Source organism: Pseudomonas sp. CF161 (assembly GCF_000416215.1).
In the GTDB taxonomy this organism is placed as follows: Bacteria; Pseudomonadota; Gammaproteobacteria; order Pseudomonadales; family Pseudomonadaceae; genus Aquipseudomonas.
In genome coordinates, this window is the sequence record NZ_ATLP01000057.1 from 55,712 (window position 1) to 113,382 (window position 57,671).

Sequence of the window (57,671 nt, forward strand, 5' to 3'; positions counted from 1 at the left end):
CTTGTCGCCGGATTTCCAATCGCCCATGTCGACTTCCTTGAGCAGCCCGCGCAGGGTCACGATCACCGGGGTGACCTTGCCCTTGAGGCCCTTGAAGGCACCGCGGAACACCCCGTTGAAACCGGTGCCGTCGGCCAGGCCGAACATCTTCAGCGACTCACGGCGCACGCCGGTAGTGGTGAAGCCGGCTTCCTGTTTTTCCATGCCCATGTCCAGTTCCACCGGCACGTCCATGCCGCCGACACGATGCTCCTCGGTCTTGAGGGTCAACTTGGGCAGGGTCAGGCTCGGCACGTCGCCTTGAAAGCTGATGCCATCGACGAACAGGTTCATGTTCGCCAGGGTTTCGGGAATCATTGCCATTGCTGCTGCTCCTTAAGCGGCTTGGTCGAGGACTTCGGTCAACCACTGGTTGGTGACCTCGACTCGGAAGTTCGGGTTTTCGGCGGGCGGTACGTCGGTGAAACGGATGTTCCAGTACACCTTGCCCTGCTCCAGCTGGCTGGCCGTGTTGAGCTCGGTGTCGGCGTAAACCTCGAAATTGATGATCGCGCCCTGGTTTTTCAGATCACGCATGAACGCCTGCAGGCCCTCGGTGACGTCCTTGACGTAGGTCGCGGTGATCGAGCGGTCGACCGCCCATTTGTGGCCGAAGAGGATGGCGTCCATGACGATGTCCATGGTCCGCACCCGGGTGACAAACGCCCACTTCGGATCGCTCGACAGCGTGCGGTTACCCCACAGACGGAAGCCGTCGTCGCGGATGACCGTGGTGATGTTGGCGTTGTTCAGCAGGTTGGCGCGGCAGGTTTCATCGCCGTCCAGGAACTCGATGGAGCGTGAGGTGCCGGTGATGCCGACAAACTCCTTGTTCGATGGCGAAGCCCAGAAGCCGTATTCGTTGTCGGTCCAGGCAAACAGGCCGGCGACCCAGGCCGAGGCCGGCGCGTCGACTGTGGCGCTGGCGCCGTTGTCCCAGTGCTGAACACCCGGATCGACCAGGTAGGCGCGCTTGGCGCCAAAATTCTTGGCGTACTCCATGGCCGCTTCGTCGGTGCTGTTCGGGCCGTCAATGATCGCCAGGCCACGCAGCTTGTCGGCCAGGGCGACCAGGGCGGTGCCGACCGCCAGGGTCGAACTGTGTTTGGGGGTGACCAGCAAACGCGGCTGGGCATTGAAACGGCTCTTGCCGTCCAGCAGCGCCTGCAAACCGGTGCGCTTACCGTTGGCCAGCACCCCGCCGATGATTGCCGAGGTCTGCTCTGCCGCATCCGCCACCTTGGCCACGCCGCAGGCCACGATCACCGCCTTGGCTCGCTGATAGATGGCCTGGCAGGCCTTGGTGATCGCCGCATCCGGGCCCCAGGCCGCGATGGCCTCGCGCTCGTTGGTGATCAGCAGCAGGTCGTTGGCCTTGGCCGTGAAGGCCGGGGCCTCGGTGAAGGTGTCCACCAGGCCGATGATCGAGGACGTCGGCAGCGAAATAGTGCGCGCGCCGGTGTCGACGTTAGTAACGGTAACGCCGTGGAAAAAACCACTCATGGATAAACTCCAGACATGAAAAAGCCCCGGGTAAAGGGGGCTGTAAGGGATGTTGGGTTAAGGGGAAGCGGGAAAGAAAACGCCCCCGGTGATGCGGGGCGTTTATTGGGTTTTTTCGGCGATCCAGGATGGGGCCACTGGGCGGTGTTCGGCCTGTGGAAAGTCCGGGGATTGCGGCCAGTCGCGCAGGGCTTGCATGTACAGCAGCAGCTCTTTGAACTGTTCCGCCGTAAGCGTGGTTTCCACCTCGATCTCCAGTTGGTCGCGGTGACGCTCGCGCAGCCAGACAGCTGATGCAAGCTCACCGTCGCGCCAGGCTCGTTCCGCTTCTATCAATTGTTCATGAGAAGGCGGGCCAGGATCGACAGCAATCGGAAATCCTCGCTCGTCCGGCACGATAACTTTCAACTCACGTTGAGCGGCAAGAAGCGACACCAGAGCCTCACGCGTAATCTCAACCACGTCCGACGGCATGCTCTTGCCGTTTACAGCAGACGTGTAAAAGCTGTGCGCTGTTGCAGAGTAGAAATGTGCCATCAGTACCCCCATGCCCACCAGAAATCGGTTTCTGTAATTGTTCCGCCTGAATGCCGGAAAGTGGCGCTCGAATTGGTATGCGGAATGTTTTGACTGAGCGTCAACGCATACGCCCCCGTGCCGTCCGTGACACGTTGCGCAGAAATAAAAACAGCGCGAGATGGGAATGCAGTCGGGAAAAGCACGGTGGCGGAGTTGCCGTTGATCGAGAATCGACCCCACTGCAAGATAAATCCGCCTAGCCAAGTCGGGAGCGCAACATAGCCGTCAGTACCGAACATGCATGAAAAACCAAGGCGCTGTTTTTTTGGAGTGACGATTGTCGCGTCATTCGTGCCAGCGTTGATCTGCACGTCAGTTGCGATTTTCGCCGTACCTTGATTTGCCTCTGTCGCCTGAGCAGCCAGCGGGGCCAGCGCCGCAACGTCGATGTTTCCCTGATTGACGGGTGTGTTCCAAGCCTTGATGCACCACATGACCGCCAAGTTGCGCGGGCGGGTTTCCGATCCAACACGAGGCACGCCGTTCACGCCGTCACTGACGAAAGCGCCCGTTAAGTTACGTGGTCTTGTGCCCGGAGCGACTGAGCCCAACGGCGGGCCGTACGCTGGATCACCAGCGCCGCCATCATCGTTACCCCAGGATGTGCCAGCCTTAGTTCGCAGCGTCTCCAGGCGGAAGCCTTGCAGACTATCGAGCTGCATAGAGCCAATTGCGCGCCCGGCATCCACCCCACGCCCATGGTCCCAGCCCCGAAAGAACTCACCCCGAGAGTCTGGCAGTCGGAAGCTTCCCGCGCCTTCATCGCCCTTGTTGAAGGTGGTCCCGAGGTACGCCGCCAGGTCAGGGAAGGCAGCAACGCTCTTCACGCTGCCATCAACTTCAAGGAAGCCCGGCGGAACCGCACCCTTGGGAAACGCCACCATCGAGCCCACCGGCAACGACGACGCCTGCGCCACAATCGACTCGATCTCAGCCTTGGTATAGGTGTCGGTGATGCCATGGCCGGCCAGGGTGTTCGGGTTGGTCCCTGCGATCACCCGGCCGTACTTGTCGACAGTGACGTTGGCATATGAACCCGCGCTGATGCCGGTCCGGCCAACCGCCATTTCAAATTCCAGCGCCGTGGTGCCCAGAATGATCGGCCCATCAGTGACCAACTGCCAGACACTGTCACCATTGACCGTGCCCTTCTCGATGCTGACAAACAGGCCCGGGGTGACTTCCGGACTGCTGTCGGCATCCTGCGCACGCTTCCAGACGCCGGTCGCCGACACCACGTACAGGCCGTTGTCCTTGGCCTGGATCTGGTTCTTCACCAGCACCCGGGCATCGGCCGGCAGCAGCACGTCGTCGATGGTCAGGATCCCGCTCAGCGCGATGTTGGCCGTGGTGGCCACCAGCGCCGAGTGTTTGAAGTCCATCTTGGCCAGGGCTTCGATCACCGCGTTATCGACGTACTCACGGGTCGCCAGGACCACCGCAGGGTCGATCTTGAGCACGACCTGCGCGGTGTTGGCCACGATGAAGTTCATGCGGATGACCTGGGTCTTGCCAGTGCCCTGGGCCAGCAAGGGCTTGAAGCTTGGGGCGCAGTTGGCCACCGCCACCAGGTCGCCTTCGGCGTCGAACAGGCCGATTTCACGGATCCAGCGTCCACCGACATCGGGCGGGATGACCTGCTCGGTGATAATGACGTTGGGATTCGCCGGATCAGTACGTACCTGATTCACCGGCGCACGGCGCCATTCGTTGATCAGCTTGGTCTGGGTCCTACTGGGGATGGGGTCGGTGCCGTTGGCATCCCCTACCGCCATCTCCTTGAAGGTCCAGGGCGTGCCCAGGGCGGTGGCGTTGGCCTGTTTCGCCTCGCCCACTGCAGTGAGAATGGCGAAGAACTGACTGTTGGAATCGATCATGAGTACACATCCAGGGTGTCTGTTTCATCAATGCACATGACCTGGCCGTATCGACCGGTCACTTCAATATCACGGGGCGCCGGGGGGTAAACGTCGAGCACTTCGCCCTGATCCACATAGGCGCCGTAGCCGATCACCCCGGAGGTTTCCAGGCTGATGGCCAGCCCGGTCATGTGCCGGCTCACGGGCCTGGCGTCGTCGATCAGCCGGGTCAGCTCCTGGTACATCTCCTCGGTGATACCGGTATCCAGTACGCCGACTTTCAGGGCAAAGGTGGCGGGCTCACCCCGGGGGACCGTCTGCCACCATTCGACCACTTCGATCAGGTAGCCCAGGGGCTCCACGACCCGGCGCAGCGCGCCGATGGTGCCCTTGCGGGCATGGATGAAAAGCGAGGCGCGAATGGCGTTGCGCTTGACCGCTTCGCTCCAGCGCGGGTCCCAGCGGTCCACCGACCAGGCCCAGGCCAGCTGGGGCAGCAAGTGCACCGGACAGGTCGACGGGTTGTACAGGGTGCGCAACATGGTGGCGGTGTCGCCGGTGTTGGTCGCCTCGAGGGCGCGTTCCAACAAGGTGCTATTGCTTGGCAGCAGGCTGCTCATATCAGCTCCCCAAGGTGACGCTGTAGCCAGTGCAGTACGCGGCCTGGGCCTTGCTCGGAGCGATGTCCTGCCAACCGTGCAGGTCGACCCGGGCCACGCCGGCCACATGCAACTGGGCATCGATGGCAGAACGCGCCACCTCGATGCCCAGGCGCCGACGTGGGTTGACCCAGGCGGCCAGCCTGCGCTCGGCCTCGGCCAGGGCCGCATCACTTTCCGGCCCGGGGCCTTTCATGTGCAGCACCGCGTCGATGCGGTACGGCAGGACCTGGGCACTGTTCACCGTGACCCGATCCCCCAGGGGGCGTACGTCCTCATCGTTGAGCGCTGCGGCAACCGTCGCCAACAGCTCAGGCGCAGCAGCGCCGTCGCCCTCAAGGCCCAGCACCGTGACCGTGACACAGGCCGGTGACGGGCTTTCGGCCTCGGCATCGGCTACCAGGGCCGAGGCATTGCGGGCATGCAGGATGTAGCTGTTACGCGGCCCGGCGGTGGTCAGCCCTTCGTAGGCCAACTGGGCACGTTCGCGCAGTGCGTCATCGGCTTCCTTGATCTCCTCCAGCGGCGGCACCGCTTGCGGGTCGCCGGCCTGGATCACCAGGCGTTGCAGATTGACGTTGGCTGCCAGTTGATCCAGATCCGTGCCCTTGGCATGGGCCAGCAGCAGCGCCTTGGCCGCATCGTTGACCCGGGCTCGCAACAGCATGTCGCCGTAGGCCGAGAGCTCCAGGTGTTTGGTGACGGGATCGCTTTCCAGGTTGGCCGTCCAGTTGTCGCCCATGTAGCGGCGAAAGGTCGCCAGCTTGTCCTGATACAGCGCTTCAAAATCCAGGGCTTCCAGCACCTGGGGCGCCGGCAGCGCCGACAAATCCAGCATGCTCATGCCGTCACCTCCAAAACCGCGTTGTTGCCCAGGTACTGGCCCGTCAGTTGGAAACTGACCTGACCCTCCACCACCGCTACCACTCGCACCCGCTCCAGCTTCAGCCGTGGCTCCCAACGCAACAGCGCTCGTGCCACCTCGGCCTGCACCGCGCTTTTCCAGCCACCGGTTACCGGCAGGTCGACGTAACGGCGCAGGTTGCTGCCGTATTCAGGTCGCATCCGCCGGCTGCCCAAAGGGGTGGTCAGGATGTCCTCGATGGACTGCCGCAAATGCTCGATGCCGGACAGCGGCTGGCCAGTACGGCGATCCATTCCGATCATCGTGTTACTCCTGCGGCTGAAAGTCCGGATGCTGCTCCAGATAGTCCCGGGCAAGGCTGTCGCCAGCCGGCGCCGATACCGTTCCCTGAGCCACCGCCAGCTCGCGGCCATCCGCCAGGATCAGGATGCGGGAGGTGTAGAGGGTGTCGCGAAAAACCGCAGCACCAGTACCGGCCGAGCGGTCGAGCTTTTTTTTCGGAATTGCCATGCTTTTCTCCGGGTACAAAAAATCCGCATTCGGCGGATTGATCAGGTTTATCTAGGCCAAGGGTGGCCGACGTTGATCGCCAAAGCGTCACTGAGGCGTTGCGGTTGAGCCAGGACCGGGCATCACGCCCAGGTGGACATGGGTCGAACCGATGTTCACGCCGTTGTGCGTCAGGCCGGCGCCGTTGATCTGCACATCGCCATTGAGGGTGATTGCCCCGGTCAACGTGATGCTGTCAGCCGTGCCCGTAATGGCGTTGTCCGTGACCAACGCCGCACTGGCGCCGACCTGGATTGCCACCGTGCCGCTGGGCAGGCTGATGCTGTAGCGCTTGGCCTGCCAGTCGTAGACCAGCGAGCCGCCATCATCGAAACGCCAGACTTCGACATGATCACGGTTGTCTGGTTGAGCGCCGGCATCACCGTACAGGCCCGGTACAAAAGTGCCCTGCGCCGGCTCGCCACTGGGGCTGATCAGGACGCCCTGCTCGCCCAGACTCGGCGCCCGCCAGTGACGGGCCTTGCCGGCGGCCTGGCTGTGCCAGCGCACCCAGGCACTGGTCCAGCCGGCACCATCGCAAACCCGCACCAGGCCGGCAGCCAGGTCCACACCGACCACGCTGCACGGGAGGATCAAACCGGCAATCATGCGGTCGTGGGTTGCAGATACGTAACTCACGCCATGTGCTCCGGCGACTGGTAGTCACCCTCGTGACCTGGGCCGGTATCGGGACTGAAGCCCAGTACCAGCGTGCCTGATGGTTGATTCGGCCATGGCCATTGCTCCTGGCCAAGGTAGATAAGCTGCTGCCAGCGCACGATCCACTCGGCTCTGTAAGCCGGCTCCGAGACCGTATCCGCAGGTTTTGCCGAGACCGCCGTTGCGCCTTCGACAAAATCCAGGTCCCACTGCTGGCAACGCAGAAGCTCGATCAACTGAGCCGCCAGAATGGCCGCCTGCAAAGGTGCCTGCACAAGCTTGGCATCCACTCGCACCCGCGCCTCAAGAGTGGCCTGCAGACAACTGCGGCCGTCGCCCGGGTCGGCGCCCTGGTCCAGGCCTGTAATTGCAAAGTAGAGCGCCGGCTCAGTGGCGTCCTCAAGCACCTTGGGCAAGGCCTCGACCGTGTGCAGATGCGGCATCGCCAACTTGATCGTGGCCATGATGGCGTCTTGTAGCTGAGTCAGTTCATTCATTGTCGTGTTCCAGAAGAAGGTCGACGCTGCCACACCTGTGGGTCCATGTCGGCAGACCTGGTTGAGGGCCGATGTCGATCAGGGAATCAAGGCTGATCAGAGTGAGAGTCCCGCGGTGGCACCTCGCACACCCCAATGCGCTTGGCCGCCCAACGCTCATAAAGGCCGATGGCCACATCGGCGCCGGCCATGGCGGTCAGGCAGCCGAGTGCACAGGCGGTCCAGATCGACACACCAACGCCGTACAGCAGCATGATCGCCGAGACGCCGCAGACCACGCAGGCGCCGGAGCGCAGGGCCAGTCGTCGCACCAGCAGCCAGCCGCGGGCGCCCTCCTTGTCGGCGCGCCACATCTCGCCGGAAACGCCACCCACCAGAGCGAGGACGATGACCAGCCAGATCGGCATGTCCAGCAACGCTTGTTGCTCGTTTGTCATGTCTTGCCTCCAGTGCGGGAAAAGCCAATTGATTGGCCGGAAAAATAATGCGGGTGCTGCTGTGAGCCTGTATCGCCAAGGGGCATACAGTTAGGCAGGCATTCCAAAAAGCCCGGTTGCCCAGGCTTTTCAGTAATGCGGTCCTTCTGATCTTTCGGCGCTACTGGCGCGGTACGGATCCATTTAAATTGTTCCTCCGACCGCGACCCTGTCCGCCGGATAACTGCTTCTGGTGCTTTACGCTGCACACCCGGGTCAGTTGCCAACCCTCTGAACCGTTGAGGCCGGTTCATCGCTGCCTTTGCTTTGCCACTAAAGAGCGGTGTTGCTCGCCGTTGTTGAGCGGCTTGAGACAAAGAATATGCATGTATGCATATACAGTCAATGCATAAATGCATTTATTTATGCGCATGAAATGCACGCGTGCATGAACTCCTTGCCGCACAAGGCTCCGGGCGTTTCTGCAGACGAAAAAAAACCCGCTCGGTGGCGGGTTTTATCTGATGGCGGTTCGGTTAGCGGGCGTACATGCCCCACCAGAAGACGTGACCGAGGATGGTGATCTGCTCTTCCTGGATGTCCTGGAAGCTGTAGTCCTCATCCGGATGCTCGTCGCGATTGAAGCTGCGCAGGCGAATGCCGGTAGGCAAGCGATACAGCTGCTTCACCCGCAACTGGCCATTATGGTTAATGGCGTAAAGGTCGCCATCGATGATGTCGCCAATACCGCATTTGCCGGCATTGACGCCCACGGTGGCGCCATCGCGCAGCACCGGCAGCATGCTGTTGCCGCGCACCGTGACGCACTTGGCCTGGTCAAACTGCACACCGTTATGGCGCAGGCTGCGCTTGCCGAAACGCAGGCTGGAGCGCTCGCTTTCCTCGATGACGAATCTTCCTGATCCTGCAGCCAATTCAACCTCTCGAAGAAAGGGGACCGAGACCTCGTCGTCATCGACAGGCGTGTCGTCGTCCCACAGACTTATGTCCTTGAGTTCGGAATGTATCTCGTCGCCAATCGCCGCGCGGCCTGGGGCAATCTCAGCGCGCCCGCGCAGTTGATCGGTACTGACCTGGAAGTACTCGGCGATGCGCGAGATGTGCTTGTCCGACGGATCAACGATCTTGCCGCTGAGGATCCGCGAGAGTGTGGATTGAGGCACGCCGGTTCGACGGTGAAGCTCCGTGGGGGAGATTCCGTTGCGATCGAGCAGCTCTCTTAAGACGGTAGAAACATTGCGTTTTTGCATAACGCGCATATTGCTCGTTCTTTTCGCGGATGACAAATGCTGATTTGCATATTTTATGCATTCATTTCAGAAACAACCTACGGCCTCACGCCTGCGAAGGGCCGACCGCTCATGGTAACCTTGCGCCCATCGCGGAAACGCCGGGCCGATGCCCCGCCCTTGCCCCACCACTTTCAACGAATTTGCCTACCTACCTGATGAATAAAGCACTCTCAGACTTGTCCTCCCACACGCCAATGATGCAGCAGTACTGGCGCCTCAAGAACCAGCACCCTGATCAGTTGATGTTCTATCGCATGGGCGACTTCTACGAAATCTTCTACGAAGACGCCAAGAAGGCCGCCAAGCTGCTCGACATCACCCTGACAGCACGCGGGCAGTCGGCGGGCCAGGCGATTCCGATGTGCGGCATTCCTTACCATGCGGCGGAAGGTTACCTGGCGAAGCTGGTCAAGCTCGGCGAGTCGGTGGTGATCTGCGAACAAGTGGGCGACCCGGCCACCAGCAAAGGTCCGGTGGACCGCCAAGTGGTGCGCATCATCACCCCGGGCACGGTCAGTGACGAGGCGTTGCTCGACGAACGTCGCGACAACCTGATCGCCGCGGTGCTGGGTGACGAGCGTTTGTTTGGCCTGGCAGTGCTGGACATTACCAGCGGCAACTTCACCGTGCTGGAGATCAAAGGCTGGGAAAACCTGCTGGCGGAGCTGGAACGGGTCAACCCGGTCGAGCTGATGATCCCGGATGACTGGCCACAGGGTTTGCCGGCAGAGAAGCGTCGTGGTGTGCGGCGTCGCGCGCCCTGGGACTTCGAGCGTGACTCGGCGCACAAGAGCCTGTGCCAGCAGTTTTCGACCCAGGACCTCAAGGGCTTTGGCTGCGAGAACCTGACCCTGGCCATCGGCGCCGCCGGCTGCCTGCTCAGTTACGCCAAGGAAACCCAGCGCACCGCCCTGCCCCATTTGCGCAGCCTGCGGCACGAGCGCCTGGACGATACCGTGGTGCTGGACGGCGCGAGCCGGCGCAACCTGGAGCTGGACACCAACCTGGCCGGCGGCCGCGACAACACCCTGCAATCGGTGGTCGACCGCTGCCAGACTGCCATGGGCAGCCGCCTGCTGACTCGCTGGTTGAACCGTCCGCTGCGTGACCTCAAGGTCCTGCAGGCGCGGCAGACTTCGATTACGTGCCTGCTCGATGGCTATCGCTTCGAGAAGCTGCAACCGCAGTTGAAGGAAATCGGCGATATCGAGCGGATCCTCGCCCGGATCGGCCTGCGCAATGCCCGACCACGCGACCTGGCGCGCCTGCGTGACGCGTTGGCGGCGCTACCCGAATTGCAAGTGGCAATGGCCGAACTGGAAGGCCCGCACCTCACTCAACTGGCACAGACCACCAGCACCTACCCGGAGCTCGCGGCGCTGCTGGAAAAAGCCATCATCGACAATCCGCCGGCGGTCATCCGCGACGGCGGCGTGCTGAAGACCGGCTACGACGTCGAGCTCGATGAGCTGCAATCCTTGAGCGAGAACGCCGGGCAGTTTCTGATCGACCTCGAGGCCCGGGAAAAAGCCCGCACCGGCCTGGCCAACCTGAAGGTCGGCTACAACCGCATTCACGGCTACTTTATCGAGCTGCCAAGCAAGCAGGCCGAACAGGCTCCGGCGGACTACATCCGGCGCCAGACCCTCAAGGGCGCTGAGCGCTTTATCACCCCGGAGCTCAAGGAGTTCGAAGACAAGGCCTTGTCCGCCAAGAGCCGGGCCCTGGCCCGCGAGAAAATGCTCTACGAGGCCCTGCTGGAGACCATGATCAGCCACCTGCCGCCCTTGCAGGACACCGCCGCGGCCCTGGCCGAGCTGGACGTGCTGAGCAACCTGGCAGAGCGTGCGCTGAACCTTGATCTGAATTGCCCGCGTTTTGTCAGCGAGCCCTGCATGCGCATCAGCCAGGGACGCCACCCGGTGGTCGAGCAGGTGCTGAGCACGCCGTTCGTGGCCAATGACCTGAGCCTGGACGACAACACCCGCATGCTGGTGATCACCGGTCCGAACATGGGCGGTAAATCCACCTACATGCGTCAGACCGCATTGATTGTGCTGCTGGCCCATATCGGCAGCTTCGTACCCGCCGCCAGTTGCGAGCTGTCACTGGTGGACCGGATCTTCACCCGGATCGGTTCCAGCGACGATCTGGCGGGCGGCCGCTCGACCTTCATGGTGGAAATGAGCGAAACCGCGAACATCCTGCACAACGCCACCGAACGCAGCCTGGTGCTGATGGACGAAGTGGGCCGCGGCACCAGTACCTTTGACGGTCTTTCCCTGGCCTGGGCTGCGGCAGAACGTCTCGCCCACCTGCGCGCCTACACGCTGTTCGCCACCCACTACTTCGAACTGACGGTGCTGCCGGAAAACGAGCCGCTGGTGGCCAACGTGCACCTCAATGCCACCGAGCACAACGAACGTATCGTCTTCCTGCACCACGTGCTGCCAGGGCCGGCCAGCCAGAGCTACGGCCTGGCCGTGGCCCAGCTGGCCGGGGTGCCGAGCGAGGTTATCCTGCGTGCCCGCGAGCACCTGAGCCGTCTGGAAACCACCAGCCTGCCCCATGAAGTTGCACGCCCGGCTTCGGAAAAAACGTCGGTTCCACAGCAAAGCGACATGTTCGCCAGCTTGCCTCATCCGGTGCTTGAAGACCTGGCCAAGCTCGATCTGGACGACATGACGCCACGTAGAGCATTGGAAATGCTCTATACATTGAAGACACGCATCTAACGCAGACGCCTTCAAGCTGTTAGAATCTCGCGCGGTTTGGGATGCTGCGGACTTTTAAGCCTGGTCCGCAGACTATCGCTCCCAAACCTGGCGACCCCGTCATGAAGGGGCTCCGCTGCCGCCGCCTGAGGAGAGAATTAGAAATGACCTTCGTCGTCACCGACAACTGCATCAAGTGCAAGTACACCGACTGCGTAGAAGTCTGTCCGGTGGACTGCTTTTACGAAGGCCCGAACTTCCTGGTGATTCACCCGGATGAGTGCATTGATTGCGCGCTGTGCGAGCCTGAATGCCCAGCTGTAGCCATTTTCTCCGAAGACGAAGTCCCGGACGAGATGCAGGAATTCATTCAGCTGAACGTTGAGCTGGCCGAGATCTGGCCCAACATCACTGAGAAGAAAGAGTCGTTGCCGGATGCCGAAGAGTGGGATGGCGTCAAAGGCAAGATCAAAGACCTCGAACGCTGATTACCGCCGCGTTCCCGAAAAGGCCCCTTGCGGGCCTTTTTGCTTTTCAGGGAAAGGGCTTTTCTCCTGTCACTTTTTTACAGGCGAAAAAAAGGGGCGGTATGACCCGCCCACATTTTTCCCTATTCCCTGTAGTCCTTTTCATCGTCCTGATGAATCGCTTCCTGCGATGTCCCTGACCATCTTCCTTGATGGCAGTGTCTATCCGTCGACACAGGGCTGATATTAAAGACTTTCAGCCGGGTAGCAACTGCTGCCGATCCCGTAAGAAGTGTCTCTACCTAACTGCCGCTTTAAAATAAACATATATAAATCAATTAGTTAGAAAAACACCCACCTATAAAAGGGCAACTTCCAAGCCGTAAGAGCCCAAACACTTACGAAAGAGTAGGCTTTGGCTTACACGCACTTTCTAACTACTCCCATTTGGCACTGCATCTCTTTTACTAAAAACATTCCATAGCCCATAAAAAAGCCCCGACCAGGTCGGGGCTTTTTATCAACTGCGGCGGGCGAGCGCTGTTATTGGAACAATGACTCGCTGGAAAGGCCGTTCTTCTCAAGGATTTCGCGCAGGCGTTTCAGACCTTCTACCTGAATCTGTCTCACTCGTTCGCGGGTAAGACCAATTTCTAGCCCTACATCTTCAAGGGTGCTGCTTTCATGACCGCGCAAGCCGAAGCGCCTGATGACGACTTCACGCTGCTTGTCGGTCAACTCGGACAGCCATTGATCGATGCTCTGAGACAGGTCGTCATCCTGCAGCAGCTCGCAAGGATCAGTTGGACGGTCATCGGTGAGGGTGTCCAGCAAGGTTTTATCCGAATCCGGACCCAGCGAGACATCAACCGAAGAAACCCGCTCGTTCAAGCCCAGCATGCGCTTGACCTCTCCCACTGGTTTTTCAAGCAGGTTGGCGATTTCTTCAGGGGAAGGTTCATGGTCGAGCTTTTGCGTCAGCTCACGTGCGGCCCGCAGGTAGACGTTGAGCTCCTTGACCACATGAATCGGCAACCGGATGGTGCGGGTCTGATTCATGATCGCGCGTTCGATGGTCTGCCGAATCCACCAGGTCGCGTAGGTCGAGAAGCGAAAGCCACGTTCCGGATCGAATTTTTCCACCGCTCGGATCAGCCCGAGGTTGCCCTCTTCGATCAGGTCCAGCAGGGAGAGGCCGCGATTGACATAGCGTCGGGCGATTTTCACCACGAGTCGCAAGTTGCTTTCGATCATGCGCTTGCGCCCGGCGGGGTCACCGCTCTGCGACAGTCGCGCAAAGTGGACTTCTTCTTCCGGGGAGAGCAACGGGGAAAAGCCGATTTCATTGAGGTACAGCTGCGTCGCGTCGAGCGCTCGCGTGTAATCAATGTACTTGTGTTGCTTAAGCGTTGCGGAGTGTTTGGATTTGGCGCGAACGGAAGGCGGTGCAGCCCCTTCATTATTCGACATCGAATCCATAGCGATGCCGGTCTCCATAAGGAGCACCTCATCGTCGATGTCAAACTCCGGCACTTCTTTACTGAGAGCCATTGTTATAGTCCTTTGGTGAGTTCGACCTCAAGCTCAAGCGGCGCCTTTATCCTTGGCAACGCTGGAGCCTGTTCCCTCTACGTGACGGAACAGGCTGGTAACCGATCAACGACGTGGCAAGAATTGCAGCGGATCTACAGGTTTCCCTTGTCGGCGAATCTCAAAGTGCAGTTTCACCCGGTCTGTACCAGTTGACCCCATTTCGGCAATTGTCTGTCCGACTTTGACCTGCTGCCCCTCCCGAACCAACAACCTGCGGTTATGACCGTAGGCACTGACGTAGGTATCGCTGTGTTTGATGATGACTAATTCGCCGTAGCCCCTTAAGCCACTCCCGGCGTAAACCACCGTCCCATCAGACGCAGCTAAAACAGGCTGTCCCAAATCTCCGGCGATATCAATGCCTTTATTCAAACTACCGTTTGAAGAGAATTTACCAATCAAAATACCGTTCGAAGGCCAGCCCCAGCCAGTCGGGGCGGGGCCTGCAGGCGGTAATGGCGCCGGCGCCGGTTTGCTCGCAATCGTTGGCGAGGCGCCGACAGGGCGCCGCGTGACCGTAGTTTTACTCGAAGAAGAGGCGGTTGATTGTGAACTAGTGACAACTGTCGTTGGCGCCGAGCCTGTACGGCCGTCAAAACGGATCGTCTGCCCGGGGTGAATGGTGTAGGGCTCGGGAATGTTGTTGCGCGCCGCCAGTGCCTTGTAGTCCCAGCCGTAACGAAAGGCGATCGAGAACAGGGTATCGCCACGCCTCACGGCATATTGCCCAGTGGTCACGGTCGGGCGCTGTGGGGCCGCATTGTTGCGATCAACCACGCCGACGCTGCTGGATTTGGTACTGGAACAGCCGACCAACAAGGAACTCAAGACAAAGCCGATCATCAGTCGCTGAAAGCTTGTGGTACCCATACGCTGCGCAATGACCGTGAGACTCACCCGCCGCTCCCTTTGTGGTGGTGGAATATGAAAGCTGCCCGATTCGGGCATCAAGTGTCGCCAGTATAACTGGCCGCTCGCGCTTTACCGTGGGCTTGACCAAATCATTGGACGCATCACCAGGCTTGCGGGGGCACATGGCGGGTTTCTTGATTCGTCCGGCTGTAAGACACAGCCGATCAAACAGAATTCACCCCGCGTAAACAAATGCTCAGGCCAGCGGGCCATTGAGCAGCGGCACAAACCGCACGGCACCCAGCACATGCCGTGAAAAGCCCTGCTCTTCACGGACAATCAGCATCAGTTGCTGGACTTCGCCGGCGCCGACCGGGATCACCAGACGACCGCCAGGAGCCAGTTGATCCAGTAACGCCTGGGGCACGTCGGTGGCGACAGCGGTCACGATGATGCCGTTATAGGGCGCCAGCGCCGGCCAGCCTTCCCAACCATCGCCCCAACGGAATACCACGTTGCGCAGGTTCAACTCGACCAGACGCTCCTTGGCCCGATCCTGCAGCACCTTGATGCGCTCGACGGAAAACACGCGCTCGACCAATTGCGACAGTACTGCCGTCTGATACCCGGACCCCGTGCCAATCTCCATTACCTTGTCCAGGGGCCCGGCAGCCAGCAGCAGCTCGCTCATGCGCGCCACCATGTAGGGCTGGGAAATGGTCTGGTTGTGGCCGATCGGCAGTGCGGTGTCTTCGTAGGCGCGGTGCGCCAATGCTTCATCGACGAACAGATGGCGTGGCGTACGCCGGATGACTTCCAGCACCTGGGCGTTGGACAGGCCTTCGTCGTACAGGCGCTGAATCAGCCGCTCGCGGGTGCGCTGGGAAGTCATGCCGATACCGCGACGCAGCAAATCGTCTTGCTCACGAGCCATCAGCGCAGCCCCTCCAGCCAGCCATCGAGGCTGTTAAATGCATCGCTGAAGGTGCGATCGAGCTGCAACGGGGTGATGGACACATAACCCTGCATGACGGCATGGAAGTCCGTGCCCGGGCCGCCGTCTTCGGCGTCGCCCGCGGCGGCAATCCAGTAGCCGGCCTTGCCGCGCGGATCAACCACCTTCATCGGCGCCGCCGCACGTGCACGATGGCCCAGGCGAGTCAGCTGGATGCCGCGAATATGATCGAGTGGCAAGTTGGGAATGTTCACGTTCAGCACCGTACGCGGCGGCAGATCCAGCGAGCCATGGGCCTCCACCAGCTTGCGCGCGAAATAGGCGGCAGTGGGCAGGTTTTCGACCTGGCGCGATGCCAGCGAAAAAGCAAAGGCCGGAAGCGCAAGGAAACGCCCCTCGAGTGCTGCCGCGACAGTGCCGGAATACAGCACGTCATCCCCCAGGTTCGCCCCCAGGTTGATCCCGGAAACCACCATCTCCGGCTCGTGCTCAAGCAGGCCATTGAGGCCAAGGTGCACGCAATCGGTCGGCGTACCGTTGATACCGATAAAGCCGTTGCTCAGGGTATGCGGGTGCAGCGGACGGTCGAGCGTCAGCGAGCTGCTGGCGCCGCTTTTGTCTTGGTCCGGGGCGATAACCACGCATTCGGCATAATCCGCCAGCGCAGCATGAAGCGCGGCGAGACCGGGTGCTGTTACCCCATCGTCGTTAGAAATCAGAATACGCATGGGCTGTCCGTCTGCCCTACCGGCACCAGATCGACCAGTTCGCGCACCAATACGGTGGCGAAGCATCCAGCCGGCAGGACGAATTCCAATTGCAGAATGTCAGGCTCGGGATAATGCCACGTCAACCCGCCAATGGGCAGCCGCAGGATGCGACGTTCGTGGCTCATTCCGGCTTTTATCAACCAATCGCACAGGTCAGCCTCGCGGGTAGCGACGTGCTGCTCCAGGGCATGGGTCAGACCGGCGGCGGGCGATTCGCCCTCCCCCCACTGCGGCCCGGTCGGGTGCAGGTCGAGGATCGCCAGGCGCGGGTCATTGCATTCAGCCTCACCGGCCGGGAAAAAACTGCGGCTGTCGGTGAACGCCAGCAAATCGCCGACCTGGGCACGTTGCCAACTGCCATCGGCCACTCGCGCCGCCAGCACCTGGTTGAACACGTAGCTGCGGGCCGTCGAAAGCAGGCGCGAACGCACATTACGTTGCTCCGGCAAGGCCTTGCGTGCCGCCCAGCCGCGGGCGTCCACCAGGTTGCCGCCGTCATGGCCAAAGCGCTGGGCACCGAAGTAGTTGGGAATGCCCTGTTGCGCGATCAGCTTCAGGCGCTCGTCGATAGCGGCCTGGTCGGCCTTGAGCTGGGTCAGGCGCAGGGTAAAGCCATTGGCGGCATGAGCACCGCGTTGCAGCTTGCGTTTGTGGCGTGCGGTCTTGAGGATCTTCAGGGTGTCGTTTTCCGCCGCGGCAAGATCGGGGTCGGCCTTGCCGGGCAACTGCACGCTGAACCACTGCCGGGTCAGCGCCTGGCGATCCTTGAGGCCGGCATAGCTGACGGTGCGCAAAGGCACACCCGCCGCCTTGGCGATCCGCCGGGCCGCCTCTTCGGTGTTCAAGCCGCGCTTTTCCACCCACAACCAAAGATGCTCGCCTTCACCCGTCAGCGGAATATCCAGCACTTCGTCGACCTGGAAATCCTCGGCGCTGGCTTTCAGCACCGCGCTGCCCAAAGCCTGGCCATAGGCCCGCGGGCCCAGCAATTCCTGTTCCGTCATGCGCGCAGCAACAAGGCGACGCTGTGCACGGCGATGCCTTCTTCGCGACCGACAAAGCCGAGTTTTTCGGTGGTAGTAGCTTTCACGTTCACTTGATCCAGTTCAACTTGCAGATCCGCGGCAATCAGCGCGCGCATTGCTTCGATATGGGGTGCCATCTTCGGCGCCTGGGCCACGATGGTGTTGTCGACATTGCCGACTTTCCAGCCTTTGCCGTGGATCAGTGCGACCACGTGACGCAGCAGCACACGGCTGTCGGCGCCCTTGAATTGCGGATCGGTGTCCGGAAAATGCTTGCCGATATCGCCCAGCGCCGCAGCACCGAGCAAGGCATCGCTCAAGGCGTGGAGTACGACGTCACCGTCGGAATGGGCGAGCAGCCCGAAGCTGTGTGCAATTCGCACGCCGCCCAGAGTAATGAAGTCGCCTTCAGCAAAACGGTGCACATCATAGCCGTGGCCAATACGCATAAAAAAACGCCCCGATTTAGTCAGGGCGTGATTCTACCTGCTTTGTCGGACATTAGGCGCTAAGAGCACGCGCGTGATGCTGCAGGTGGTCGTCGATGAAACTGGCGATGAAGAAATAGCTGTGGTCGTAGCCCGGCTGCACACGCAGGGTCAGCGGATGACCCGCGGCCTTTGCCGCCTGCTGCAAGGCTTCCGGCTTGAGCTGGGTCGCCAGGAAATCATCGCGATCGCCCTGATCCACCAGCAGCGGCAGCTTCTCGCTGGCTTCGGCGATCAGCACGCTGGCATCCCACTCGCGCCAGCGCGAACGCTCTTCGCCCAGGTAACGGGAGAAGGCCTTCTGGCCCCATGGGCAATCCATCGGGTTACTGATCGGCGCAAGGGCCGACACCGACTGGTAGCGCCCGGGATTGCGCAGGGCGCAGACCAAGGCCCCGTGCCCGCCCATGGAGTGCCCGCTGATACCGCGCTTGTCCGAGGCCGGGAAATGCGCCTCGACCAACGCCGGCAGCTCCTGCACCACGTAGTCGTGCATGCGGTAGTGCTGGGCCCAAGGCTCCTGGGTCGCATTGAGGTAGAAGCCGGCGCCCAGGCCGAAATCCCAGGCACCGTCGGGATCCGCCGGCACGCCGGGGCCACGGGGGCTGGTGTCCGGGGCGACGATGATCAGCCCGAGTTCTGCGGCCATGCGCATCGCGCCGGCCTTGTGCATAAAGTTTTCATCCGTGCAGGTCAGCCCGGACAACCAGTACAGCACCGGCAGCTTGCTTCCCGCCTCTGCCTGCGGCGGCAGGTACACGGCGAACACCATGTCGCAGCCCAAGACCTGGGAGTGGTGTTTGTAGCGCTTATGCCAGCCGCCAAAGCTCTTTTGACACGAAATATTTTCCAAACTCATAGGGCCTCCAGAGGCAATTGCAGGCCATCAGCGTCAAGCGGCAAGACCGCTGAACCACTTGCCGCTGATAGCTTGCAGCTCCCCGCTGCTCCTCAGAAATGAATGACGGTACGAATGCTTTTACCTTCATGCATCAGGTCGAAAGCCTTGTTGATGTCTTCAAGGCCCATGGTGTGGGTGATAAAGGTGTCCAACGGGATCTCGCCGCTCTGGGCCATTTCCACGTAGCTTGGCAGCTCGGAACGACCGCGCACGCCACCAAAGGCCGAACCGCGCCAGACGCGCCCGGTGACCAGTTGGAACGGACGGGTGGAAATTTCCTGGCCGGCACCGGCAACGCCGATGATCACCGACTCGCCCCACCCCTTGTGGCAGCATTCCAGCGCCGCACGCATCAACTGCACGTTGCCGATGCATTCGAAGGAGAAGTCCACACCGCCATCGGTCATGTCGACGATGACTTCCTGGATCGGACGATCGAAGTCTTTCGGGTTGACGCAATCGGTAGCGCCCAGTTGCTTGGCGATTTCAAACTTGGCCGGGTTGATGTCAATGGCAATGATCCGCGCGGCCTTGGCCTTGACCGCACCGATCACGGCCGAGAGGCCGATACCGCCCAGGCCGAAGATGGCCACGGTATCGCCGGGCTTGACCTTGGCGGTGTTGATCACCGCGCCGATGCCGGTGGTGACACCGCAGCCCAGCAGGCAGACTTTTTCCAGTGGCGCTTCTTTCGGGATCTTGGCCACGGAGATTTCCGGCAACACGGTGTATTCGGAGAAGGTCGAGGTGCCCATGTAATGGAAAATCGGCTGCCCCTTGTAGGAAAAGCGCGTGGTGCCGTCCGGCATCAGGCCTTTGCCCTGGGTGGCGCGAATCGCCTGACAGAGGTTGGTCTTGCCCGACAGGCAGAATTTGCACTTGCCGCATTCCGGGGTGTACAGCGGGATGACGTGGTCGCCGACGGCAACCGAGGTCACGCCTTCACCGATGGCTTCAACCACGGCCCCACCTTCGTGCCCCAGGATCGACGGGAAGATACCTTCCGGATCAGCGCCGGACAGGGTGTAGGCATCGGTATGGCACACACCGGAAGCAACCACCCGCAGCAGGACTTCACCGGCCTTGGGCATGGCCACATCGACTTCGACGATTTCGAGAGGCTTCTTGGCCTCGAAGGCAACGGCAGCGCGCGACTTGATCATCCTGGGGGTCTCCAATGAATAAAAACGAGACACGCAGTGTAAAACACCGCAGGACGATTAATAATCCGAGCAAAAGCAAAACATTATTGCTGTACAGGGATAATCGACATGAGTGAAAACCGCTGGGAGGGCATCGACGAGTTTGTCGCAGTGGCCGAATACAGCCAGTTCACTGCAGCAGCCGAGCGTCTGGGGGTGTCCTCCTCCCATATCAGCCGGCAAATTGCCCGCCTCGAGGAGCGCCTGCAAACTCGCCTGCTCTATCGCAGTACCCGCCGCGTCACTTTGACCGAGGCGGGTCAGACGTTTCTTCAGCATTGCCAACGCCTGCAGGACGGCCGCGAGGAGGCGTTGCGCGCGGTGGGTGATTTGACCAGCGAGCCCAAAGGCATGCTGCGCATGACCTGCGCCGTGGCTTATGGCGAGCGCTTTATCGTGCCGCTGGTGACCCGCTTTATGGGCCTCTATCCGCAACTGCGGGTGGACATCGAGCTCAGCAACCGCCCACTGGACCTGGTGCATGAGGGGCTGGACCTGGCGATTCGCCTGGGGCGGCTCCAGGATTCACGCCTTGTGGCCACGCGCCTGGCGCCGCGGCGCATGTACCTGTGCGCCTCGCCGTCGTATCTGGAGCGCTACGGGCGCCCCCATAGCCTGTCGGAGTTGAGCCGACACAATTGCCTGATTGGCAGCTCGGATATCTGGCAACTGGAACAGAACGGGCGGGAGTTTTCCCAGCGGGTGCAGGGCAATTGGCGCTGCAACAGTGGCCAGGCAGTACTGGACGCGGCGCTGCAAGGGGTTGGGTTGTGTCAGTTGCCGGACTACTACGTGCTCGAACACCTGCGCAGCGGCACCTTGATCTCCCTGCTGGAGGCCCACCAACCGCCCAATACCGCGGTCTGGGCGCTGTATCCGCAACAGCGGCATTTGTCGCCCAAGGTGCGCAAGCTGGTGGATTACCTCAAGCAAGGCCTGGTCCAGCGCCCGGAGTACCAAGATTTGTAGCCGCTGGCGCGGAAGCCTCTTGGGCGTTGGGCTGAATCTGGAGGATCGGCGGTGTTGATCAGGGCCAGCGCAGCCTCGCGGGTTCGACAGCGGCACGGGGCGACGTGTAGCCGCTGCCGCAGGCTGCGCTGGCCCTAACGAGCACCCAGGTGGTCCGCCGCTACGCCATCAGCGGCGGTTGGCCCAGCGCTGGCGCAGCCATTCGAGGTCTTCGGGGCGGGTGACTTTGATGTTGTCCGAACGGCCTTCGATCAGGCGTGGCGCCTGGCCTGACCATTCCATCGCCGAGGCTTCGTCGGTGATCAGCACATCGGCCACCAGGCTGTCAGCCAATGCCCGATGCAAGGCGCCCAGGCGAAACATCTGCGGCGTGTAGGCCTGCCAGATCAAGCTGCGGTCGACGGTTTCCAGCACACGGCCGTGCTTGTCGACGCGCTTCAAGGTGTCCCGAGCCGGCACGGCGAGCAAACCGCCCACCGGGTCGTCCGCCAATTCGCCAAGCAGCTTGTCCAGGTCATCGCGGGTCAGGTTGGGCCGAGCCGCGTCGTGCACCAGCACCCAGTCCTCATCGGCCGCGCCCTGGGCATGCAGGTGCAACAAGGCATTGAGGACCGAACCGGAGCGCTCCTGCCCACCGTCCACGCGCTGAATGCGCGAGTCACGGGCACAGGCCAGGGTCGGCCAGAAGGGATCGTCGGCAGCCAGACTGACCACCAGCCCCTTGAGGCAAGGATGGTCGAGGAAACAGCCGAGGCTGTGTTCAAGAATAGTGCGCCCGCCCAGCTGCAAATACTGCTTGGGACGGTCCGCGGCCATACGGGCACCAACGCCCGCGGCAGGAATCACGGCCCAGAAGGCCGGCAAACGCTCGATCATTGGGCCAACTGGTAGAGGGTCTCGCCCTCCTTGACCATGCCCAACTCATGGCGGGCCCGTTCTTCAACGGTCTCCATGCCCTTTTTCAACTCCATGACTTCCGCATCGAGTACGCGATTACGCTCCAGCAAACGCTCGTTTTCGGCGTGCTGATCGGCAATCTGCTGAGTCAGGTCGGCTACCTGCGCCAAACTGCCATTCCCCACCCACAGGCGGTACTGCAGGCCAGCCAGCAGCAAGAGCAAGACGAGGAACAACCAATTGGGACTGCGCATCGAATATCGGGTATCCAGTGAAAAAAGACAGCCATGCCTACAACTTCGAACCTACTGATAGCACGAAGCCTGGAAGAACCAGGCTTGTGCTCATAAGGCATCAGATTAGAGGCAAAAAAGCCGCTATAGCGATTTTTCCGACACAATCCGGTGTCTTTTTACCATCTACCGCTTAGCCGCGAAACTCGCTGCGGCCGTTGTACTTGGCTTTGCCATTCAATTGCTCTTCGATGCGCAGCAATTGGTTGTACTTGGAAACGCGATCGGAACGGCACAGCGAACCGGTCTTGATCTGGCCAGCCGCAGTGCCCACGGCCAGGTCGGCAATGGTCGAATCTTCGGTTTCGCCGGAGCGGTGCGAGATGACGGCGGTGTAACCGGCAGCCTTGGCCATCTGGATGGCTTCCAGGGTTTCGGTCAGGGTGCCGATCTGGTTGAACTTGATCAGGATCGAGTTGGCAATCTTCTTGTCGATGCCTTCTTTCAGGATCTTGGTGTTGGTCACGAACAGGTCGTCACCTACCAACTGGGTCTTCTCGCCGATCTTGTCGGTCAGGATTTTCCAGCCAGCCCAGTCAGACTCGTCCAAGCCATCTTCGATCGAGATGATCGGGTAGCGCTCGGTCAGGCCTTTCAGGTAGTCAGCGAAACCTTCAGCGGTGAATACCTGGCCTTCGCCGGACAGGTTGTACTTGCCGTCTTCGTAGAATTCGCTGGCCGCGCAGTCCAGAGCCAGGGTCACGTCAGTGCCCAGGGTGTAACCGGCGTTGGCCACGGCTTCGGAGATCACTTTCAAAGCGTCTTCGTTGGATGCCAGGTTCGGTGCGAAACCACCTTCGTCACCCACCGCAGTGCTCAGGCCACGGGCCTTCAGCACAGCCTTGAGGTGATGGAAAATCTCGGTACCCATGCGCAGGCCTTCCGAGAAAGACTTGGCGCCCACCGGCTGCACCATGAATTCCTGGATATCGACGTTGTTATCGGCATGCTCGCCGCCGTTGATGATGTTCATCATCGGAACCGGCATCGAGTACACGCCCGGGGTGCCGTTGAGGTTGGCGATGTGGGCGTACAGCGGCAGGTCCTGGTCCTGGGCAGCAGCCTTGGCCGCAGCCAGGGATACGGCGAGGATTGCGTTGGCGCCCAGGGTGGCTTTGTTTTCAGTGCCGTCGAGCTTGATCATCGCGTGATCCAGCGCTTTCTGGTCGCTTGGGTCTTTACCCAGCAGCAGGTCGCGGATCGGACCGTTGATGTTGGCTACAGCCTTGAGCACGCCTTTGCCCAGGTAACGGCTCTTGTCGCCATCACGCAGCTCGAGCGCTTCACGCGAGCCGGTGGAAGCACCGGACGGCGCGCAGGCGCTACCGATGATGCCGTTATCGAGAAGCACGTCCGCTTCGACGGTGGGATTGCCACGGGAGTCGAGAACTTCACGACCTTTGATGTCGACGATTTTTGCCATTGTTGTAAACACTCCAAAGTTGACGAAAACGACGCAGCTGTAGGAAATCTCTTTACCGTCGGCAAGTGATGGGCAGCGGGCAGGCTTGCAGACGATAAGGCTCAGGCCCGAGGGCCTGAGAAATAATCGTGCGGTACTTTACCGGAGAAATCGGTTTTAGGCGGTTTCTACCGTCGGAAAACTCTTCACCAGTTCGTCCAGCGCCTTGAGCTGAGCCAGGAACGGCTCGAGCTTGTCCAGGCGCAGGGCGCAAGGACCGTCGCACTTGGCGTTGTCCGGATCCGGGTGGGCTTCCAGGAACAGGCCAGCCAGGGACTGGCTGATGCCGGCCTTGGCCAGGTCGGTGACCTGGGCCCGACGACCACCCGCCGAATCGGCACGGCCGCCCGGCATCTGCAGGGCATGGGTCACGTCGAAGAACACCGGGTATTCGAACTGCTTCATGATGCCGAAGCCGAGCATGTCGACGACCAGGTTGTTGTAGCCGAAGCTGGAACCGCGCTCGCAGAGGATCAACTGATCGTTACCCGCTTCTTCGCACTTGCTCAGGATGTGTTTCATTTCCTGAGGCGCAAGGAACTGGGCTTTCTTGATGTTGATCACCGCACCGGTCTTGGCCATCGCGACCACCAGGTCGGTCTGGCGCGAGAGGAAGGCCGGCAACTGGATGATGTCGCAGACTTCAGCGACGATCGCCGCCTGGTCAGGCTCGTGCACGTCAGTGATGATCGGCACGCCGAAGGCCTGCTTGATGTCCTGGAAGATCCGCATGCCCTCTTCCAGGCCGGGGCCACGGTAAGAGGTCACTGAGGAACGGTTGGCCTTGTCGAAGCTGGCCTTGAACACGTAAGGGATCCCAAGCTTCTGGGTCACCTTGACGTACTCTTCACAGACCTGCATCGCCATGTCGCGGCTTTCCAGCACGTTCATGCCACCGAAAAGCACCATGGGCTTGTCGTTGGCAATCTCGATATCGCCTACACGGATGATCTTCTGGGCCATCAGGGTTTATGCCTTCTTCTGGTGTTGAGCCAAGGCCGCCTTGACGAAACCGCTGAACAACGGGTGACCGTCGCGCGGTGTCGAGGTGAACTCAGGGTGGAATTGGCAAGCGACGAACCATGGATGATCCGGTGCTTCAACCACTTCAACCAGCGCGCCATCACCGGAACGACCGGAGATTTTCAGGCCGGCTTCCATGATTTGCGGCAGCAGGTTGTTGTTCACTTCGTAGCGATGACGGTGACGCTCGACGATCACATCCTTGGCGTAGCAATCGTGAACCAGGGAACCCGGCTCCAGCAGGCAATCCTGGGCACCCAAGCGCATGGTGCCGCCCAGATCGGAAGCCTCGGTGCGGGTTTCGACAGCACCGGTGGCATCTTCCCACTCGGTGATCAGGCCCACGACCGGGTGACCGCTGGCGCGATCGAACTCGGTGGAGTTGGCGTCTTTCCAGCCCAGCACGTTACGTGCGAACTCGATAACGGCCACTTGCATGCCCAGGCAGATACCGAGGTACGGCACCTTGTTTTCACGAGCGTATTGCACGGCGGTGATCTTGCCTTCCACGCCACGCAGACCGAAGCCGCCCGGTACGAGGATGGCATCGACACCTTCGAGCAGCGCGGTGCCCTGGTTTTCGATGTCTTCGGAATCGATGTAGCGCAGGTTGACCTTGGTCCGGTTGCTGATGCCGGCGTGACTCATGGCTTCGATCAGCGACTTGTAGGCGTCCAGCAGCTCCATGTACTTGCCGACCATGGCGATGGTGACTTCGTGCTCCGGGTTCAGCTTGGCGTCAACCACGGCTTCCCACTCGGACAGGTCAGCGCTGCCGCATTGCAGGCCGAAACGCTCGACGACAAAATCATCCAGGCCCTGGGAGTGCAGGATGCCCGGGATCTTGTAGATGGTGTCCGCATCTTCCAGCGCAATCACCGCACGTTCTTCAACGTTGGTGAACTGGGCGATCTTGCGCCGCGACGAGATGTCGATTGGGTGATCGGAGCGGCATACCAGCACGTCCGGCTGCAGGCCAATGGAACGCAGTTCCTTGACCGAATGCTGGGTCGGTTTGGTTTTGGTTTCGCCGGCGGTGGCGATGTACGGCACCAGGGTCAGGTGCATCAGCATCGCGCGCTTGGCGCCGACTTCGAAACGCAACTGGCGGATGGCCTCGAGAAACGGTTGGGACTCGATGTCACCCACGGTGCCACCGATTTCAACCATGGCCACGTCGGCATCGCCGGCGCCCTTGATGATGCGACGCTTGATCTCGTCGGTGATGTGCGGAATCACCTGGATGGTTGCACCCAGGTAGTCACCACGGCGCTCTTTGCGCAGCACGTGCTCGTAGACACGGCCGGTGGTGAAGTTGTTGTTCTGGGTCATGGTCGTGCGGATGAACCGCTCGTAGTGGCCCAAGTCCAGGTCAGTCTCGGCGCCGTCGTGGGTGACGAACACTTCACCGTGCTGGAACGGGCTCATGGTGCCCGGGTCGACGTTGATGTACGGGTCCAGCTTCAGCATGGTGACCTTAAGTCCCCGCGCCTCCAGGATGGCCGCCAATGAAGCCGAGGCAATGCCTTTCCCCAATGAAGAAACAACACCGCCCGTGACGAATATGTAGCGCGTCATGAAAAACCCTAGAAGTCTGCGTTAAAGCGGTCCGAGCCGCCGGGGAAAGCGAAGGAAGGCCGAAGCCCCCGATCACCTGCATTAATCACAGTGCATCTTTCGAAAAAACCGCCGCGTTGTGACAGACCGGATGCAAAAACACCGGTACGTTGCTCGCTACACATTTTTTGGAATCGCCCAGCAAAGACTGCTTGGTAATCGGCAACTTCTGCAATTCAGGCGAATCCACAGAAGTTGTATCAAGAAGGGAGCGTAGTCTACCGGAAAGGGCCTTTCAGCTCAAACCTTGATCGCTCGTCGGCGGCTGCCAATGCAATTGCCAGCAACCATGGGCGTTTGCGACAAGACCTGGCAGGTTCGCCACCGCCAACAACTGCTCGCCCTGATACAGCAGCGGCAATCTGCCACGGGCAAAGGCCGGCAAGCCACTTTCATTGAGCAACCGCTTCAGGTCGCGATGGCCTCGCCCCGGCAAATGCATGACTTCGCCACCTTGACGATAAGCCACCTGCAACGGCCCCCCGGGGCCCTGACCGGTGATATGCAGCTGCCCATTATCCGGCAGCACCAGCGGTCGGGAAATGTCCGTCCAGGAAGACGCATCAGGCACCGGGCGCAACCAGGCGCCCGCCAACCACCACAATCGCCCACAGGCTCGATGCAGTTCGCCATCCGCCAGGCGCCAGATCGGACGCCCATCTGGCGCCGCATCGCGTAGCGTCTCCCAGCCCACCCAGTGCTCGCTATCCGGCAAACGACCGCGAAGGCTCAGCCAGTGGCTCAAGGCGTTGCGCTGGCGAGCGGGAGAAAGCGCTTGCAGCGGGGCCAACTCCAGTGACGGCAGGCGCAACCAACCAAAGTCGCTGGCAGTGTCGGCCGCCGCAAGATCCATCTGCGCCAGCTCATCGAGCAGCCCTTGGGCCTCACTCAAATGCGCCGCACTGCGCGCCATGCTGGCCAGCGCCCGAGGCCAGCGAGCAGTGAGCTGGGGAAGCACCGCGTGGCGCAGGTAATTGCGTGAAAACTGCTGATCGAGATTGGAGGGATCCTCGATCCAGCTCAATCCACGCTCATCGGCGTAACGCAGCAGTTCAGCCCGCGATACATCCAGCAACGGCCGCAGCAAATGCCCGCAACCCAAAGGGCGGGACTGAGGCATCGCTGCCAACCCTCTGGCCCCCGCGCCGCGCAACAGCCGAAACAACAGGGTTTCCGCCTGATCGTCACGATGCTGCCCGGTCAGCAGCAACTCGTTGCCGGCTGTTGCGCGCTCAAAGGCGCCGTAACGCGCATCACGGGCCGCACGCTCGAGGCTGGCGCCCTCTTGCACCTGCACGCGCACGACCTGCAAGGGCACCCCCAGCACGTCGCACACGGACTGACAATGGGCCGGCCAGGCATCCGCCGCCGCCTGTAGGCCGTGGTGAACATGCAGGGCAGTCAAAGGTGGAAGTGGATATTGTTGCGCCAGATCGGCAAGCAGGTGCAGGAGGACGGTGGAGTCCAGACCGCCGGAATAGGCAATACGCCAGGCGCAGGCGTCACGCCAAGGAGCCAGCCGGTGCAGCAATTGGGCGGATAGGTGATTCATCAACGGACAGGACCTGTGGGAGCCGGGCTTGCCTGCTGCAGACGCTGGAGCGGTGAAGGGATCACCACCGCGTCCGGCCCGCAGGCAAGCTCGCTCCTACAAGAAGGAGCGACGGCGTATCAGAGACCGTAGCTCATCAGGCGGTCATAACGACGCTTGAGCAGGGTTTCGGTGTCCATGCCCTTGAGCATCGCCAACTGCGAAGTCAGCTCGGCACGGATCGAGGCAGCAGCGCCCGCCGGGTCACGGTGTGCGCCACCCAGAGGCTCGCCGATCACCTTGTCCACAATGCCCAGGCCTTTGAGACGCTCGGCAGTGATGCCCATGGCTTCCGCGGCATCCGGGGCTTTCTCGGCGGTTTTCCAGAGGATGGACGCGCAACCTTCTGGGGAAATAACCGCATAAGTCGAGTACTGCAGCATGTTCAGCTGGTCGCAAACGCCGATCGCCAATGCACCGCCAGAACCACCTTCGCCGATGACCGTGGCGATGATCGGGGTCTTCAGGCGGGCCATGACACGCAGGTTCCAGGCAATGGCTTCGCTCTGGTTGCGCTCTTCGGCGTCGATGCCCGGGTACGCGCCCGGCGTATCGATAAAGGTCAGGATCGGCATCTTGAAGCGTTCGGCCATTTCCATCAGGCGGCAGGCCTTGCGGTAGCCTTCCGGACGCGGCATGCCGAAGTTGCGACGAACTTTTTCGCGGACTTCACGGCCTTTCTGGTGACCAATGATCATCACCGGCTGGTCGTCCAGACGGGCAACCCCGCCGACAATGGCAGCATCGTCCGAGAAGTGACGGTCGCCATGCAGCTCGTCGAACTCGGTGAAGATGTGGTCGATGTAGTCCAGGGTGTACGGACGACGCGGGTGCCGCGCCAGACGAGCGATCTGCCAGCTGGTCAGCTTGCCGAAGATGTCCTCGGTGAGCGTGCTGCTTTTATCCTGCAGGCGGGAGATCTCATCGCCGATATTCAGCGAATTGTCATTACCGACCAAGCGCAACTCTTCGATCTTGGCTTGCAGGTCGGCGATCGGCTGTTCGAAATCTAGAAAATTCGGGTTCATAGGCGTCCGTCTTGGGTCGACATCCAAGAGAGCTTGGGTCGGCCGGTTGTCTATTCGCGCATTACCTTAAGGGACAGGCGCGTTCAGGTCGAGATTAAAATCCGGGTCGAGGTCAGGGCAAACCCGATAACGCAAGGAATGCCCGCTGACCGTCAACGGTATTGGAGGAAGACGTTGTCTCGCCCGAACTGGTCACGCAGGGCTTGAATCAATGCATCCGCCGGGTCGATTCGCCAGCCTTCGCCGAACTGCAGCAAGGCCTTGGAATCATCCCGGGCATATTCCATGGTCACCGGGCAGGCACCGCGATACCGCTTGAGCAGTTCGCCCAACCAGCGTAGCTGATCACCCTTGAGGGCCTCGGTATGAACCTTGAGCCGTAGGCTTTCCGCCAGGTTGGTCCGCGCATCCTCCATGCTCATCACGCGCTTGACCCGCAGGCGCAGGCCGCCGGAGAAGTCATCGTTGCTGACCTCGCCCTCGACCACCACCATCGCGTCGGTCTGCAGCAGGGACTGCGCCGAATGGAAGGCCTCGGCAAACAGTGAAGCCTCGATCCGCCCCGAACGGTCGTCCAGGGTAATGAAGCCCATCTTGTCGCCTTTTTTGTTCTTCATGACCCGCAGGGCAATGATCATCCCCGCCACGGTCTGGGTATCCCGCGCCGGCTTCAGGTCGATGATGCGCTGGCGGGCGAAACGGCGGATTTCACCTTCATACTCGTCAATCGGGTGACCGGTCAGGTACAGCCCCAGGGTGTCTTTCTCACCTTTGAGGCGCTCCTTGAGGGTCAGCTCCTTGGCCTTGCGGTGATTGGCGTAGACATCGGCGTCTTCTTCCACGAACAGGCCGCCAAACAGGTCGGCGTGGCCACTGTCGTGGGTCCGGGCCGTCTGTTCGGCCGCCTTGATCGCTTCTTCCATGGCGGCCAGCAACACCGCCCGGTTCTGGTCGATGTTGGCCTGATAGGCCTTGGGCTCATCGTGGAAATACGGGCCCAGGCGGTCCAGGGCGCCACTGCGGATCAAGCCGTCAAGGGTGCGCTTGTTGATGCGCTTGAGGTCCACCCGGGCGCAGAAATCAAACAGGTCCTTGAACGGCCCGGCCTGGCGCGCCTCGGTAATGGCCTCAACCGGCCCTTCGCCAACCCCCTTGATCGCCCCCAGGCCATAAATGATCCGGCCTTCGTCGTTCACCGTGAACTTGAATTCCGAGGTGTTCACGTCTGGCGCGTCGAGGCGCAGCTTCATGGTCCGCACTTCCTCGATCAAGGTCACGACCTTGTCGGTGTTGTGCATATCCGCCGAGAGCACCGCAGCCATGAACGGCGCCGGGTAGTGAGCCTTGAGCCAGGCCGTCTGGTACGACACTAGGCCGTAGGCCGCGGAGTGGGATTTGTTGAAGCCGTAACCGGCGAATTTCTCCACCAGGTCGAAAATGTTACCCGCCAGGTCCGGGTCGATATTATTGGTGGCGCACCCCTCAATGAAACCGCCGCGTTGCTTGGCCATTTCCTCGGGTTTTTTCTTACCCATCGCCCGGCGCAGCATGTCCGCACCACCGAGGGTGTAACCGGCCATGACCTGGGCGATCTGCATCACCTGTTCCTGATACAGGATGATGCCGTAAGTCGGTGCCAGTACCGGCTTGAGGCCTTCGTACTGGTAATCGGAGTGCGGGTAGGCCAGTTCGGCGCGACCGTGCTTACGGTTGATGAAGTCATCCACCATGCCCGATTGCAAAGGGCCCGGACGGAACAGGGCCACCAGTGCGATCAAGTCTTCCAGGCAGTCGGGCTTGAGCTTTTTGATCAGCTCTTTCATGCCTCGCGACTCAAGCTGGAACACCGCCGTGGTTTCAGCCTTTTGCAGCAGGCTGTAGGTCGGCTTGTCGTCGAGCGGGATGAAGGCGATATCCAGTGGCTCTTCGTCGACCTTGGCCCGCTCGCGGTTGATGGTCTTGAGGGCCCAATCGATGATGGTCAGGGTCCGCAGGCCGAGGAAGTCGAACTTCACCAGGCCCGCGGCCTCGACGTCATCCTTGTCGAACTGGGTAACCAGGCCATCGCCTTCTTCATCGCAATAGATCGGCGAAAAGTCGGTCAGTTTGGTGGGCGCGATCACCACACCACCGGCGTGCTTGCCGACGTTACGCACCACGCCTTCAAGCTTGCGCGCCATCTCCCAGATTTCCGCCGCTTCTTCATCGACCTTGATGAAGTCGCGCAGGATCTCTTCCTGTTCGTAGGCTTTTTCCAGGGTCATGCCGACTTCGAACGGGATCATCTTCGACAGGCGATCCGCCAGGCCGTAGGACTTGCCCTGGACCCGCGCCACGTCCCGCACCACAGCCTTGGCGGCCATGGAACCGAAGGTGATGATCTGGCTTACCGCGTTGCGGCCGTACTTCTCGGCCACGTAGTCGATCACCCGGTCACGACCGTCCATGCAGAAGTCGACGTCGAAGTCGGGCATGGAGACCCGTTCCGGGTTGAGGAAACGTTCGAACAGCAGGTCATATTCCAGCGGGTCGAGGTCGGTGATCTTCTGCACGTAGGCCACCAGGGACCCGGCACCCGATCCACGGCCCGGACCTACCGGGACGCCGTTGCTCTTGGCCCACTGGATAAAGTCCATAACGATCAGGAAGTAACCGGGGAAGCCCATCTGGATGATGATATCCAGCTCGAAATTCAAGCGATCGACGTACACCTGGCGCCGGGCTTCGTAATCTTCGGTCGTGTCTTTGGGCAGCAGCACCGACAGCCGCTCTTCCAGGCCGTCGAACGAGACCTTGCGGAAATACTCGTCGATGGTCATGCCATCGGGAATCGGGAAGTTGGGCAGGAAGTGAGTGCCCAGCTTGACCTCGATATTGCAGCGCTTGGCAATTTCGACCGAGTTCTCCAGCGCCTCGGGCAAGTCACTGAACAGCTCGGCCATCTCATCGGCGCTTTTCAGGTACTGCTGGTCGCTGTAGTTTTTCGAGCGCCGTGGATCGTCTAGGGCGCGGCCCTCACCGATGCAAACGCGGGTTTCGTGAGCTTCGAAGTCTTCCTGCTTGATGAAACGCACATCGTTGGTCGCCACCAGCGGTGCACCGATCTTGTCGGCCAGGGCCACGGCTGCGTGCAACTGCTCTTCGTCATTCGGACGATTGGTGCGCTGAACTTCCAGATAGAAGCGATCCGGGAACACCGCCATCCAATCGCGAGCCAGGGTCTCGGCTTCCGCCAGGTCACCGCTAATCAAGGCGATGCCGATCTCACCTTCCTTGGCGGCCGACAGCATGATCAAGCCGTCCGCGGCCTCGGCCACCCATTCCCGCTCGATAATCACCTGGCCATTACGCTGGCCATCGATAAAACCACGGGAGATCAACTCAGTCAGGTTGCGATAGCCGACGGCGTTCATCGCCAGCAGGCTGATCCGGCTCAGTGGGTTGTCCGGATCCTTGTTCGACAGCCACAAGTCGGCGCCGCAGATCGGCTTGATACCCGCGCCCATGGAGGCTTTATAGAATTTGACCAGGGAACACATGTTGTTTTGGTCGGTGACCGCCACGGCGGGCATGCCCATGCCGGCCAGCGTCTTGACCAGCGGCTTGATCCGCACCAGACCGTCGACCAGTGAGTATTCAGTGTGCAGGCGCAGGTGAACGAATGAAGCCGGCATAGTGATCCTGTAAGTAAGCACAAAAACAACAAGGCCCGGATTGTACCGGGCCTCGGCTAAAACATCAGCCTCAGGACTGTGTCTCGCTCAAGCGCTCGCGTGCTTCATAGGCTTGGCGGACCGGCGCGAACGAACGCCGGTGAATCGGCGTCGGCCCCAGGCGGGCCAGCGCTTCAAGGTGCACAGGCGTCGGATAACCCTTGTGGCCACCGATGCCGTAACCCGGATAGATCAGCTCGAACGCCGCCATTTCACGGTCGCGACTGACCTTGGCCAGAATCGACGCGGCGGCAATTGCCGGCACCTTGCTATCACCCTTGACCACCGCCTCCGCGGGCATCGCCAGCCTCGGGCAACGATTACCGTCGATCATCGCCAGCTTCGGGGTAATGCTCAGCCCTTCCACCGCGCGCTGCATGGCGAGCATGGTCGCGTGAAGAATATTCAGTTCGTCGATTTCCTCGACTTCAGCGCGGGCAATGCACCAGCTCAGGGCTTTCTCGCAGATCTCGTCGTAGAGTTTTTCGCGCCGGGCTTCGGTGAGTTTCTTCGAATCGTTGAGGCCAAGGATCGGCCGGTTCGGATCCAGAATGACCGCCGCCGTGACCACCGCACCGCACAACGGACCGCGTCCGACTTCATCGACGCCGCACACCAGCTCTTCAGTGGCGGCCACCAGGGTAAAGTCCAGGCCCATCTGCATCTTCAGGTTACTCATTGCGCTTTGCCGATCAGGTTCAGGACTGCATCAGCCGCCTGGTTCGAGGCGTCCCGACGCAAGGTTCGATGGATTTCGTCGAAGCCGCGAGTCTGCTCCTCGCCCCCCTCGATGAGTGGCGACAACGTCCGCGCCAGGGCGTCGGGCGTCGCCTCATCCTGCAGCAACTCGGGCACCAGCAAACGCTGGGCCAGCAAGTTGGGCAAGGAGATGTAGGGGCTTTTAACCATGCGCTTGAGAATCCAGAACGTCAGCGGCGCCAGACGATAGGCGACCACCATCGGCCGCTTGTACAGCAGCGCTTCCAGGGTCGCGGTGCCAGAGGCAATCAGTACCGCATCGCAAGCCGCCAAGGCCCGGTGGGACTGGCCGTCAAGCAAGGTCAACGGCAAGTCGCGACCGGCCAGTAATTGCTCCAACTGGATACGGCGCTCGGGGCTGGCACAGGGCATGACAAAACGCACGCCAGGGCGCATGGCCCGCAGACGTTGCGCGGTATCAAGGAACAGCGCCCCCAGGCGCCCGACTTCACCGCCACGACTGCCTGGCATCAATGCCACCAGCGGGCCATCGGGCAAACCCAGCTCAGCGCGAGCCGCAGCACGATCAGCTTCCAGTGGAATCGCATCGGCCAGGGAGTGACCGACAAACCGCACCGGAACACCCTTCTCTTCGTAGAATTTTGCCTCGAACGGGAACAGCGTCAGCATCAGATCGCAACCTTCGCGGATCTTCAGCACACGCTTCTGCCGCCAAGCCCAGACGGACGGGCTGACATAGTGCACCGTCTTGATCCCGGCCTGTCGCAGCTTGAGCTCGATATTCAGGGTGAAATCAGGTGCGTCGATGCCGATAAACACGTCAGGCTTTTCGGCGATCAGGGTCTGGATCAGCTTCTTGCGCCGTGCCAGCAGCTCACGCAGCCGCCCCAGCACTTCCACCAGCCCCATGACCGCCAGGCGCTCCATGGGGAAGTACGAAACCAGGCCCTCGGCCTGCATCAGCGGGCCGCCGACGCCGATAAATTCAACCGCAGGATGCCGGGCCTTGAGCGCGCGCATCAAACCGGCGCCGAGAATATCGCCGGAGGCCTCGCCAGCCACCAGCGCAATACGCAGATTGCTCATGATTAACGAGTGATGCCACGGGTCGAAGACTGGATCGAGTCACGGAAGATCGCGACTTCGGGGAATTGCACAGAAGGCTCGGCCAACTCGGCCAGGGCCTGGTCAACGGTCAGCCCCTGGCGGTACACCACTTTATAGGCTCGGCGCAGGGCGTGGATCGCGTCTTCGCTGAAACCACGGCGGCGCATGCCTTCAAAGTTCATGCTGCGGGCTTCGGCGGGGTTGCCGAATACCGTGACGAACGCAGGTACGTCCTTGCCGATGGCCGTGCCCATGCCGGAAAAGCTATGGGCGCCAATATGGCAATACTGGTGAACCAGGGTGAAACCGGAGAGGATCGCCCAGTCATCCACGTGCACATGCCCAGCCAACGCAGTGTTGTTGACCAGAATGCAGTGGTTGCCGATCACGCTGTCATGTCCGATGTGGGCATAGGCCATGACCAGGTTGTGATCGCCCAAGGTGGTTTCGGAGCGATCCTGGACCGTACCGCGGTGAATGGTCACACCTTCACGGATGACGTTGTGGTCTCCGATCACCAGCCGTGTTTCCTCACCCTTGTACTTGAGATCGGGCGTGTCCTCGCCTACCGAGGAAAACTGGTAGATGCGGTTATGTTTGCCGATCCGGGTTGGCCCCTTGAGAATCACATGGGGGCCAATCACTGTACCCTCGCCGATTTCCACACCAGCGCCGACGATCGACCAGGGGCCGACCTCGACGTCGTCGGCCAGAACGGCCGTCGGATCGATGATTGCGCGAGGGTCAATCAAACTCATAGCTTGCGTTCCGCACAGATGATTTCAGCGGAGCAGACTGGCTTGCCATCGACCGAAGCCTGGCACTCGAACTTCCAGATCTGACGCTTGCAACTGAGGAACTTGGCTTCAAGGATCAGTTGATCACCCGGCAGCACCGGCTGGCGGAAGCGCAGCTTGTCGGAACCAACGAAGTAGTAAAGGGTGCCATCGGCCGGCTTCACGTCCAGCATCTTGAAACCAAGGATGCCGGCAGCTTGAGCCATCGCCTCGATGATCAGCACGCCCGGCATGATTGGATGCGCAGGGAAGTGACCATTGAAGAAAGGCTCGTTGATGCTGACATTCTTGTAGGCACGAATGCGCTTGCCCTCAACATCCAAGTCCACCACCCGGTCCACCAGCAGGAACGGATAACGGTGGGGCAGGTATTCGCGAATTTCGTTGATGTCCATCATTTCGTGGGGAAGCCTGTAGTAAAGATTGGGAGCGCGCGACTAACGCGTGCTCCTCTAGCAAATCAAGGAGGCAGTCTAGCGGCTGTGCACACTTGATATGGAAATGGTTTCAGCCATCTGATGAAGCATTACCGTCAGGGGTCACGTCCCCAACGCGCTTTTCCAGATGCCGCAGGCGTCGCGCGATGTCATCGAGCTGACGGATACGGGCCGCACTTTTGCGCCACTCGGCAGCAGGTTGCATGGCAGTACCGGAGGAGTAGGAGCCAGCCTCGGTAATCGAGTGGGTCACCATGGTCATCCCGGTCAGGAAAACGTTGTCACAAATTTCGATATGGCCAACCAACCCGACGCCACCTGCAAGCATGCAGTGCTTGCCAATCTTGGTGCTGCCGGAAATCCCCACACAAGCGGCCATGGCGGTGTGATCACCGACTTGCACGTTGTGGGCGATCTGAATCTGGTTGTCCAGCTTCACACCATTGCCAATCACGGTATCGGCCAGGGCGCCGCGGTCGATGGCGGTATTGACGCCAATCTCCACATCGTCGCCAATGGTGACCCCGCCGATCTGGGCAATCTTCTGCCAGACGCCCTTCTCATTGGCAAATCCAAACCCTTCGCCACCCAGTACCGCACCGGACTGAATGACCACTCGCTTGCCGACCCGCACGTCGTGATAAAGCGTGACCCGTGGCGCAAGCCAGCCGCCTTCGCCAATAACGCTGCGCGCCCCGACAAAGCAATGCGCGCCAACCGTCACCCCGGCGCCAATCGACGCGCCGCTTTCGACCACCGCAAACGGCCCGATACTGGCCGACGGATCGACCACGGCGTCATCGGCAATCACCGCTGAGGGATGAACGCCAGCCACGGCCTTGGGCTTGGGGTCGAACAGATGGGAAATTCGCGCATAGGCCAGATAAGGATCAGGCACCACCAACGCATCACCGGCATAACTCTCGGCATCAGCCGCTTTAAGCAGCACAGCACCGGCCTGGCTATCAGCCAGGTACTTGCGGTACTGCGGATTTGCCAAAAAGCTCAACTGAGCTGGGCCAGCCTCCTGCAAGGTGGCTAGCCCAGTGATTTCTTTCTCCTGGTCGCCACGCAAGGTGGCGCCGAGGAACTCGGCCAATCGGCCGAGCTTAATAGTCGCGGTCATGGGTTACTTCAGCTGATTCATGCGCTCGATAACCTGGCGAGTGATGTCGTACTGAGGTTTGACATCAATGACTGCGCCACGCTCGAAGACCAGGTCGAAACCGCCCTTCTTGATCACTTCTTCCACTGCGCTGTCGAGCTTCGGCTTGAGTTGCTTGAGCATCTCGCGGTCGGCAACAGCCTTGGCTTCGTTCAGCTCCTTGGACTGGAACTGGAAGTCACGGGCCTTTTGCTTGAATTCAAGCTCCAGGCGCTCACGCTCGCCCTGCTGCATCTTGTCGCCACCGGCAACCAGGCGATCCTGAATGCCCTTGGCGCTGCTTTCCAGAGTCTTGAGCTTGGTCAACTGAGGACCGAACTTCTTCTCGGCATCCACTGCGTATTTCTTCGCAGCGTCCGACTCCAGCAGAGCCATCTGATAGTTCAGTACCGCGATCTTCATGTCTGCAAAGACCGGGGTCGCGACCAGAACGGTGGCCAGGAGAACCAATTGAGTCAACTTACGCACGATGCACTCCTACAAAATCCATTGTCATTATCTTGGATCAGACCCTTAGAAAGTCTGACCGAGGGAGAATTGGAACACCTGGGTTTCAGCGTCATCCGGTTTCTTGATCGGCATCGCCAGGGCGAAGCTCAATGGTCCCAGGGCGGTGACCCACGTCACACCGACACCCACGGAACTGGCCAGATTGCTGAGACTGATGTCGTTACATTCCGTTTTAACGTTCGAAGCGGCGATGGTGTTGGAAGTCGAATCGCACTTGGAACTGAACACGTTACCCACATCCCAGAATACCGAGGTACGCAGGGAGCGCTGATCTTTGACGAACGGCAGCGGGAACAGGATCTCGGCACCACCCTGGATCAGAACGTTACCGCCGAATGGCAGTGGATCCTGGTCCGGGTCGGCTGCTGTACCGGCGTTACCTGTCACGCCTACACCACGGCTCGGCGTACTGCGTGGACCCAGGGTGCTGTCCTTGAAGCCGCGAACCGAGTTGAAGCCACCAGCATAGTAGTTCTCGTAGAACGGCAAGCCCTTGGTGTCGCCAAAACCATCGCCATAACCCAGCTCGGTGTGCAGGCGCATGGTGTAGTTTTCGCTCAGTGGCTGGAACAACTGGCCACGGTAGTCGAGTTTAAAGAACGACAGGTCACTGCCAGGAGTGGTGGTTTCCAGAACCAGGCTCTGAGAGTGGCCACGGGTTGCCAGGACACCTTTGTTCAAGGTCGACTCGGACCAGCCGGCCGAAGCCTTGAAGTTCAGGTAGCTGTCGCCCTGCTTGTTCACGAAGTCGAAGATTTCATCGACGGTGTACAGACCAGTCTTGATCTTGTCTTGTTGCGCGGTCAGGCCGAAGGTCAGACGCGAGGTCTCGCTGATCGGGTAACCGACGCTGACACCCGCACCCAGGCTGTCTACGGCGTAGCTGGCAACATCGACATCAAGGTCTTTGTAGTCAGTGGTGCGATAGAAAGCGTTGTAACCCAGGCTCACACCGTCAGCGGTCCAGTAGGGGTCGACATAACCGAAGTTATAGCGGCTCTGGTATTCACTGCGGGTCAAACCGATGCTGACCTTGTTACCCGTACCCAGGAAGTTGTTCTGGGTGATGGAACCACCCAGGATCAGACCCGCACTCTGGGCGAAACCGACGCTGGCGGTGATCGAACCGGACGCTTGCTCTTCAACTGCGTAGTTGACGTCCACCTGGTCATCGACACCCGGAACTGCCGGGGTTTCGACGTTGACTTCCTTGAAGAAGCCCAGGCGCTCAAGGCGGGTCTTGGATTGATCGATCAGGTAAGTCGACGCCCAGCCACCTTCCATCTGGCGCATTTCACGACGCAGCACTTCGTCTTCGGACTTGGTGTTGCCACGGAAGTTGATGCGGTTGACGTAGGCACGCTTGCCTGGATCCACAACAAAGGTGATATCGACCGTGTGGTCTTCATCGTGCGGCTGAGGCACGCCGTTGACGTTGGCGAAGGTGTAGCCCTCGTTACCCAGACGGCGGGTGATCAGTTCGGAAGTGGTGGTCATCAGCTTGCGCGAGAACACCTGGCCTTTTTCCACCAGCAACAGGGACTTGACCTGGTCTTCAGGCACTTTCAAGTCGCCGCTGAGCTTGACGTCGCGAACACTGTACTTTTCGCCTTCGTTCACGTTGACCGTGATGTAGACGTGTTTCTTGTCCGGGGTGATGGACACCTGGGTCGAAGCGATATCCATATTGATATAGCCACGATCCAGATAGTAGGAACGCAGACGCTCCAGGTCACCGGAGAGTTTTTCACGGGCGTACTTGTCGTCGTTCTTGAAGAACGACAGCCAGTTGGTGGTCTTGAGTTCGAACAGGCCGATCAGGTCTTCGTCAGGGAATACAGTGTTGCCCACGACGTTGATGTGCTGGATCGCAGCAACCGTGCCTTCGTTGATGTTGACCTTGAGGCCTACGCGGTTACGCGGCTGCGGCACCACTTCGGTGTCGACGGTGGCCGAGTAGCGACCCTGAGCGACGTACTGGCGCTGCAGCTCGTTACGCACGCCTTCGAGGGTGGCACGCTGGAAGATTTCGCCTTCGGCCAGGCCGGACTGCTTCAGGCCCTTCATCAGGTCTTCAGTCGAGATCGCCTTGTTGCCCTCGATCTCGATACTGGCAACAGACGGACGTTCGACTACCGTAATGACCAGGACGTTGCCATCGCGGCCCAGCTGGATGTCTTGAAAGAAACCGGTTTTGAACAGCGCACGAGTGGATTCCACCAGGCGACGATCATCCGCCTGCTCGCCGACGTTCAACGGCAAGGCACCAAAGACGCTACCCGCGGAGACCCGCTGGAGGCCGTTGACGCGGATATCGGAGATAGTGAAGGACTCGGCGTGAACTTCGGCGATCATCAATACGGTGAGAACCGCAGTTAGCAGCAGACGTTTCATGAAGTCCTTTCTTATTCCAACTGGCAATAAACAAACTGCCGCAAAATGCGGCAGATTCGCAATTCAGCGAAGCGTTACAGTCGACCCAAATCGTTGACCAGGGCAAGTAACATCACCCCAACCACCAAGCTGATACCGATCTGTATCCCCCAACCCTGCACCCGATCCGACAAGGGGCGACCACGCACCCACTCGATCAGATAGAACAACAAATGCCCCCCATCCAGTACAGGAATGGGCAGCAAATTCAGAACCCCCAGGCTAATACTCAGATAAGCAAGGAAATTCAGGAAATCAGCGACACCCGACTGGGCAGAAGCGCCCGCCACTTTAGCAATGGTTATCGGTCCACTCAAGTTTTTTACCGAGAGCTCGCCGAACAACATTTTCTTCAGGGAATCGAGGGTCAATACACTCATGGTCCAGGTGCGTCGGGCACCTTCGCCAATAGCCGCCAGCGGACCGTAGCTGACCTCGCGAATCATCTCCGGCGGCCAATCGACCGCTTTCACTCCAGCGCCCAGATAGCCGGTAGCCGCCTTGGCTTCACCACGGCTTGCCAAGGTCACAGGGACGTTGATTTGAGCACCATCACGCTCGACTTGCAGCACAATTTTGGTATCAGGACGTACACGCACCCAATCGACAACCTGCTGCCAATCGCCCAGCGCCTGACCATCCAGCGCCAGCAGGCGATCGCCAGTCCTCAACCCGGCCGCCAAGGCCGGCCCTTTCGGGTCGAGCTCAGCCAACACCGGAGGCAACGCAGGGCGCCAAGGTCGAATCCCCAGGGAGTGGATCGGGTCCGGCTCGTCTGCCCCCTTGAGCCACTTGTCCAATACCAGCTGGCGCGGCGAGTCGACCGTCGCACCCTGCTCGCGCACCGAAAACAGCAACGAACCGCTCTCGCCCAGGCGTCGCACCAACTGCAGGTTGACCGCGGCCCAACCGGATGTCGGCTCGCCGTCGATGGCGACGATTTCCTCGCCGACATTCAAGCCGGCCTTGGCAGCAATACTGCCCGCCTCTACCGCGCCGATGACCGGTCGTACCTGCTGGCTGCCGAGCATCGCCAACACCCAGAAGAACACCAGGGCCAGCAGGAAGTTGGCAATCGGACCCGCCGCAACAATGGCGATACGCTGGCGCACGGACTTGCGATTGAAAGACTGATCGAGCTGGTCGGCAGGCACCTCGCCTTCGCGCTCATCAAGCATCTTCACGTAGCCGCCCAGAGGGATAGCGGCGATGACAAACTCGGTGCCACGGCGGTCATGCCAGCGCAGCAGCGGCATACCAAAGCCCACGGAGAAACGCAGAACCTTGACGCCACAGCGGCGCGCCACCCAGAAGTGGCCGAATTCATGGAAGGTAACCAGCACGCCCAACGCAACCAGGGTGCCGACAATCATATAGAGCGCGCTCATCTACTTTCTCCGCAATCCTATCCGGTGCCGACCGCTTGGCCAGTCACAACGCCTATCGCCCGTTGCGACTCAACCATTGCTCAGCCAAGGCACGGGCTTTGGCGTCCGCCGCGAACACAGCGTCCAGTTCGTCGACCGCAACCACCGGCTCGAGGCTTAAAACTTCTGCGATGATACTCGCGATCTCAGGGTAACGGATGCGCCGTTCGAGAAACGCGGAAACTGCCACTTCATTGGCCGCATTCAGCATGGCCGGAGCGCTATTGCCCGCCTCTGCCGCCTGACGCGCCAAGCGCAAGCAGGGGAATCGCTGTTCATCCGGTGCCTGGAAATCCAGGCGCGCAATGGCAAACAGATCCAGGGGCGCAACACCGGAGTCGATGCGCTCAGGCCAGGCCAGGGCATTGGCGATAGGCGTGCGCATATCGGGATTGCCCAACTGCGCCAGCACCGAACCGTCCACATAGTCGACCAGGGAGTGGATCACGCTCTGCGGGTGGATCACCACTTCGACCTGGGAAGGCTTGGCGTCGAACAGCCAGCACGCCTCGATCAGCTCCAGGCCTTTATTCATCATGCTCGCGGAGTCGACCGATATCTTGCGCCCCATCGACCAGTTGGGATGGGCGCAGGCCTGTTCCGGAGAAACATCCTGCAACTCATTCAACGGCGTCTGCCTGAATGGGCCACCAGAAGCGGTCAGCAGGATCCGTCGAACACCGACATTGCTCAAGCCGCGGGAAAAATCCGTCGGCATGCACTGAAAAATCGCATTGTGCTCACTGTCGATCGGCAGCAGCACCGAGCCACTTTTACGCACCGCCTGCATGAACAAGGCGCCGGACATGACCAGCGCCTCTTTATTGGCCAGGAGAATCTTCTTCCCCGCCTCGACCGCCGCCAGAGTCGGGCGCAAGCCCGCGGCGCCGACAATGGCCGCCATGACCGCATCGACCTCAGGGTCGGCAGCCACCTGACACAAACCTGCCTCACCCACCAGGACCCGGGTCTGCAGCCCGGCAGCACGCAGATCATCCTGCAGGCTGCTGGCCGCTGCGGCCTCAGGCACCACGGCAAAGCGCGGCGCATGACGCACGCACAGCGCCAACAACTCCGCCATGCGACTGAAGCCGCTCAAGGCAAACACCTGGTAACGCTGCGGATGCCGGGCAATCACATCCAGGGTGCTGAGGCCGATAGAACCTGTGGCGCCAAGAACCGTAATCTGCTGAGGACGACTCACAATCCAGCCATCCACAACAGCACCGCAAACACCGGAATAGCAGCCGTCAGGCTGTCGATGCGGTCCAATACACCGCCGTGGCCGGGCAACAGGTTACTGCTGTCCTTGATCCCGGACTGACGCTTGAACATGCTCTCGGTCAGGTCGCCGACCACCGAGATAAACACCACCAGCGCTGCACCCAGCAGGCCCAGCAGGATCTGAGCGACAGACCAATCGCGAACCAGGCCGACCACCGCAGTGATCACCAGGCTCAGCGCCAGGCCGCCATACACGCCTTCCCAGCTCTTGCCCGGGCTGACCTGCGGCGCCAACTTGCGCTTGCCGAACGCCTTGCCGGAAAAGTAGGCGCCGATATCAGCCCCCCAAACCAGAACCATCACCGCCATGATCAACCAGTTGCCCAACGGCAGCTGCTTGATGAACACCAGGCCTTGCCAGGCCGGCAACAGGATCAACAGGCCGATCACCAGCTTGGCCGCAGCGCCCGCCCAATGTTCGCTGGTGCGCGGATAGGTCAGCACCAGGAAGGTCGCCGCCGCCCACCAGAGCACCGCAGCACCCAACACCCAAGGCGCAATGCCGGGCATCAGGTACATGAGAAACAGCAGCGCCGCGACCACCGCGGCATACACCACGCGCGCCGCCTGGCCATTGAACCCGGCCAGACGCGCCCATTCCCACGCCCCAAGCGTCACTACCAGCCCGATAAACAAGGCGAAACCCGCCCCCTGGAGCAGGAAAAACCCGCACAAGGCGATCGGCAGCAGGATCAGCGCAGTAATGATTCGTTGTTTAAGCATTAAACCCGGGCTCCAGCCTCGACCTGCTCGCTCGTTTTACCGAAGCGCCGCTGGCGAGAAGCGTAATCGGCCAGCGCAGTACGCATGGCATCGTGTTTGAAGTCCGGCCAGAACAGGTCGGAGAAGTACAGCTCGGCATAAGCCAGCTGCCACAGCAGGAAGTTGCTGATGCGGTGTTCGCCGCCGGTACGGATGCACAGGTCGGGCAACGGCAGGTCGCCGGTCGCCAGACAGGTCTGCAACAACTCCGGAGTGATGTCCTCCGGCCGCAGGTGACCGGCCTGCACTTCGCGCGCAAGGCGCTGGGCGGCCTGGGCAATGTCCCACTGACCGCCGTAATTGGCGGCGATCTGCAGGATGAAGCGATTGCTGCCCGCCGTGATGGCCTCAGCCTCGCGCATCGCCGCCTGCAGTTCCGGATGGAAGCGCGAACGATCACCGATGATCCGCAGGCTGATGTTGTTCTCATTGAGACGCTTGGCCTCGCGACGCAGCGCCTTGAAGAACAGATCCATCAAGGCACTGACCTCGTCCGCCGGACGCTGCCAGTTCTCGCTGGAAAAGGCGAACAGGGTGAGCACTTCGACCTTGGCCTCGGCGCACACCTCTATCACTGCACGAACAGCGTCGACACCCGCCTTATGCCCGGCGACACCGGGCATAAAGCGTTTTTTAGCCCAGCGATTATTACCGTCCATGATGATCGCGACATGTCGCGGCACCGAAAACGATACGGACTGCTTGGTCTTTTCCATGAAAACGTCTGACCCTTATACGGCCATCAAATCCGCTTCTTTCTGCTTGGTGGCGGTTTCGATATCAGCCACCGCCTTGTCGGTCAGCTTCTGCACGTCATCAGCGGCACGACGCTCTTCGTCTTCGCTGATTTCCTTTTCCTTGACCAGGTCTTTCAACTGGCTCAGCGCATCGCGACGAATATTGCGCACGGCAATCCGCGCGTCTTCCGCTGCGTCACGCGCCTGCTTGGCGAAAACCTTGCGGGTTTCTTCGGTCAGGGCAGGCATGGAGATCAACAGCAATTCGCCCAGGTTGGTCGGATTGAGGTTCAGGCCGGCGCTCTGGATCGCCTTGTCGACAGCTGCCAGCATGTTGCGCTCGAAAGCCACGACTTGCAGGGTGCGGGAGTCTTTTACAGTGACGTTGGCCACTTGGCTCAGCGGGGTGTCCGAACCGTAGTAAGGCACCATCACGCTGCCCAGGATGCTCGGGTGCGCCTTGCCGGTACGGATCTGACCAAATGCATGGGCCAGGGATTCCAGGGATTTTTTCATGCGCTCTTGAGCGTCTTTCTTGATCTCGTTGATCATTGTTGGCCTTCCTCGATCAGGGTTCCTTCGGCGCCACCATGCACAATATTGAGCAGGGCGCCGGGCTTGTTCATGTTAAATACACGCAACGGCATTTTGTGGTCGCGGCACAGGCAGATGGCTGTCAGGTCCATGACACCCAGCTTGCGATCCAGCACTTCATCGTAAGTCAGATGATCGAACTTCTCGGCATGCGGGTCTTTGAACGGATCTGCAGTGTAAACACCATCGACCTTGGTTGCCTTGAGCACTACGTCGGCATCGATCTCGATCGCGCGCAGGCACGCAGCGGAGTCGGTGGTAAAGAACGGGTTGCCGGTACCGGCAGCGAAAATCACCACTTCCTTGGAGTTCAGGTGGCGCATGGCTTTGCGGCGATCATAGTGATCGGTCACGCCCACCATGGAAATAGCCGACATGACGATGGCCGAGATATTCGCACGTTCCAGCGCATCACGCATGGCCAGGGCGTTCATCACAGTGGCCAGCATGCCCATGTGGTCGCCCGTGACCCGATCCATGCCCGCCGCACTCAGCGCTGCGCCACGGAACAGGTTGCCGCCGCCAATCACCAGACCGACCTGAACGCCGATGCCGACCAGTTGGCCAACCTCCAGCGCCATGCGATCCAGGACTTTGGGGTCGATCCCGAACTCTTCCGAGCCCATCAGGGCCTCGCCGCTAAGCTTGAGTAGAATGCGTTTATAGCGAGCTTGATAACCACTGCCCTGCTGAGCCATTGCGAATCTCTCCTGCGGCGTATTTTAAAAAATTCTCTGCAAGCTGTTTGCAGCCTGCGCTTACTCTAGCTTGACGCTGTCACAGCGCCATCAGAACACGGCTTTGTAAACCAGTTCCGGAGGCAGCCAACTAAAATTGGCCTCCCCATTTGAAAAGAGGCTGCGCGCGTGAGCGGGCAGCCTCTTCAGGGCGACAGTTGAAAACTGTCTTATTGCTTGCTGGCAGCCAGCTGGGCAGCAACTTCTTCAGCGAAGTTGTCGACCGGTTTCTCGATGCCTTCGCCTACCTGGAAGCGAGTGAAGGAAACGATTTCAGCGCCGCCTTGCTTGGCCAGAGTGCCGATGGTCACTTCTGGGTTCTTGACGAAAGGCTGCTCAACCAGGCTGGCTTCAGCCAGGAACTTGCTGATACGGCCAGCAATCATCTTCTCGACGATTTCAGCAGGCTTGCCCTTCATCTTGTCTTCGTTGAGGCTCAGGAACACGGCTTTTTCGCGTTCGATGGCTTCAGCGGAAACTTGCGAAGGCAGCAGGAACTCAGGGTTGCTGGCTGCTACGTGCATGGCGATGTCTTTAGCCAGTTCAACGTTGCCGCCTTTGAGGGCAACCACAACGCCGATCTTGTTGCCGTGCAGGTACGAACCCAGCACGTCAGCTTCAACGCGAGCCAGACGACGGATGTTGACGTTCTCGCCTACTTTGCCAACCAGCGCTTCACGAGCCGGTTCTTGAGCAGCGATCAACGGAGCAACGTCGGTCAGCTTGTCAGCGAACGCTTTTTCAACGCTGGCAGCAACGAAGTTTTTGAAGTCTTCTTGCAGAGCCAGGAAGTCGGTTTGCGAGTTGACTTCGATGATCACGGCAGCTTTGCCGTCTTCTTTGATGGCGATCGCGCCTTCAGCAGCTACGTTGCCTGCTTTCTTGGCTGCTTTGATCGCGCCCGAAGCACGCATGTCATCAATGGCTTTCTCGATGTCGCCGCCAGCCTTGGTCAAGGCCTTTTTGCAGTCCATCATGCCTTCGCCAGTACGCTCACGCAGTTCTTTAACCAACGCTGCAGTAATCTCTGCCATTTTCAAATTCCTCTTGGATAGGTTTTCAACCATTCCACCCGACCGAACGGGCGATCAAATCTTGAGCTCTGCCTCGAATACACTTGATAGCCGCATCGCGTTACAAAACAGCAAATACGCACACAACAAATGATTTCCGAGTTGGCAAAAAGGGGGCCAAGCCCCCTTTTTGCTTACTGAGTCAACGCCAAGGCGTCAATTACTCAGCTGCAGCTACCGGAGCTTCTTCGACGAACTGCTCGGTGCCACCAGCAACGTGGTTGCGACCTTTGATAACTGCGTCAGCCATCGCACCCATGTACAGCTGGATAGCGCGGATTGCGTCATCGTTGCCTGGGATGATGTAGTCAACGCCTTCCGGGCTGCTGTTGGTATCGACTACGCCGATGACCGGGATGCCCAGCTTGTTGGCTTCGGTGATCGCGATGCGCTCGTGATCAACGTCGATTACGAACAGTGCGTCTGGCAGACCGCCCATGTCCTTGATACCGCCCAGGCTACGATCCAGCTTTTCCAGATCGCGAGTGCGCATCAGCGCCTCTTTCTTGGTCAGCTTGGCGAAGGTGCCGTCTTCAGCTTGCACTTCAAGGTCACGCAGACGCTTGATGGAAGCACGGATGGTTTTGAAGTTGGTCAGCATGCCGCCCAACCAGCGGTGATCGACGTACGGCGAACCGCAACGTGCTGCTTCTTCAGCAACGATCTTGCCAGCGGAACGCTTGGTGCCGACGAACAGAATCTTGTTTTTGCCCTGGGCCAGGCGCTCTACGAAAGTCAGAGCTTCGTTGAACATTGGCAGGGTTTTTTCAAGGTTGATGATGTGAATCTTGTTACGCGCGCCGAAAATGTACTTACCCATTTTCGGATTCCAGTAACGGGTTTGGTGACCGAAGTGCACACCGGCCTTCAGCATATCGCGCATGTTGACTTGGGACATGATAGTTCCTTAATAAGTCGGGTTTGGCCTCCACGTATCCCAATGACCAACCAGCAGCATGAAAGCTTCCGGCACCCAGGTCATCGTGTCGACACGTGTGTGGATTTAGGCTTTTCAGGGTATCCCCGGAAAGCGGCGCATTTTATACCACAGGAAGGGTAAAAACGGAACCTGGATTGTGCATTGCACTGCGGGGCTTTTTTACCAGGCCCTTGGAATCGGGCCAGAATGCTCCATTCTATAGAGAGAAGCGGCGCCAGAGAGTCAGATTTGCCTTGGCCGTCTGTTAGAATCGCACCTTTGCGGCTTTTGAAAACGTCGCGAGCCCACCCAGGCTTCGCCTTCAATAACGCCGTTTTCAAGCCATTCCGTGTTTATAGCGCCACCGAGCGTCGAGAGAGCCTGTATGACCGTCACCCTCAAAACCCCCGAGGACATCGCCAAAATGCGTGTCGCTGGCAAACTGGCCGCCGACGTGCTGGAAATGATTGCCGAGCATGTCAAACCCGGTATCACCACCGAAGAGCTGGACCGCATCTGCCACGACTACATCGTCAACGTGCAGCAGGCAATTCCGGCGCCGCTGAACTACAAGGGCTTCCCCAAGTCGATCTGCACCTCGATCAATCACGTGGTCTGCCACGGCATCCCGAACGAGAAGCCGCTCAAAGACGGCGACACCCTGAACATCGACATCACCGTGATCAAGGACGGCTACCACGGCGACACCAGCCGCATGTTCCACGTCGGCAAAGTGCCGGTCTGGGCCGAACGCCTGTCGCAGATCACCCAGGAATGCATGTACAAGGCCATCGAGCTGGTCAAACCGGGCTGCCGCCTGGGCGATATCGGCGAAGTGATCCAGAAGCACGCGGAAAAGAACGGCTTCTCGGTGGTTCGCGAATTCTGCGGCCACGGCATTGGCAAGGTGTTCCATGAAGAGCCGCAGATCCTGCACTACGGCCGCGCGGGCACCGGCATGGAACTCAAGGCCGGCATGACCTTCACCATCGAACCGATGATCAACCAGGGCAAGGCCGACACCAAGGTCCTGGGCGACGGCTGGACCGCCATCACCAAGGACCGCAAGCTGTCCGCGCAGTGGGAACACACCCTGCTGGTGACCGAGACCGGCTACGAGATCTTCACCTTGCGCAGCGACGACACCATTCCCCGCGTTTCGGCCTGATTCCCGACGCCGGGTTGTTGCCCTTATAGAAAGAAAGGAAAGCCAATCGATGCCGCAGGTGGATCCCGAGTTGTTCGACCGCGGCCAGTTCCAGGCTGAACTGGCCCTGAAGGCAAGCCCCATCGCGGCCTTCAAGAAAGCCATCCGTCAGGCACGAGAAGTGCTCGACACACGCTTTCGCAACGGACGGGATATCCGCCGGCTCATCGAGGACCGCGCCTGGTTCGTCGATAACATCCTGCAAAAGGCCTGGGACCAGTTCAGTTGGAGCGAAGACGCCGACATTGCCCTGGTGGCGGTCGGCGGCTACGGCCGGGGCGAGTTGCACCCCTACTCCGACATCGACCTGCTGATTCTGCTCGACAGCGCCGATCATGAGATTTTCCGCGACTCCATCGAGCGCTTCCTGACCCTGCTCTGGGACATCGGCCTGGAAGTCGGGCAAAGCGTACGTTCGGTGGACGAATGCGCCCAGGAGGCGCGGGCCGACCTCACGGTGATCACCAACCTGATGGAAAGCCGCACCATCGCCGGCCCCGAGCACCTGCGCCAGCGCATGCTGGAAGTCACCAGCACCGAACACATGTGGCCGAGCAAGGATTTCTTCCTGGCCAAGCGCGCCGAGCAGAAGGCCCGGCACCACAAGTACAACGACACCGAATACAACCTGGAACCCAACGTCAAAGGCTCCCCCGGCGGTCTGCGCGATATCCAGACCATTCTCTGGGTCGCCCGCCGCCAGTACGGCACGCTGAACCTGCGGGCCCTGGCGGGTGAAGGGTTCCTGGTGGAGAGCGAAAACGCGCTGCTGGCGTCGTCCCAGGAATTCCTGTGGAAGGTGCGCTACGCCCTGCACATGCTGGCCGGGCGCTCGGAAGACCGCCTGTTGTTCGATCACCAGCGCTCGATCGCCAAGCTGCTGGGGTTCGAAGGCGATGACGCCAAGCAGGCCATCGAAAGCTTCATGCAGCAGTACTACCGGGTGGTGATGAGCATCGCCCAGCTCAGCGACCTGATCATCCAGCACTTCGAGGAGGTGATCCTCGCCCCCGAAGACGAAGCACCGCCACAACCAATCAACTCGCGTTTCCAGTTGCACGACGGATACATCGAGGCGATCAACGACAACGTGTTCCGCCGTACGCCCTTCGCCATGCTGGAAATCTTCGTGCTGATGGCCCAGCACCCGGAAATCAAGGGTGTGCGAGCCGACACCATTCGCCTGTTGCGCGAACATCGGCACCTGATCGACGACGAATTCCGCAACGACATCCGCAACACCAGCCTGTTTATCGAGCTATTCAAGTGCGAGTTCGGCATCCATCGCAACCTGCGGCGGATGAACCGCTACGGCATTCTCGGGCGCTACCTGCCGGAATTCGGCTTTATCGTCGGGCAGATGCAACACGACCTGTTCCACATCTATACCGTCGATGCCCATACCCTGAACCTGATCAAGCACCTGCGCAAACTGCAGTACACCCAGGTCTCGGAAAAATTCCCGCTGGCCAGCAAGCTCATGGGCAAGCTGCCCAAGCCCGAGCTGATCTACCTCGCCGGGCTGTACCACGACATCGGCAAGGGCCGGCATGGTGATCACTCGGAAATCGGCGCAGTGGATGCCGAAGCCTTTTGCCAACGCCACCAGTTGCCGGTGTGGGACAGCCGCCTGATCGTGTGGCTGGTGCAGAACCACCTGGTGATGTCGACCACCGCCCAGCGCAAGGATTTGTCCGACCCGCAGGTGATCCACGACTTTGCTCAGACCGTGGTCGACCAGACGCACCTCGACTACCTGTACGTCTTGACCGTCGCCGACATCAACGCCACCAATCCGACCCTGTGGAACTCGTGGCGTGCCAGCCTGTTGCGCCAGCTGTACACCGAGACCAAGCGCGCCTTGCGCCGCGGCCTGGAAAACCCGGTGGATCGCGAAGAGCAGATCCGTCAGACCCAGAGCGCCGCCCTGGATATCCTGGTGCGCAGCGGCACCGACCCGGACGACGTCGAGCAGTTGTGGTCGCAACTGGGGGATGACTACTTCCTGCGTCACACCGCTGGCGACGTGGCCTGGCACAGCGATGCCATCCTGCAGCAACCCGCCGATGGCGGCCCGCTGGTGCTGATCAAGGAAACCACCCAGCGCGAGTTCGAGGGCGGCACCCAGATCTTCATCTACGCCCCCGACCAGCACGACTTCTTCGCCGTGACCGTGGCCGCGATGGATCAGCTCAACCTGAACATTCACGACGCACGGATCATCACCTCCAGCAGCCAGTTCACCCTCGACACCTACATCGTGCTCGACAACGACGGCGGCTCGATCGGCGACAACCCGCAACGCATCAAACAGATCCGCGACGGCCTGACCGACGCCCTGCGCAACCCGGATGACTACCCGACCATCATCCAGCGCCGGGTTCCGCGCCAGCTCAAGCACTTTGCCTTCGCGCCCCAGGTGACCATTCACAACGACGCCCAGCGCCCGGTGACCGTGCTCGAACTGAGCGCACCCGACCGCCCCGGCCTGCTGGCCCGGATCGGCAAGATCTTCCTCGAGTTCGATCTGTCGCTGCAAAACGCCAAGATCGCCACCTTGGGCGAGCGCGTGGAAGACGTTTTCTTCATTACCGACGCGCACAACCAGCAATTGTCCGATCCGCAACTGTGCAGCCGCCTGCAGGACGCCATCGTCGAGCAGTTGAGTGTCAGCCAGGAACCGAATATTGAATTGTCGCGCCTGAGCATCTAACCGCGCGCCACGACCCGCCGCATTGAGTGAGATACCGCACCGATGAACAACGCTCTAAACCAGTTGCAGCCCTACCCGTTCGAGAAACTGCGCGCCCTGCTCGGCAGCGTGACGCCCAACGCCGACAAGCGACCGATTGCGCTGTCCATCGGCGAGCCGAAGCACCGCTCGCCAAGCTTTGTCGCCGAAGCCCTGGCCAACAACCTGGACCAGATGGCGGTCTACCCGACCACCCTCGGCATCCCCGCCCTGCGTGAAGCCATCGCCGGCTGGTGCGAGCGACGCTTTGGCGTGCCCGGCGGCTGGCTGGATCCGGCGCGCAACGTGCTGCCGGTCAACGGCACCCGCGAAGCGCTGTTCGCCTTCACCCAGACTGTGGTCAACCGTGGCGACGATGCGCTGGTGGTCAGCCCGAACCCGTTCTATCAGATCTATGAAGGCGCGGCCTTCCTCGCCGGCGCCAAGCCCCATTACCTGCCGTGCCTCGATGAAAATGGCTTCAACCCGGATTTCGACGCGGTATCGGCCGACATCTGGCAGCGCTGCCAGATCCTGTTCCTGTGCTCGCCAGGCAACCCGACCGGGGCCCTGATTCCGCTGGACACCTTGAAGAAACTGATCGCCCTGGCCGATAAGCACGACTTCGTGATCGCCGCCGACGAGTGCTACAGCGAGCTCTACTTCGACGAACAGACGCCGCCGCCGGGCCTGCTCAGCGCCTGCGTCGAGCTCGGCCGCAAGGATTTCAAGCGCTGCGTGGTGTTCCACAGCCTGTCCAAGCGCTCCAACCTGCCAGGCCTGCGCTCCGGCTTCGTTGCCGGCGATGCCGAGATCCTCAAGGGCTTTTTGCTGTATCGCACCTACCACGGTTGCGCCATGCCGGTTCAAACCCAGCTGGCCAGCGTTGCAGCCTGGAACGATGAAGTGCATGTGCGGGCCAACCGCGCGCTGTATCGCGAGAAATTCGATGCGGTGCTGGAAATCCTCGCGCCAGTGCTCGACGTACAGCGCCCCGACGGCAGCTTCTACCTGTGGCCGAACGTGGACGGTGATGACGCAGCCTTCTGCCGCGACCTGTTCGCCGAAGAACACGTGACCGTGGTGCCAGGCTCATACCTGTCGCGGGAAGTGGACGGCACCAACCCGGGCGCCGGCCGCGTGCGCATGGCCCTGGTGGCGCCATTGGCCGAATGTGTGGAAGCCGCCGAGCGGATTCGCGACTTCGTGCAGCGTCGCCGCGGCTGACACCTCGTCCGGCTGGCGCCTGCACTTATCCCTTGCAGGCGCCGGCTGGCATCAGCCGATCACTTCACCGCCCCCAGATTCGCCTCGCTCAAATCCAGTTCGCCCAACACTTCGCGCAATACATCGTCGCCAATCTGATGGTGCCGGCTGAGCCGGTACAGCTCCAGGCGTTGCGCGCGCAGGGCTTTCAGACGCAGGCGTCGCTCCAGTTGGTCCATCTGGAAAGCCAGGGCCTGCGCCTCGGCAGAATCGTTGAAGACCTCCAACTGGTGGCGGTATTCCGACATCAGGCGCGCCTTGAGTTCGGTGGCCAGGGCGGCCTGGGCCGCGTCCGGCGCATCGCTGGTTTCCACCAGTTCCTCGGCCTCCAGGGCATGAATCGCCGCCTCGGCCGTCTTGCGCCAGGCATCACGCACCTCGCCACGCCGCTTGTCATCCGGGCTCTGCTGGATACCGCGCAACAGCAATGGCAGGGCGATGCAGGCCGCCACCAGTGACAACAGGATCACCCCGGCGGCAATGAAGATCAGCAGATCGCGCTCGGGGAACGCCTCCCCGGCCCCCAGCATCAGGGGCACCGACATCACGCCCGCCAGGGTCACCGCACCGCGCACCCCACCCACCGTCAGCAGCCAGCAGGAGCGCGCAGTCGGCACCAGGGTCAACTCCCCCTTGCCGCGCCAACGGCGCAGCCAGCCCGACAGGCGCCAGATGCTTTGCACCCAGACAAAACGCAGCACCAGCAACACCAGGAAGATCGCCAGCACGTCCAGGCAACGGTAGAACAAGGTCGGCCAGAGCGAGGTTTCGTGGCTGGCCACGGCCTTGATGATGTCCGGCAACTGCAAGCCCAGCAGCAGGAAGATCAAGCCGTTGAAGGCGAACTCGAGCAGCGACCAGACGCTGCGGTTGAGGATTCGGGTGCTGGTCTGGCGCGGCAGCAGGTCAAGCCAGCTCTGCATCATCCCGGCCGCCACCGCCGACAGGATCCCCGATGCGCCCAGACGCTCGGCCAAGACATAAGCGGCGAATGGCAGCAGCAACATGAACACCACGTGGGTGGCCGGGTCGTCCCAGCCCCGGGCGATCATCCAGGCGCGCAGGCGCCCGACCAGCCAGCTCAGGGCCACGCCTATGGCCAGGCCGCCGAGCGCCACCAGGACAAAGGTCAGGCTGGCATTGGCCAGGGAAAACACCCCGGTGACCGCCGCTGCCAAGGCGAACTTGAATGTCACCAGGCCCGAGGCATCGTTCATCAACGCTTCGCCCTGCAGCATGTGCATCAAGGGTCGGGGCAAGCGGTTCTGGGCGATCGCCGAGACCGCCACGGCGTCGGTTGGCGAAAGCACCGCTGCCAGTGCGAAAGCGACCGGCAACGGAATGGTCGGCAGCAACCAGTGGATAAAGTAGCCAGCGCCGACCACGGTAAACAGCACCAGGCCCACGGCCAGGGTCAGGATCGGCCCGCGCAACCGCCAGAGCTCGCGCTTGGGCATGCGCCAGCCATCGGAGAACAGCAGCGGCGGCAGGAATAGAAAGAGGAACAGCTCCGGGTCCAGCGCCACATGCAAGCCCAGGGTCGGCCAGGCCAGCAAGGCACCGGCGGCAATCTGTACCAGAGGTAGCGGCAACGGAATCACCCGCCCGACCAGTCGTGAAACACTCACCAACATCAGCAGAATGAGTACGGTGTAGGCGGTTTGCATAAAGCGAAAAATCTCCATCTAAACCAGGCAAAAGCGCATGCAGCTACGGCAATAATCACCCGCAGAAGTGCCATATTAGCCGCTTAGACTGATCCCGACCGCTGCACAAAGGTCGCAATCTCCCCGTTGGCGAAATACATTGCGACAAAGCCGGGCGCTGGGCGACGCCGAAGTCGCGCGGCCATGGCATAATCCGTGACCTTTAATTTTCGGCACCTGCAAAGGGGGCAATTCCTTGACCGTTTCAAGCAAAACGTTGCACCTTTTCGGCATCAAAGCCTGCGACACCATGAAAAAGGCGCGCACCTGGCTCGATGAACACGCTGTCAGCTATGACTTTCACGATTACAAAACCGCCGGCATCGACCGCGAACATTTGACCCAGTGGTGCAATGAGCACGGCTGGCAAGTGGTGTTGAACCGTGCAGGCACGACCTTTCGCAAACTCGAAGACGAACGCAAAGCCGATCTCGACCAGGCGAAAGCTATCGAACTGATGCTCGCACAACCCTCGATGATCAAGCGCCCGGTGCTCGATCTCGGTGACCGAACCCTGATTGGCTTCAAGCCAGATATTTATTCGGCGGCCCTCAAGTAGGCCTGCCCATTCATTTTTTGTAGAGGTAACAACATGTCCAATTCCCTGTTCAGCCTGGGCTTCGGCGTCGGCACTCAGAACCGCCAAGGTGCCTGGCTGGAAGTGTTCTACGCGCAGCCACTGCTCAACCCGTCTGCCGAAATCATCGCGGCCATCGCCCCGGTACTGGGTTACACCGAGGGCAACCAGGCCATCACCTTCACCGTGGCCCAGGCCTCGCAGCTGGCCGACGCACTGAAAAATGTCGATGCCGCCCAGGCTGCCCTGCTGACCCGCCTGGCCGAAAGCCACAAGCCGCTGGTCGCCACCCTGCTGGCCGAAGACGCCGCGCTGACCTCCACTCCCGAGGCCTACCTCAAGCTGCACCTGCTGTCCCATCGCCTGGTCAAGCCCCACGGCCTGAGCCTGGCGGGCGTGTTCCCGCAACTGCCGAACGTGGCCTGGACCAGCCAGGGCGCGATCGACATCAGCGAGCTGGCCGAGCGTCAACTCGAAGCCCGTCTGCGTGGCGAGCTGCTGGAAGTGTTCTCGGTGGACAAGTTCCCGAAAATGACCGACTACGTGGTGCCGGCAGGCGTGCGGATCGCTGACAGCGCACGTATCCGCCTGGGCGCCTACGTGGGCGAAGGCACCACCGTGATGCACGAAGGTTTCGTCAACTTCAACGCCGGCACCGAAGGCCCGGGCATGATCGAAGGCCGTGTATCGGCTGGCGTATTCGTCGGCAAGGGTTCGGACCTGGGCGGCGGTTGCTCGACCATGGGCACCCTGTCGGGCGGCGGCAACATCGTGATCAAGGTCGGCGAAGGCTGCCTGATCGGCGCCAACGCCGGTATCGGTATTCCGTTGGGCGACCGCAATACCGTTGAGTCGGGCCTGTATGTCACCGCCGGCACCAAGGTGGCACTGCTGGACGAAGCGAACCAACTGGTCAAGGTGGTCAAGGCCCGCGAGCTAGCCGGCCAACCGGACCTGCTGTTCCGCCGCAATTCCGAGACCGGCGCCGTAGAGTGCAAAACTCACAAGTCGGCCATCGAGCTGAACGAAGCGCTGCACGCTCACAACTAGGATCTGTACGAAAACTCGCCGAGCAAAGATCAGGCAAGGCAAAAACAGGCGAGGAAGCGCAGTGTAGGGAGCTACATGAGCATTCCGAGCCTGTTTTTAACGCCGCATGATCGAAGCGCAGGTAGTTGTCGTACAGAGACTAAGCAGCAACTCGCACCAGCAGCGTCAGGGCGCGTATCATCAGCGCCCGGCCTGCTTATACGAGTCCCGACCACCATGCTTGTGCCCTCCCCCTGGCGCGCCGACTTTCCGGCCATCGCCGCCCTGCAACGGCAAGACCAGACCTACCTGGACAACGCCGCCACCACGCAAAAGCCCCAAGCCCTGATCGACGCCCTGACCCATTACTACGCCAATGGCGCAGCCAATGTGCATCGCGCGCAGCACCTGCCCGGCGCCCATGCGACCCAGGCGTTCGAGGACAGCCGCAGCAAAGTGGCGCAATGGCTCAATGCCGGTGACATCGGGCAGATCGTCTTCACCCACGGCACGACGTCTGCGTTGAACCTTCTGGCCTACGGCCTGGAACACCAATTCAATCCGGGCGACGAACTGGTCATCAGCGCCCTGGAGCACCACGCGAACCTGCTGCCGTGGCAGCAACTGGCGCAACGCCGCGACCTGAAGCTGGTGGTCCTGCCCCTGGACGCTGCCGGCCTGATCGATCTCGAAGCCGCCGCGCAGTTGATCGGCCCACGCACCCGTTTGCTGGCCGTCAGCCAACTGTCGAACGTGCTCGGCGCCTGGCAGCCGCTGCCGCAATTGCTGGCCATGGCCAAGGCGCGGCAGGCGCTGACCGTGGTCGATGGCGCCCAAGGCGTGGTCCATGGTCGGCATGACGTGCAGGCGCTGGGCTGCGACTTTTATGTATTTTCCAGCCATAAGCTCTATGGGCCGGACGGCCTTGGGGTGCTGTACGGGCGCAACGCGGCGCTGCAAGGCCTGCGTCACTGGCAGTTCGGTGGCGAAATGGTGCAGGACGCCGAGTACCAGCACGCGACCTTCCGCCCCGCGCCCCTGGGCTATGAGGCCGGGACACCGCCCATCGCCAGCGTGATTGGCCTGGGGGCGACCCTGGATTACCTGGCCGGCCTCGACCAGGACGCGGTCGCCGCCCATGAAGCCGCGCTGCACGACTACCTGCTGCACGGCCTGCAAGCGCGCAAAGGCATCCGCCTGCTGGGCGCACCGCAATTGGCGCTGGCCAGTTTTGTGGTCGACGGCGTGCATAACGCCGACCTCGCGCACTTGCTCACCGAACAGGGCATCGCCGTACGCGCCGGGCATCACTGCGCCATGCCCCTGCTCAAACGCTTCGGCCTGGCGGGGGCGATCCGTGTGTCGCTGGCGCTGTATAACGATTCCGCCGATCTGGAGCGCTTCTTCGAAGCCCTGGATCAGGCGCTGGAGATGTTGCGATGAGCCTGCCGGCCGAGGCGCTGCTGGCGTTGCAGACCTTTCAACAGGCCGCCGGCTGGGAACAGCGCGCGCGTCTGCTGATGCAATGGGGTGATCGCCTGCCGGCCCTGGGCGATGCCGACAAGGTCGAGGCCAACCGGGTGCATGGCTGTGAAAGCCAGGTCTGGTTGCTGGGCGCGGTGCAGGCGGGGCATTGGCAGTTTGCCGCCAGCAGCGATGCACGCCTGATTCGCGGCTTGGTCGCGTTATTGCTGGCGCGGGTCAACGGCTTGTCGACCCAGGAGCTGCAAGAGGTGGACCTGCCCGACTGGTTCAACCAACTGGGCCTGTCGCGCCAGCTCTCGCCCTCGCGCAGCAACGGCCTCAACGCCGTGCTGCAACGCATGCGCGAACTGGCCCTGTAGCCGCTGCCGCAGCGGGTTACGCGGGTTTGACGCGCTCTGCCGGGCGGCGCACGCCAGCGACGAGTTTATCCACGGCCTTGGTGGCGGCGACCATGCCAAAGGTCGCGGTA

Annotated in this window: 55 protein-coding genes (2 of these 55 running past the window's edge); 10 read left to right on the forward strand and 45 right to left on the reverse strand. The window is 60.8% G+C overall.

Annotated features, from left to right (window positions below; genetic code table 11):
- From CF161_RS10630 to CF161_RS10685, 12 genes are all read right to left on the reverse strand, one after another.
- Positions 1-363, reverse strand: partial view of a phage major tail tube protein gene (locus tag CF161_RS10630; protein ID WP_020296580.1) — the 5' portion only. The gene continues 147 nt to the left of window position 1, outside the view; the window shows 363 of its 510 coding nt (coding positions 1-363); its start codon is at positions 361-363; the stop codon falls past the left edge of the window.
- A 12-nt stretch (positions 364-375) separates the two neighbouring features.
- Positions 376-1,542, reverse strand: a complete 1,167-nt coding sequence (locus tag CF161_RS10635) for a phage tail sheath family protein (protein ID WP_020296581.1) — start codon at positions 1,540-1,542, stop codon at positions 376-378.
- 102 nt (positions 1,543-1,644) lie between these two features.
- The gene (locus CF161_RS32200; RefSeq protein WP_256206353.1) at positions 1,645-2,079 is read right to left on the reverse strand and encodes a phage tail assembly chaperone; all 435 of its coding nucleotides are present in this window, start codon (positions 2,077-2,079) and stop codon (positions 1,645-1,647) included.
- Positions 2,079-3,998, reverse strand: coding sequence for a phage tail protein (locus tag CF161_RS10645; RefSeq protein WP_020296583.1), 1,920 nt, complete (start codon positions 3,996-3,998; stop codon positions 2,079-2,081). The genes CF161_RS32200 and CF161_RS10645 overlap by 1 nt, the downstream gene beginning before the upstream one ends.
- Positions 3,995-4,600: a phage tail protein I gene (locus CF161_RS10650; protein WP_020296584.1), complete on the reverse strand. Its 606-nt coding sequence runs from the start codon at positions 4,598-4,600 to the stop codon at positions 3,995-3,997. The genes CF161_RS10645 and CF161_RS10650 overlap by 4 nt, the downstream gene beginning before the upstream one ends.
- Position 4,601: 1 nt before the next feature.
- A complete protein-coding gene (locus tag CF161_RS10655) occupies positions 4,602-5,483 on the reverse strand; it encodes a baseplate J/gp47 family protein (protein WP_020296585.1) in 882 nt (293 codons plus the stop codon).
- Positions 5,480-5,806: a GPW/gp25 family protein gene (locus tag CF161_RS10660; RefSeq protein ID WP_020296586.1), complete on the reverse strand. Its 327-nt coding sequence runs from the start codon at positions 5,804-5,806 to the stop codon at positions 5,480-5,482. Before CF161_RS10660 ends, CF161_RS10655 begins: the two co-directional genes overlap by 4 nt.
- 4 nt (positions 5,807-5,810) lie before the next feature.
- On the reverse strand, positions 5,811-6,014 hold the full coding sequence (locus CF161_RS10665; protein ID WP_020296587.1) for a hypothetical protein: 204 nt from the start codon (positions 6,012-6,014) through the stop codon (positions 5,811-5,813).
- Between the two features lie 87 nt (positions 6,015-6,101).
- Positions 6,102-6,692: a phage baseplate assembly protein V gene (locus tag CF161_RS10670; RefSeq protein WP_020296588.1), complete on the reverse strand. Its 591-nt coding sequence runs from the start codon at positions 6,690-6,692 to the stop codon at positions 6,102-6,104.
- A complete protein-coding gene (locus CF161_RS10675; protein ID WP_256206354.1) occupies positions 6,689-7,243 on the reverse strand; it encodes a hypothetical protein in 555 nt (184 codons plus the stop codon). The genes CF161_RS10670 and CF161_RS10675 overlap by 4 nt, the downstream gene beginning before the upstream one ends.
- A gap of 53 nt (positions 7,244-7,296) precedes the next feature.
- A complete protein-coding gene (locus CF161_RS10680) occupies positions 7,297-7,647 on the reverse strand; it encodes a phage holin family protein (protein ID WP_020296590.1) in 351 nt (116 codons plus the stop codon).
- A 515-nt stretch (positions 7,648-8,162) separates the two neighbouring features.
- A complete protein-coding gene (locus CF161_RS10685; protein ID WP_043229109.1) occupies positions 8,163-8,906 on the reverse strand; it encodes an XRE family transcriptional regulator in 744 nt (247 codons plus the stop codon).
- A 188-nt stretch (positions 8,907-9,094) separates the two neighbouring features.
- Between CF161_RS10685 and mutS the strand changes: the two genes are divergently transcribed.
- Together mutS and fdxA are read left to right on the forward strand one after the other, a co-directional pair.
- Complete coding sequence (gene mutS / locus CF161_RS10690; RefSeq protein ID WP_020296592.1) at positions 9,095-11,674, forward strand: DNA mismatch repair protein MutS; 2,580 nt, start codon at positions 9,095-9,097, stop codon at positions 11,672-11,674.
- A gap of 143 nt (positions 11,675-11,817) precedes the next feature.
- Positions 11,818-12,141: a ferredoxin FdxA gene (gene fdxA, locus CF161_RS10695; RefSeq protein WP_020296593.1), complete on the forward strand. Its 324-nt coding sequence runs from the start codon at positions 11,818-11,820 to the stop codon at positions 12,139-12,141.
- Between the two features lie 522 nt (positions 12,142-12,663).
- On the opposite strand, the gene rpoS is transcribed toward fdxA, so the two are convergent.
- The 8 genes from rpoS to CF161_RS10735 all read right to left on the reverse strand — a co-directional run bounded on the left by rpoS (position 12,664) and on the right by CF161_RS10735 (position 19,867).
- A complete protein-coding gene (gene rpoS, locus CF161_RS10700; RefSeq protein WP_020296594.1) occupies positions 12,664-13,671 on the reverse strand; it encodes an RNA polymerase sigma factor RpoS in 1,008 nt (335 codons plus the stop codon).
- A gap of 105 nt (positions 13,672-13,776) precedes the next feature.
- Entirely contained in the window at positions 13,777-14,610 is an 834-nt protein-coding gene (locus tag CF161_RS32205; protein ID WP_020296595.1) for a peptidoglycan DD-metalloendopeptidase family protein, read from the reverse strand.
- Between the two features lie 211 nt (positions 14,611-14,821).
- The gene (locus CF161_RS10710; protein WP_177326767.1) at positions 14,822-15,457 is read right to left on the reverse strand and encodes a protein-L-isoaspartate(D-aspartate) O-methyltransferase; all 636 of its coding nucleotides are present in this window, start codon (positions 15,455-15,457) and stop codon (positions 14,822-14,824) included.
- Positions 15,458-15,498: 41 nt separating this feature from the next.
- Positions 15,499-16,248 carry a 5'/3'-nucleotidase SurE gene (surE, locus tag CF161_RS10715; RefSeq protein ID WP_020296597.1) on the reverse strand — a complete coding sequence of 250 codons (750 nt, stop codon included), beginning with the start codon at positions 16,246-16,248 and terminating at the stop codon, positions 15,499-15,501.
- Positions 16,236-17,294 carry a tRNA pseudouridine(13) synthase TruD gene (gene truD, locus CF161_RS10720; RefSeq protein ID WP_020296598.1) on the reverse strand — a complete coding sequence of 353 codons (1,059 nt, stop codon included), beginning with the start codon at positions 17,292-17,294 and terminating at the stop codon, positions 16,236-16,238. The genes surE and truD overlap by 13 nt, the downstream gene beginning before the upstream one ends.
- The gene (gene ispF, locus CF161_RS10725) at positions 17,291-17,764 is read right to left on the reverse strand and encodes a 2-C-methyl-D-erythritol 2,4-cyclodiphosphate synthase (protein ID WP_020296599.1); all 474 of its coding nucleotides are present in this window, start codon (positions 17,762-17,764) and stop codon (positions 17,291-17,293) included. Before ispF ends, truD begins: the two co-directional genes overlap by 4 nt.
- A gap of 52 nt (positions 17,765-17,816) precedes the next feature.
- Positions 17,817-18,662, reverse strand: coding sequence for an S-formylglutathione hydrolase (fghA, locus tag CF161_RS10730; RefSeq protein WP_020296600.1), 846 nt, complete (start codon positions 18,660-18,662; stop codon positions 17,817-17,819).
- A 92-nt stretch (positions 18,663-18,754) separates the two neighbouring features.
- Positions 18,755-19,867, reverse strand: a complete 1,113-nt coding sequence (locus tag CF161_RS10735; RefSeq protein ID WP_020296601.1) for an S-(hydroxymethyl)glutathione dehydrogenase/class III alcohol dehydrogenase — start codon at positions 19,865-19,867, stop codon at positions 18,755-18,757.
- Between the two features lie 108 nt (positions 19,868-19,975).
- Here CF161_RS10735 and CF161_RS10740 point away from each other — a divergent pair, with 108 nt between their 5' ends.
- Complete coding sequence (locus CF161_RS10740; protein WP_020296602.1) at positions 19,976-20,875, forward strand: LysR substrate-binding domain-containing protein; 900 nt, start codon at positions 19,976-19,978, stop codon at positions 20,873-20,875.
- A gap of 168 nt (positions 20,876-21,043) precedes the next feature.
- On the opposite strand, the gene ispD is transcribed toward CF161_RS10740, so the two are convergent.
- From ispD to rpsB, 23 genes are all read right to left on the reverse strand, one after another.
- Complete coding sequence (gene ispD / locus CF161_RS10745; protein WP_020296603.1) at positions 21,044-21,751, reverse strand: 2-C-methyl-D-erythritol 4-phosphate cytidylyltransferase; 708 nt, start codon at positions 21,749-21,751, stop codon at positions 21,044-21,046.
- Positions 21,748-22,026 (reverse strand): cell division protein FtsB, encoded by a 279-nt coding sequence (ftsB, locus tag CF161_RS10750; protein WP_011059544.1) that lies wholly within the window; start codon positions 22,024-22,026, stop codon positions 21,748-21,750. Before ftsB ends, ispD begins: the two co-directional genes overlap by 4 nt.
- Positions 22,027-22,198: 172 nt before the next feature.
- Positions 22,199-23,488, reverse strand: coding sequence for a phosphopyruvate hydratase (gene eno / locus CF161_RS10755; protein ID WP_020296604.1), 1,290 nt, complete (start codon positions 23,486-23,488; stop codon positions 22,199-22,201).
- Between the two features lie 156 nt (positions 23,489-23,644).
- The gene (gene kdsA, locus CF161_RS10760; RefSeq protein ID WP_020296605.1) at positions 23,645-24,490 is read right to left on the reverse strand and encodes a 3-deoxy-8-phosphooctulonate synthase; all 846 of its coding nucleotides are present in this window, start codon (positions 24,488-24,490) and stop codon (positions 23,645-23,647) included.
- A 6-nt stretch (positions 24,491-24,496) separates the two neighbouring features.
- The gene (locus tag CF161_RS10765) at positions 24,497-26,128 is read right to left on the reverse strand and encodes a CTP synthase (RefSeq protein ID WP_020296606.1); all 1,632 of its coding nucleotides are present in this window, start codon (positions 26,126-26,128) and stop codon (positions 24,497-24,499) included.
- Positions 26,129-26,402: 274 nt separating this feature from the next.
- Positions 26,403-27,719, reverse strand: coding sequence for a tRNA lysidine(34) synthetase TilS (gene tilS / locus CF161_RS10770; protein WP_020296607.1), 1,317 nt, complete (start codon positions 27,717-27,719; stop codon positions 26,403-26,405).
- 119 nt (positions 27,720-27,838) lie between these two features.
- Complete coding sequence (locus CF161_RS10775; protein WP_020296608.1) at positions 27,839-28,786, reverse strand: acetyl-CoA carboxylase carboxyltransferase subunit alpha; 948 nt, start codon at positions 28,784-28,786, stop codon at positions 27,839-27,841.
- 152 nt (positions 28,787-28,938) lie between these two features.
- Positions 28,939-32,460, reverse strand: coding sequence for a DNA polymerase III subunit alpha (gene dnaE / locus CF161_RS10780; protein WP_020296609.1), 3,522 nt, complete (start codon positions 32,458-32,460; stop codon positions 28,939-28,941).
- A 70-nt stretch (positions 32,461-32,530) separates the two neighbouring features.
- A complete protein-coding gene (gene rnhB / locus CF161_RS10785) occupies positions 32,531-33,163 on the reverse strand; it encodes a ribonuclease HII (RefSeq protein ID WP_020296610.1) in 633 nt (210 codons plus the stop codon).
- 11 nt (positions 33,164-33,174) lie between these two features.
- On the reverse strand, positions 33,175-34,305 hold the full coding sequence (gene lpxB, locus CF161_RS10790; RefSeq protein WP_020296611.1) for a lipid-A-disaccharide synthase: 1,131 nt from the start codon (positions 34,303-34,305) through the stop codon (positions 33,175-33,177).
- Positions 34,306-34,307: 2 nt separating this feature from the next.
- A complete protein-coding gene (gene lpxA / locus CF161_RS10795; protein WP_020296612.1) occupies positions 34,308-35,084 on the reverse strand; it encodes an acyl-ACP--UDP-N-acetylglucosamine O-acyltransferase in 777 nt (258 codons plus the stop codon).
- The gene (gene fabZ, locus CF161_RS10800) at positions 35,081-35,521 is read right to left on the reverse strand and encodes a 3-hydroxyacyl-ACP dehydratase FabZ (RefSeq protein WP_007907157.1); all 441 of its coding nucleotides are present in this window, start codon (positions 35,519-35,521) and stop codon (positions 35,081-35,083) included. Before fabZ ends, lpxA begins: the two co-directional genes overlap by 4 nt.
- Before the next feature lie 109 nt (positions 35,522-35,630).
- Complete coding sequence (gene lpxD, locus CF161_RS10805; protein WP_020296613.1) at positions 35,631-36,686, reverse strand: UDP-3-O-(3-hydroxymyristoyl)glucosamine N-acyltransferase; 1,056 nt, start codon at positions 36,684-36,686, stop codon at positions 35,631-35,633.
- Between the two features lie 3 nt (positions 36,687-36,689).
- Positions 36,690-37,193, reverse strand: a complete 504-nt coding sequence (locus tag CF161_RS10810; RefSeq protein WP_020296614.1) for an OmpH family outer membrane protein — start codon at positions 37,191-37,193, stop codon at positions 36,690-36,692.
- Between the two features lie 45 nt (positions 37,194-37,238).
- Positions 37,239-39,629, reverse strand: coding sequence for an outer membrane protein assembly factor BamA (gene bamA, locus CF161_RS10815; protein WP_020296615.1), 2,391 nt, complete (start codon positions 39,627-39,629; stop codon positions 37,239-37,241).
- Positions 39,630-39,703: 74 nt separating this feature from the next.
- On the reverse strand, positions 39,704-41,056 hold the full coding sequence (rseP, locus tag CF161_RS10820) for a sigma E protease regulator RseP (RefSeq protein ID WP_020296616.1): 1,353 nt from the start codon (positions 41,054-41,056) through the stop codon (positions 39,704-39,706).
- A 52-nt stretch (positions 41,057-41,108) separates the two neighbouring features.
- Positions 41,109-42,299: a 1-deoxy-D-xylulose-5-phosphate reductoisomerase gene (ispC, locus tag CF161_RS10825; protein WP_020296617.1), complete on the reverse strand. Its 1,191-nt coding sequence runs from the start codon at positions 42,297-42,299 to the stop codon at positions 41,109-41,111.
- On the reverse strand, positions 42,296-43,102 hold the full coding sequence (locus CF161_RS10830) for a phosphatidate cytidylyltransferase (protein WP_020296618.1): 807 nt from the start codon (positions 43,100-43,102) through the stop codon (positions 42,296-42,298). The genes ispC and CF161_RS10830 overlap by 4 nt, the downstream gene beginning before the upstream one ends.
- Complete coding sequence (uppS, locus tag CF161_RS10835; protein ID WP_020296619.1) at positions 43,102-43,857, reverse strand: polyprenyl diphosphate synthase; 756 nt, start codon at positions 43,855-43,857, stop codon at positions 43,102-43,104. The genes CF161_RS10830 and uppS overlap by 1 nt, the downstream gene beginning before the upstream one ends.
- A gap of 15 nt (positions 43,858-43,872) precedes the next feature.
- On the reverse strand, positions 43,873-44,430 hold the full coding sequence (gene frr / locus CF161_RS10840) for a ribosome recycling factor (RefSeq protein WP_020296620.1): 558 nt from the start codon (positions 44,428-44,430) through the stop codon (positions 43,873-43,875).
- Positions 44,427-45,170: a UMP kinase gene (gene pyrH / locus CF161_RS10845; protein ID WP_003189161.1), complete on the reverse strand. Its 744-nt coding sequence runs from the start codon at positions 45,168-45,170 to the stop codon at positions 44,427-44,429. Before pyrH ends, frr begins: the two co-directional genes overlap by 4 nt.
- Before the next feature lie 209 nt (positions 45,171-45,379).
- Positions 45,380-46,243, reverse strand: coding sequence for a translation elongation factor Ts (gene tsf, locus CF161_RS10850; RefSeq protein ID WP_020296621.1), 864 nt, complete (start codon positions 46,241-46,243; stop codon positions 45,380-45,382).
- Between the two features lie 199 nt (positions 46,244-46,442).
- The gene (gene rpsB / locus CF161_RS10855) at positions 46,443-47,180 is read right to left on the reverse strand and encodes a 30S ribosomal protein S2 (RefSeq protein ID WP_020296622.1); all 738 of its coding nucleotides are present in this window, start codon (positions 47,178-47,180) and stop codon (positions 46,443-46,445) included.
- Between the two features lie 406 nt (positions 47,181-47,586).
- Here rpsB and map point away from each other — a divergent pair, with 406 nt between their 5' ends.
- Genes map through dapC form a run of 3 tightly spaced genes read left to right on the forward strand, consistent with a single transcriptional unit; the run spans position 47,587 to position 52,366 of the window.
- Complete coding sequence (map, locus tag CF161_RS10860) at positions 47,587-48,369, forward strand: type I methionyl aminopeptidase (protein WP_020296623.1); 783 nt, start codon at positions 47,587-47,589, stop codon at positions 48,367-48,369.
- 49 nt (positions 48,370-48,418) lie between these two features.
- Positions 48,419-51,121, forward strand: coding sequence for a [protein-PII] uridylyltransferase (locus tag CF161_RS10865; protein WP_020296624.1), 2,703 nt, complete (start codon positions 48,419-48,421; stop codon positions 51,119-51,121).
- 42 nt (positions 51,122-51,163) lie between these two features.
- On the forward strand, positions 51,164-52,366 hold the full coding sequence (dapC, locus tag CF161_RS10870) for a succinyldiaminopimelate transaminase (RefSeq protein ID WP_020296625.1): 1,203 nt from the start codon (positions 51,164-51,166) through the stop codon (positions 52,364-52,366).
- A 59-nt stretch (positions 52,367-52,425) separates the two neighbouring features.
- Here dapC and CF161_RS10875 read toward each other — a convergent pair whose 3' ends face one another.
- A complete protein-coding gene (locus CF161_RS10875; RefSeq protein WP_020296626.1) occupies positions 52,426-54,072 on the reverse strand; it encodes a Na+/H+ antiporter in 1,647 nt (548 codons plus the stop codon).
- Positions 54,073-54,307: 235 nt separating this feature from the next.
- Here CF161_RS10875 and CF161_RS10880 point away from each other — a divergent pair, with 235 nt between their 5' ends.
- The 4 genes from CF161_RS10880 (at position 54,308) to CF161_RS10895 (ending at position 57,561) form a co-directional block, all read left to right on the forward strand.
- Entirely contained in the window at positions 54,308-54,670 is a 363-nt protein-coding gene (locus CF161_RS10880) for an ArsC family reductase (RefSeq protein WP_043229113.1), read from the forward strand.
- Between the two features lie 33 nt (positions 54,671-54,703).
- Positions 54,704-55,738, forward strand: a complete 1,035-nt coding sequence (gene dapD, locus CF161_RS10885; RefSeq protein ID WP_020296628.1) for a 2,3,4,5-tetrahydropyridine-2,6-dicarboxylate N-succinyltransferase — start codon at positions 54,704-54,706, stop codon at positions 55,736-55,738.
- A 216-nt stretch (positions 55,739-55,954) separates the two neighbouring features.
- A complete protein-coding gene (locus CF161_RS10890) occupies positions 55,955-57,160 on the forward strand; it encodes an aminotransferase class V-fold PLP-dependent enzyme (RefSeq protein WP_020296629.1) in 1,206 nt (401 codons plus the stop codon).
- Entirely contained in the window at positions 57,157-57,561 is a 405-nt protein-coding gene (locus CF161_RS10895; protein ID WP_020296630.1) for a SufE family protein, read from the forward strand. Before CF161_RS10890 ends, CF161_RS10895 begins: the two co-directional genes overlap by 4 nt.
- A gap of 16 nt (positions 57,562-57,577) precedes the next feature.
- On the opposite strand, the gene tcdA is transcribed toward CF161_RS10895, so the two are convergent.
- Positions 57,578-57,671, reverse strand: the final stretch of a protein-coding gene (gene tcdA, locus CF161_RS10900; RefSeq protein WP_043229116.1) for a tRNA cyclic N6-threonylcarbamoyladenosine(37) synthase TcdA. The gene runs 722 nt beyond the window's last position; 94 of the gene's 816 nt are visible here — the last part of the coding sequence; its start codon lies beyond the right edge, outside the window — the gene reads right to left on this strand; it ends in the stop codon at positions 57,578-57,580.

Coding starts and splice junctions, on each gene's coding strand:
- surE (WP_020296597.1), bottom strand. CDS start 16,248: ATGCGTATTCTGATTTCTAACGACGATGGGGTAACAGCACCCGGTCTC.
- kdsA (WP_020296605.1), bottom strand. CDS start 24,490: ATGGCCCAGAAGATCATCCGTGTAGGCGATATCGAGATTGCCAACGAC.
- tilS (WP_020296607.1), bottom strand. CDS start 27,719: ATGAATCACCTATCCGCCCAATTGCTGCACCGGCTGGCTCCTTGGCGT.
- mutS (WP_020296592.1), top strand. CDS start 9,095: ATGAATAAAGCACTCTCAGACTTGTCCTCCCACACGCCAATGATGCAG.
- ftsB (WP_011059544.1), bottom strand. CDS start 22,026: ATGCGCAGTCCCAATTGGTTGTTCCTCGTCTTGCTCTTGCTGCTGGCT.
- CF161_RS10895 (WP_020296630.1), top strand. CDS start 57,157: ATGAGCCTGCCGGCCGAGGCGCTGCTGGCGTTGCAGACCTTTCAACAG.
- CF161_RS10775 (WP_020296608.1), bottom strand. CDS start 28,786: ATGAACCCGAATTTTCTAGATTTCGAACAGCCGATCGCCGACCTGCAA.
- dapD (WP_020296628.1), top strand. CDS start 54,704: ATGTCCAATTCCCTGTTCAGCCTGGGCTTCGGCGTCGGCACTCAGAAC.
- CF161_RS10735 (WP_020296601.1), bottom strand. CDS start 19,867: ATGATCAAGTCGCGCGCTGCCGTTGCCTTCGAGGCCAAGAAGCCTCTC.
- fabZ (WP_007907157.1), bottom strand. CDS start 35,521: ATGATGGACATCAACGAAATTCGCGAATACCTGCCCCACCGTTATCCG.
- CF161_RS10680 (WP_020296590.1), bottom strand. CDS start 7,647: ATGACAAACGAGCAACAAGCGTTGCTGGACATGCCGATCTGGCTGGTC.
- CF161_RS10765 (WP_020296606.1), bottom strand. CDS start 26,128: ATGACGCGCTACATATTCGTCACGGGCGGTGTTGTTTCTTCATTGGGG.
- CF161_RS10665 (WP_020296587.1), bottom strand. CDS start 6,014: ATGGCAATTCCGAAAAAAAAGCTCGACCGCTCGGCCGGTACTGGTGCT.
- CF161_RS10710 (WP_177326767.1), bottom strand. CDS start 15,457: ATGACTTCCCAGCGCACCCGCGAGCGGCTGATTCAGCGCCTGTACGAC.
- lpxB (WP_020296611.1), bottom strand. CDS start 34,305: ATGAGCAATCTGCGTATTGCGCTGGTGGCTGGCGAGGCCTCCGGCGAT.
- eno (WP_020296604.1), bottom strand. CDS start 23,488: ATGGCAAAAATCGTCGACATCAAAGGTCGTGAAGTTCTCGACTCCCGT.
- CF161_RS10660 (WP_020296586.1), bottom strand. CDS start 5,806: ATGATCGGAATGGATCGCCGTACTGGCCAGCCGCTGTCCGGCATCGAG.
- ispF (WP_020296599.1), bottom strand. CDS start 17,764: ATGCGTATTGGCCACGGCTATGATGTGCACCGTTTTGCTGAAGGCGAC.
- lpxD (WP_020296613.1), bottom strand. CDS start 36,686: ATGACCGCGACTATTAAGCTCGGCCGATTGGCCGAGTTCCTCGGCGCC.
- CF161_RS10865 (WP_020296624.1), top strand. CDS start 48,419: ATGCCGCAGGTGGATCCCGAGTTGTTCGACCGCGGCCAGTTCCAGGCT.
- CF161_RS10655 (WP_020296585.1), bottom strand. CDS start 5,483: ATGAGCATGCTGGATTTGTCGGCGCTGCCGGCGCCCCAGGTGCTGGAA.
- rseP (WP_020296616.1), bottom strand. CDS start 41,056: ATGAGCGCGCTCTATATGATTGTCGGCACCCTGGTTGCGTTGGGCGTG.
- CF161_RS10650 (WP_020296584.1), bottom strand. CDS start 4,600: ATGAGCAGCCTGCTGCCAAGCAATAGCACCTTGTTGGAACGCGCCCTC.
- fdxA (WP_020296593.1), top strand. CDS start 11,818: ATGACCTTCGTCGTCACCGACAACTGCATCAAGTGCAAGTACACCGAC.
- pyrH (WP_003189161.1), bottom strand. CDS start 45,170: ATGGCTCAGCAGGGCAGTGGTTATCAAGCTCGCTATAAACGCATTCTA.
- CF161_RS32200 (WP_256206353.1), bottom strand. CDS start 2,079: ATGGCACATTTCTACTCTGCAACAGCGCACAGCTTTTACACGTCTGCT.
- frr (WP_020296620.1), bottom strand. CDS start 44,430: ATGATCAACGAGATCAAGAAAGACGCTCAAGAGCGCATGAAAAAATCC.
- map (WP_020296623.1), top strand. CDS start 47,587: ATGACCGTCACCCTCAAAACCCCCGAGGACATCGCCAAAATGCGTGTC.
- fghA (WP_020296600.1), bottom strand. CDS start 18,662: ATGAGTTTGGAAAATATTTCGTGTCAAAAGAGCTTTGGCGGCTGGCAT.
- CF161_RS10635 (WP_020296581.1), bottom strand. CDS start 1,542: ATGAGTGGTTTTTTCCACGGCGTTACCGTTACTAACGTCGACACCGGC.
- uppS (WP_020296619.1), bottom strand. CDS start 43,857: ATGGAAAAGACCAAGCAGTCCGTATCGTTTTCGGTGCCGCGACATGTC.
- tsf (WP_020296621.1), bottom strand. CDS start 46,243: ATGGCAGAGATTACTGCAGCGTTGGTTAAAGAACTGCGTGAGCGTACT.
- CF161_RS10890 (WP_020296629.1), top strand. CDS start 55,955: ATGCTTGTGCCCTCCCCCTGGCGCGCCGACTTTCCGGCCATCGCCGCC.
- lpxA (WP_020296612.1), bottom strand. CDS start 35,084: ATGAGTTTGATTGACCCTCGCGCAATCATCGATCCGACGGCCGTTCTG.
- dnaE (WP_020296609.1), bottom strand. CDS start 32,460: ATGCCGGCTTCATTCGTTCACCTGCGCCTGCACACTGAATACTCACTG.
- CF161_RS10740 (WP_020296602.1), top strand. CDS start 19,976: ATGAGTGAAAACCGCTGGGAGGGCATCGACGAGTTTGTCGCAGTGGCC.
- rpoS (WP_020296594.1), bottom strand. CDS start 13,671: ATGGCTCTCAGTAAAGAAGTGCCGGAGTTTGACATCGACGATGAGGTG.
- CF161_RS10685 (WP_043229109.1), bottom strand. CDS start 8,906: ATGCGCGTTATGCAAAAACGCAATGTTTCTACCGTCTTAAGAGAGCTG.
- rnhB (WP_020296610.1), bottom strand. CDS start 33,163: ATGCAGATGGGCCTGGACTTTACCCTGGTGGCCGCCACTGAAGAGCTG.
- rpsB (WP_020296622.1), bottom strand. CDS start 47,180: ATGTCCCAAGTCAACATGCGCGATATGCTGAAGGCCGGTGTGCACTTC.
- bamA (WP_020296615.1), bottom strand. CDS start 39,629: ATGAAACGTCTGCTGCTAACTGCGGTTCTCACCGTATTGATGATCGCC.
- CF161_RS10875 (WP_020296626.1), bottom strand. CDS start 54,072: ATGCAAACCGCCTACACCGTACTCATTCTGCTGATGTTGGTGAGTGTT.
- CF161_RS10830 (WP_020296618.1), bottom strand. CDS start 43,102: ATGCTTAAACAACGAATCATTACTGCGCTGATCCTGCTGCCGATCGCC.
- CF161_RS10645 (WP_020296583.1), bottom strand. CDS start 3,998: ATGATCGATTCCAACAGTCAGTTCTTCGCCATTCTCACTGCAGTGGGC.
- dapC (WP_020296625.1), top strand. CDS start 51,164: ATGAACAACGCTCTAAACCAGTTGCAGCCCTACCCGTTCGAGAAACTG.
- ispD (WP_020296603.1), bottom strand. CDS start 21,751: ATGATCGAGCGTTTGCCGGCCTTCTGGGCCGTGATTCCTGCCGCGGGC.
- truD (WP_020296598.1), bottom strand. CDS start 17,294: ATGACGGAACAGGAATTGCTGGGCCCGCGGGCCTATGGCCAGGCTTTG.